46 protein-coding genes, 1 pseudogene and 1 riboswitch (1 of these 48 running past the window's edge) are annotated in these 57,242 nt (G+C 63.9%); of the genes and pseudogenes, 18 read left to right on the top strand and 29 right to left on the bottom strand.

What is annotated here, in order from left to right; all coding sequences use genetic code 11:
• Positions 1-361: 361 nt before the first annotated feature.
• The 3 genes from ACODS1_RS20100 to ACODS1_RS20110 all read right to left on the bottom strand — a co-directional run bounded on the left by ACODS1_RS20100 (position 362) and on the right by ACODS1_RS20110 (position 4,264).
• On the bottom strand, positions 362-1,846 hold the full coding sequence (locus ACODS1_RS20100) for an alanine/glycine:cation symporter family protein (RefSeq protein ID WP_322979414.1): 1,485 nt from the start codon (positions 1,844-1,846) through the stop codon (positions 362-364).
• 215 nt (positions 1,847-2,061) lie between these two features.
• Entirely contained in the window at positions 2,062-2,781 is a 720-nt protein-coding gene (locus tag ACODS1_RS20105) for a 16S rRNA (uracil(1498)-N(3))-methyltransferase (RefSeq protein ID WP_489087056.1), read from the bottom strand.
• Positions 2,782-2,860: 79 nt separating this feature from the next.
• Positions 2,861-4,264, bottom strand: a complete 1,404-nt coding sequence (locus ACODS1_RS20110) for an adenosylmethionine--8-amino-7-oxononanoate transaminase (RefSeq protein ID WP_489087057.1) — start codon at positions 4,262-4,264, stop codon at positions 2,861-2,863.
• Between the two features lie 253 nt (positions 4,265-4,517).
• Here ACODS1_RS20110 and ACODS1_RS20115 point away from each other — a divergent pair, with 253 nt between their 5' ends.
• Both ACODS1_RS20115 and ACODS1_RS20120 read left to right on the top strand, forming a co-directional pair.
• The gene (locus tag ACODS1_RS20115; protein ID WP_322979411.1) at positions 4,518-5,063 is read left to right on the top strand and encodes a cytochrome b; all 546 of its coding nucleotides are present in this window, start codon (positions 4,518-4,520) and stop codon (positions 5,061-5,063) included.
• 58 nt (positions 5,064-5,121) lie between these two features.
• Positions 5,122-5,697: a YceI family protein gene (locus ACODS1_RS20120; protein WP_322979410.1), complete on the top strand. Its 576-nt coding sequence runs from the start codon at positions 5,122-5,124 to the stop codon at positions 5,695-5,697.
• Positions 5,698-5,836: 139 nt separating this feature from the next.
• Here the strand turns inward: ACODS1_RS20120 and rhlE2 are convergent, their stop codons facing one another.
• From rhlE2 to ahcY, 7 genes are all read right to left on the bottom strand, one after another.
• Positions 5,837-7,720, bottom strand: a complete 1,884-nt coding sequence (gene rhlE2 / locus ACODS1_RS20125) for an RNA helicase RhlE2 (protein ID WP_489087058.1) — start codon at positions 7,718-7,720, stop codon at positions 5,837-5,839.
• Between the two features lie 202 nt (positions 7,721-7,922).
• Positions 7,923-8,678 (bottom strand): substrate-binding periplasmic protein, encoded by a 756-nt coding sequence (locus ACODS1_RS20130; protein WP_416340135.1) that lies wholly within the window; start codon positions 8,676-8,678, stop codon positions 7,923-7,925.
• A 70-nt stretch (positions 8,679-8,748) separates the two neighbouring features.
• Positions 8,749-10,122 carry a nucleotide 5'-monophosphate nucleosidase PpnN gene (gene ppnN / locus ACODS1_RS20135; protein WP_322979407.1) on the bottom strand — a complete coding sequence of 458 codons (1,374 nt, stop codon included), beginning with the start codon at positions 10,120-10,122 and terminating at the stop codon, positions 8,749-8,751.
• Between the two features lie 72 nt (positions 10,123-10,194).
• The gene (locus tag ACODS1_RS20140; protein WP_489087059.1) at positions 10,195-10,965 is read right to left on the bottom strand and encodes a DUF3142 domain-containing protein; all 771 of its coding nucleotides are present in this window, start codon (positions 10,963-10,965) and stop codon (positions 10,195-10,197) included.
• Positions 10,935-13,097 carry a PA5441 family protein gene (locus tag ACODS1_RS20145; RefSeq protein WP_489087060.1) on the bottom strand — a complete coding sequence of 721 codons (2,163 nt, stop codon included), beginning with the start codon at positions 13,095-13,097 and terminating at the stop codon, positions 10,935-10,937. The genes ACODS1_RS20140 and ACODS1_RS20145 overlap by 31 nt, the downstream gene beginning before the upstream one ends.
• A gap of 46 nt (positions 13,098-13,143) precedes the next feature.
• A complete protein-coding gene (metF, locus tag ACODS1_RS20150; protein ID WP_322979404.1) occupies positions 13,144-13,989 on the bottom strand; it encodes a methylenetetrahydrofolate reductase [NAD(P)H] in 846 nt (281 codons plus the stop codon).
• A 79-nt stretch (positions 13,990-14,068) separates the two neighbouring features.
• Positions 14,069-15,460, bottom strand: coding sequence for an adenosylhomocysteinase (gene ahcY, locus ACODS1_RS20155; RefSeq protein ID WP_489087061.1), 1,392 nt, complete (start codon positions 15,458-15,460; stop codon positions 14,069-14,071).
• 21 nt (positions 15,461-15,481) lie between these two features.
• A riboswitch (S-adenosyl-L-homocysteine riboswitch) is annotated at positions 15,482-15,633 on the bottom strand.
• A 183-nt stretch (positions 15,634-15,816) separates the two neighbouring features.
• On the opposite strand from ahcY, the gene ACODS1_RS20160 reads away from it, so the two are divergent.
• The 3 genes from ACODS1_RS20160 to ACODS1_RS20170 all read left to right on the top strand — a co-directional run bounded on the left by ACODS1_RS20160 (position 15,817) and on the right by ACODS1_RS20170 (position 17,295).
• Complete coding sequence (locus ACODS1_RS20160) at positions 15,817-16,206, top strand: acyl-CoA thioesterase (protein ID WP_116617730.1); 390 nt, start codon at positions 15,817-15,819, stop codon at positions 16,204-16,206.
• A gap of 125 nt (positions 16,207-16,331) precedes the next feature.
• Positions 16,332-16,718 carry an MAPEG family protein gene (locus ACODS1_RS20165; protein ID WP_489087062.1) on the top strand — a complete coding sequence of 129 codons (387 nt, stop codon included), beginning with the start codon at positions 16,332-16,334 and terminating at the stop codon, positions 16,716-16,718.
• A gap of 127 nt (positions 16,719-16,845) precedes the next feature.
• A complete protein-coding gene (locus ACODS1_RS20170) occupies positions 16,846-17,295 on the top strand; it encodes a c-type cytochrome (protein ID WP_489087063.1) in 450 nt (149 codons plus the stop codon).
• Here ACODS1_RS20170 and ACODS1_RS20175 read toward each other — a convergent pair.
• Together ACODS1_RS20175 and ligB are read right to left on the bottom strand one after the other, a co-directional pair.
• Positions 17,289-17,684, bottom strand: coding sequence for a DUF1090 domain-containing protein (locus ACODS1_RS20175; RefSeq protein WP_322979400.1), 396 nt, complete (start codon positions 17,682-17,684; stop codon positions 17,289-17,291). The two genes, ACODS1_RS20170 and ACODS1_RS20175, sit on opposite strands and share 7 nt — an antisense overlap.
• Before the next feature lie 106 nt (positions 17,685-17,790).
• Positions 17,791-19,446 (bottom strand): annotated as a pseudogene (gene ligB, locus ACODS1_RS20180) (NAD-dependent DNA ligase LigB); the annotation flags it as partial.
• 90 nt (positions 19,447-19,536) lie between these two features.
• Here ligB and ACODS1_RS20185 point away from each other — a divergent pair.
• Entirely contained in the window at positions 19,537-19,755 is a 219-nt protein-coding gene (locus tag ACODS1_RS20185; RefSeq protein ID WP_489087064.1) for a hypothetical protein, read from the top strand.
• A 62-nt stretch (positions 19,756-19,817) separates the two neighbouring features.
• Here the strand turns inward: ACODS1_RS20185 and metK are convergent, their stop codons facing one another.
• The 7 genes from metK to ACODS1_RS20220 all read right to left on the bottom strand — a co-directional run bounded on the left by metK (position 19,818) and on the right by ACODS1_RS20220 (position 30,475).
• Entirely contained in the window at positions 19,818-21,008 is a 1,191-nt protein-coding gene (metK, locus tag ACODS1_RS20190; RefSeq protein WP_322979398.1) for a methionine adenosyltransferase, read from the bottom strand.
• On the bottom strand, positions 21,005-22,012 hold the full coding sequence (locus tag ACODS1_RS20195) for an ArsR/SmtB family transcription factor (RefSeq protein ID WP_489087065.1): 1,008 nt from the start codon (positions 22,010-22,012) through the stop codon (positions 21,005-21,007). Before ACODS1_RS20195 ends, metK begins: the two co-directional genes overlap by 4 nt.
• 85 nt (positions 22,013-22,097) lie before the next feature.
• Positions 22,098-23,573 (bottom strand): class I SAM-dependent DNA methyltransferase, encoded by a 1,476-nt coding sequence (locus ACODS1_RS20200; RefSeq protein ID WP_489087066.1) that lies wholly within the window; start codon positions 23,571-23,573, stop codon positions 22,098-22,100.
• Positions 23,570-25,048, bottom strand: coding sequence for an RNA-binding domain-containing protein (locus ACODS1_RS20205; RefSeq protein ID WP_489087067.1), 1,479 nt, complete (start codon positions 25,046-25,048; stop codon positions 23,570-23,572). The genes ACODS1_RS20200 and ACODS1_RS20205 overlap by 4 nt, the downstream gene beginning before the upstream one ends.
• Complete coding sequence (locus tag ACODS1_RS20210; RefSeq protein WP_489087068.1) at positions 25,045-26,649, bottom strand: restriction endonuclease subunit S; 1,605 nt, start codon at positions 26,647-26,649, stop codon at positions 25,045-25,047. Before ACODS1_RS20210 ends, ACODS1_RS20205 begins: the two co-directional genes overlap by 4 nt.
• Positions 26,646-29,492 (bottom strand): type I restriction endonuclease subunit R, encoded by a 2,847-nt coding sequence (locus ACODS1_RS20215; protein WP_489087069.1) that lies wholly within the window; start codon positions 29,490-29,492, stop codon positions 26,646-26,648. Before ACODS1_RS20215 ends, ACODS1_RS20210 begins: the two co-directional genes overlap by 4 nt.
• 86 nt (positions 29,493-29,578) lie before the next feature.
• Complete coding sequence (locus ACODS1_RS20220) at positions 29,579-30,475, bottom strand: LysR family transcriptional regulator (protein ID WP_489087070.1); 897 nt, start codon at positions 30,473-30,475, stop codon at positions 29,579-29,581.
• 111 nt (positions 30,476-30,586) lie between these two features.
• On the opposite strand from ACODS1_RS20220, the gene ACODS1_RS20225 reads away from it, so the two are divergent.
• The 7 genes from ACODS1_RS20225 to fba all read left to right on the top strand — a co-directional run bounded on the left by ACODS1_RS20225 (position 30,587) and on the right by fba (position 37,991).
• A complete protein-coding gene (locus ACODS1_RS20225; protein WP_489087071.1) occupies positions 30,587-31,741 on the top strand; it encodes a TDT family transporter in 1,155 nt (384 codons plus the stop codon).
• A gap of 111 nt (positions 31,742-31,852) precedes the next feature.
• Positions 31,853-33,853, top strand: coding sequence for a transketolase (gene tkt / locus ACODS1_RS20230; protein WP_489087072.1), 2,001 nt, complete (start codon positions 31,853-31,855; stop codon positions 33,851-33,853).
• Between the two features lie 104 nt (positions 33,854-33,957).
• Complete coding sequence (gene epd, locus ACODS1_RS20235; protein ID WP_489087073.1) at positions 33,958-35,025, top strand: erythrose-4-phosphate dehydrogenase; 1,068 nt, start codon at positions 33,958-33,960, stop codon at positions 35,023-35,025.
• A gap of 4 nt (positions 35,026-35,029) precedes the next feature.
• Positions 35,030-36,190: a phosphoglycerate kinase gene (locus ACODS1_RS20240; RefSeq protein WP_489087074.1), complete on the top strand. Its 1,161-nt coding sequence runs from the start codon at positions 35,030-35,032 to the stop codon at positions 36,188-36,190.
• A 99-nt stretch (positions 36,191-36,289) separates the two neighbouring features.
• Entirely contained in the window at positions 36,290-36,472 is a 183-nt protein-coding gene (locus ACODS1_RS20245; protein WP_322979391.1) for a hypothetical protein, read from the top strand.
• A 12-nt stretch (positions 36,473-36,484) separates the two neighbouring features.
• Complete coding sequence (locus ACODS1_RS20250) at positions 36,485-36,808, top strand: MliC family protein (RefSeq protein ID WP_489087075.1); 324 nt, start codon at positions 36,485-36,487, stop codon at positions 36,806-36,808.
• Between the two features lie 118 nt (positions 36,809-36,926).
• The gene (gene fba, locus ACODS1_RS20255; protein ID WP_159969988.1) at positions 36,927-37,991 is read left to right on the top strand and encodes a class II fructose-bisphosphate aldolase; all 1,065 of its coding nucleotides are present in this window, start codon (positions 36,927-36,929) and stop codon (positions 37,989-37,991) included.
• An 86-nt stretch (positions 37,992-38,077) separates the two neighbouring features.
• On the opposite strand, the gene ACODS1_RS20260 is transcribed toward fba, so the two are convergent.
• Positions 38,078-38,761 (bottom strand): polysaccharide lyase family 7 protein, encoded by a 684-nt coding sequence (locus ACODS1_RS20260; protein WP_489087076.1) that lies wholly within the window; start codon positions 38,759-38,761, stop codon positions 38,078-38,080.
• 343 nt (positions 38,762-39,104) lie between these two features.
• Between ACODS1_RS20260 and ACODS1_RS20265 the strand changes: the two genes are divergently transcribed.
• The 3 genes from ACODS1_RS20265 to ACODS1_RS20275 are packed head-to-tail and all read left to right on the top strand — an operon-like array spanning position 39,105 to position 41,226.
• Positions 39,105-39,581: a hypothetical protein gene (locus ACODS1_RS20265; RefSeq protein WP_489087077.1), complete on the top strand. Its 477-nt coding sequence runs from the start codon at positions 39,105-39,107 to the stop codon at positions 39,579-39,581.
• Positions 39,582-39,594: 13 nt separating this feature from the next.
• A complete protein-coding gene (locus ACODS1_RS20270; RefSeq protein ID WP_489087078.1) occupies positions 39,595-40,695 on the top strand; it encodes a PQQ-dependent sugar dehydrogenase in 1,101 nt (366 codons plus the stop codon).
• A 39-nt stretch (positions 40,696-40,734) separates the two neighbouring features.
• A complete protein-coding gene (locus tag ACODS1_RS20275) occupies positions 40,735-41,226 on the top strand; it encodes a YgjP-like metallopeptidase domain-containing protein (protein ID WP_489087088.1) in 492 nt (163 codons plus the stop codon).
• Here the strand turns inward: ACODS1_RS20275 and ACODS1_RS20280 are convergent.
• From ACODS1_RS20280 to yccS, 3 genes are all read right to left on the bottom strand, one after another.
• A complete protein-coding gene (locus tag ACODS1_RS20280) occupies positions 41,223-41,705 on the bottom strand; it encodes a GreA/GreB family elongation factor (RefSeq protein ID WP_489087079.1) in 483 nt (160 codons plus the stop codon). The genes ACODS1_RS20275 and ACODS1_RS20280 overlap by 4 nt on opposite strands.
• A 62-nt stretch (positions 41,706-41,767) precedes the next feature.
• Positions 41,768-43,558 carry a 7TM diverse intracellular signaling domain-containing protein gene (locus tag ACODS1_RS20285; protein ID WP_489087080.1) on the bottom strand — a complete coding sequence of 597 codons (1,791 nt, stop codon included), beginning with the start codon at positions 43,556-43,558 and terminating at the stop codon, positions 41,768-41,770.
• Between the two features lie 112 nt (positions 43,559-43,670).
• On the bottom strand, positions 43,671-45,863 hold the full coding sequence (gene yccS, locus ACODS1_RS20290; protein WP_489087081.1) for a YccS family putative transporter: 2,193 nt from the start codon (positions 45,861-45,863) through the stop codon (positions 43,671-43,673).
• A 989-nt stretch (positions 45,864-46,852) separates the two neighbouring features.
• Here yccS and ACODS1_RS20295 point away from each other — a divergent pair.
• Entirely contained in the window at positions 46,853-47,587 is a 735-nt protein-coding gene (locus ACODS1_RS20295; RefSeq protein WP_489087082.1) for a glutathione S-transferase family protein, read from the top strand.
• Between the two features lie 33 nt (positions 47,588-47,620).
• Here ACODS1_RS20295 and ACODS1_RS20300 read toward each other — a convergent pair whose 3' ends face one another.
• A complete protein-coding gene (locus ACODS1_RS20300) occupies positions 47,621-48,805 on the bottom strand; it encodes a BaiN/RdsA family NAD(P)/FAD-dependent oxidoreductase (protein WP_489087083.1) in 1,185 nt (394 codons plus the stop codon).
• A 178-nt stretch (positions 48,806-48,983) separates the two neighbouring features.
• Here ACODS1_RS20300 and ACODS1_RS20305 point away from each other — a divergent pair, with 178 nt between their 5' ends.
• Positions 48,984-49,721, top strand: a complete 738-nt coding sequence (locus ACODS1_RS20305; RefSeq protein WP_322979382.1) for a substrate-binding periplasmic protein — start codon at positions 48,984-48,986, stop codon at positions 49,719-49,721.
• Here ACODS1_RS20305 and ACODS1_RS20310 read toward each other — a convergent pair whose 3' ends face one another.
• The 5 genes from ACODS1_RS20310 to betB form a co-directional block, all read right to left on the bottom strand.
• Positions 49,722-50,957, bottom strand: a complete 1,236-nt coding sequence (locus tag ACODS1_RS20310; protein ID WP_322979381.1) for a diguanylate cyclase domain-containing protein — start codon at positions 50,955-50,957, stop codon at positions 49,722-49,724. It lies immediately after the preceding gene.
• 35 nt (positions 50,958-50,992) lie between these two features.
• A complete protein-coding gene (dbpA, locus tag ACODS1_RS20315; RefSeq protein ID WP_489087084.1) occupies positions 50,993-52,366 on the bottom strand; it encodes an ATP-dependent RNA helicase DbpA in 1,374 nt (457 codons plus the stop codon).
• A 50-nt stretch (positions 52,367-52,416) separates the two neighbouring features.
• Positions 52,417-53,874, bottom strand: a complete 1,458-nt coding sequence (gene mdtD, locus ACODS1_RS20320; RefSeq protein ID WP_489087085.1) for a multidrug transporter subunit MdtD — start codon at positions 53,872-53,874, stop codon at positions 52,417-52,419.
• 290 nt (positions 53,875-54,164) lie between these two features.
• Complete coding sequence (gene betA / locus ACODS1_RS20325) at positions 54,165-55,862, bottom strand: choline dehydrogenase (RefSeq protein WP_489087086.1); 1,698 nt, start codon at positions 55,860-55,862, stop codon at positions 54,165-54,167.
• 145 nt (positions 55,863-56,007) lie between these two features.
• Positions 56,008-57,242, bottom strand: the 3' portion of a protein-coding gene (gene betB / locus ACODS1_RS20330) for a betaine-aldehyde dehydrogenase (RefSeq protein ID WP_489087087.1). Its footprint extends 238 nt past the window's final position; the window shows 1,235 of its 1,473 coding nt (coding positions 239-1,473); its start codon lies beyond the right edge, outside the window; its stop codon occupies positions 56,008-56,010.

Genomic DNA, 57,242 nt, shown 5'->3' on the forward strand with positions numbered 1-57,242 from the left:
GCAGCGAGACCCGGATGGCGGGGGTGCGTTTCTTTTGCTTACTTTTCTTTGCGCAGCTCAAAGAAAAGTAAGTCGCCCGAGGGGGCGAAACCCGGGATATCTGAACACGCCGTAGCGGCGCCCAGAACACCAACACATACCAAAAAGATCACACACAAACTTGCCAGTCCGGTATCAAGCCAGCCATGCGGCGCTCCGATCCGCCCTACTGCTGCCGAGTGAAACCAATAGTTCCAGACGCAGGAAACCGCCTTACCCAATACACCAGAAACAAAAAATCCGATGCCGCCATGGCGACATCGGATTTCTAGGGTGCTGCCAGTGTCACCCAGGGCTCAGCCCGGGCGACTCTATAGGCGCATCAGCGCTGCGATTGCTGCGCTTCTTCAGCCTTCTCGGCGGCGAGGTTGTCTTCCGAGGTGTGATTGCCCCAGTAGTCAGCATTCTTGATGCCGAGTTTCTCGGGGTGGAACACCGGATCCTTGCCCTGATCCTGCTGCTCTTCGTAGTCCTTCAGGCACTTGTAGGCAACCTTGTGCATCAGGATGATGGCGATGATGTTCAGCCAAGCCATCAGGCCCACACCGAGGTCACCCAGATCCCAGGCGAAGGTGGCACTGTGCACGGTACCGTAGACAGTTGCGGCAATGATGCCGAACTTCAGCAGCAGGGTGAGGATGGGGCGGTTCACCTTGCGGTTGATGTAGGCGATGTTGGTCTCGGCGATGTAGTAGTACGCCAGGATGGTGGTGAAGGCGAAGAAGAACAGGGCAATGGCGACGAAGGCATTGCCGAAGCCGGGCATCATATTCTCCATGGCCGTCTGCACGTAACCCGGGCCAGCGGCGACACCGGCGATACCGGTGAACAGCGCGCTACCGTCTGGCGCCTGCACGTTGTACTGACCAGTGATCAGCAGCATGAAGGCGGTGGCCGAGCAGACGAACAGGGTGTCGACATAGACCGAGAAGCCCTGCACCAGACCCTGCTTGGCCGGGTGGCTGACAGCCGCGGCGGACGAGGCGTGCGGGCCGGTGCCCTGGCCAGCTTCGTTGGAGTAGACGCCGCGTTTCACGCCCCACTGAATGGCCATACCGAGAATGGCGCCGAAACCAGCGTCCATACCGAAGGCACTCTTGAAGATCAGCGCGAGCACATCCGGCAGTTGGCCGATGTTCAGCAGGATGATCACCAGGGCGACCAGGATGTAGCCCAGCGCCATGAACGGCACCACCACCTGGGTGAAGTGGGCGATGCGCTTGACGCCGCCGAAGATGATCAGGCCGATCAGCACGGCCAGTGCGGCTGCGGTGACGTTCGGATCGATACCGAAGGCGGTGTTGGCGCTGGAGGCGATGGAGTTGGCCTGCACGCCCGGCAGCAGCAGGCCGCAGGCGAATACGGTGACGATGGCGAACAGCCAGGCGTACCACTTCAGACCCAGGCCGCGCTCGATGTAGAAGGCCGGGCCACCGCGGTATTCACCGTTGAGCTTCTCCTTGTACACCTGGCCGAGGGTGGATTCGACGAATGCCGAGCTGGCGCCGAGGAAGGCGACCATCCACATCCAGAACACGGCGCCCGGGCCACCGAAGGTGATGGCGGTGGCCACACCGGCGATGTTGCCGGTACCGACGCGACCGGCGAGGGTCATGGTCAGTGCCTGGAACGAGGTGATGCCGTGTTCGTCGGTACGCCCGGCGAACATCAGGCGAATCATTTCCTTGAAGTGACGGACCTGGAGAAAGCGACCGCGCAGAGAGAAGTAGAGACCCACGCCGAGACAGAGGTAAATCAGCGCCGGGCTCCAGACCAGACCGTTGAGGGTCGAGACCAGTTCGTTCATGCAATGCTCCTGGGCTTGCGGTCGCCTTTTGGGCGGAGCCGTTACCCGTTGATTTGTTATTGGAAGAGGGGCGACGCAGCTCAGGCGCCGGCCTCAGCCGGGCGCAGGTTGCTGGTAAAGCAGGTCGCGCACGCGGCGCGCAGAGCATGACAAAGACTGCCCGGCTTGCAATCTCTTGAGGTCACATTTTGTTACGTCGAGGCGACATTTCCTCCCTACAAGTCGCCCCACAGCTGCTGTGCGATGCTAAGCGCCACCACGGGGGCGGTCTCCGTACGCAGGACGCGTGGCCCCAGGCGGGCGGCGTGGAAGTTTGCGCCCTTGGCTTGGTCGACTTCGGCATCGCTCAAGCCGCCTTCCGGACCGATCAGAAATGCCAGTGAACGCGGCGGAACGTGACCGGCCCAGGGTTCTGCAACCGGGTGCAGCACCAGCTTCAAAGCGGCCTCGACCTGTTGCAACCAGGCCGCCAGTTCCAGCGGCGGATGAATCACCGGCAGCACCGAGCGGCCGCACTGCTCGCAGGCGCTGATCGCCACCTGGCGCCAATGGGCCATGCGCTTGTCGGCGCGCTCGTCCTTCAGACGCACCTCGCAGCGCTCGGAAACGATCGGGGTGATCTCGCTGGCACCCAGCTCGGTGGCTTTCTGAATGGCCCAGTCCATTCGCTCGCCACGCGACAGGCCCTGGCCCAGATGGATGCGCAGTGGCGACTCGGCCAGGCCGGTGAACGCCTCGCGCAACTCGACCCTTACGTTCTTCTTACCCACCTCGATCAGTTCGCCGAGGTATTCCTGGCCACTGCCATCGAACAATTGCACGGCGTCGCCGACTGCATGGCGCAGCACGCGGCCGATGTAGTGGGCCTGAGCCTCGGGTAGTTCGTGTTGGCCGAGGGAGAGTGGAGCATCGATGAAGAAACGGGATAGGCGCATAGGGCTTCAGGCTACAGGCAGCAGGCTTTAGGCGCGCAGTCTAACGCCTGCAGCGTACGGCCTGAAGCCCGTGGCCGTTTCAGCCCGGATCGCGATGATCGGGGTAGCGGTTGTCCACCGCCACGCTGATCGATTCTCGGGTGGCGATGTCGATGCCTTCGCTGGCCACCTCGGCGAGAAAGTCGATCTCTTGCGGGGTGATCACGTACGGCGGCAGGAAGTACACCACGCTGCCCAGCGGGCGCAGCAGCGCGCCGCGCGACAGGGCGTGCTGGTAAACCGCCAGGCCGCGGCGCTGCTGCCAGGGATAGGCGGTCTTGCTGGCCTTGTCGGCGACCATCTCGATGGCCAGGGCCATGCCGGTCTGGCGTACTTCGGCGACATGCGGGTGGTCGACCAGGTGCGCCGTTGCGCTCGCCATGCGCGCAGCCAGTGCCTTGTTGCGTTCGATCACATCGTCATCACGGAAGATGTCCAGGGTCGCCAGGGCAGCCGCGCAGGCCAGCGGATTACCGGTATAGGTGTGTGAATGGAGGAAGGCGCGCAGCGTGGCGTAGTCGTCGTAGAAGGCGCTGTAGACCTGATCGGTGGTGAGCACGGCGGCCATCGGCAGGTAACCGCCGGTCAGCGCCTTGGACAGCACCAGAAAATCCGGGGTGATGCCGGCCTGCTCGCAGGCGAACATCGTGCCGGTGCGACCAAAGCCAACGGCGATTTCGTCATGGATCAGGTGCACGCCATAGCGATCGCAGGCCTCGCGCAGCAGCTTGAGGTAGATCGGGTGGTACATGCGCATGCCGCCCGCTCCCTGGATCAACGGCTCGACGATCACGGCGGCGACTTCGTGGTGGTGTTCTGCCAGCGCCTGCTCCATATGGGCGAACATGACGCGCGAATGCTCCTCCCAGCTCACGCCCTCGGGGCGCAGATAGCAGTCCGGGCTGGGCACCTTGAGGGTGTCGAGCAGCAGCGCCTTGTAGGTGTCGGTGAACAGCGACACGTCGCCGACCGACATGGCCGCCACCGTTTCACCGTGGTAGCTGTTGCTCAGGGTGATGAAGCGCTTCTTGCCGGCCTGGCCGCTGTTGAGCCAGTAGTGGAAGCTCATCTTCAGCGCCACTTCGATACCCGAGGAGCCGTTGTCGGCGTAGAACACCTTGTTCAGCCCATCCGGGGTGATCTGCACCAGGCGTTCGGACAGTTCGACCACGGGCTCATGGGTGAAGCCGGCGAGCATCACGTGCTCCAGGCTTTCCAGTTGCTCACGGATGCGTGCATTGATACGCGGGTTGCCGTGACCGAAGACATTGACCCACCAGGAGCTGACCGCATCGAGGTAGCGCTTGCCGTCGAAGTCTTCCAGCCACACGCCCTGGCCGCGTCGAATCGGGATCAGTGGCAGGCGTTCGTGATCCTTCATCTGGGTGCAGGGGTGCCACAGCACCTCGAGGTCGCGCTGCATCCACTGGTCGTTCAGGCTCATGACGGTTCTCCCAATTCTCGGCCGCACAGCCTAGCAGATGCTCGCCCGGTTTCACCCATTGCCACCCATCCCTCTAACCGAGCCGCCTGGCGGCAGACGAGCAACTTTGTCATCCCGTTTGTCACTAACGAGGTCGCGCTGGAATCAGGCATTTAGTTATCGTATTTCTCGATATTTCCAAGCGAAAAATTCCCCTTTAATTCGATGCTTTTATCGATAACCTTTCTCCACTTCCTTATCAGGGATACATGGCATGCAGTGGCGCAACTCTCCCGCTCGTTATGGTCTGGTCAGCATTTCGCTGCACTGGCTGGTGGCTCTGGCGGTCTTCGGGCTTTTCGCCCTCGGTTACTGGATGGTGGGCTTGAGCTACTACGATCCGTGGCGGCAAGAGGCGCCCGACCTGCACAAGAGCATCGGCCTGCTGCTGTTCGGTCTGATGCTGCTGCGGGTGCTCTGGCGTCTGCTCAATCCCTCGCCGGCAGCGCTGGCCAGCCACGGTGCCATGACCCGTCTGGCCTCCAAGCTCGGCCACGGGCTGCTGTATCTGGGCCTGTTCGGCGTGATGATCACCGGTTACCTGATTTCCACCGCCGATGGCCGTGGCATCGAGGTGTTCGGCCTGTTCACCGTGCCCGCCACGTTCACCGGCATTCCCGACCAGGAAGACGTGGCTGGCGACATTCATCGCATTCTTGCCTGGGGGCTGGTGATCTTTGCCGGTGTCCACGGCCTGGCGGCGCTCAAACATCACTTCATCGACCGCGACAGCACGTTGCTGCGCATGTTCGGACGTTGAATCCATCTCGGGCAAACGGCTTGCCCCACTTTCGATACGACCTGCAAGGAGACTCAAGATGCTGAAGAAAACTCTCGCCGCGCTGGTGCTCGGTTCCGCTCTGATCGGCGCTCAGGCCATGGCTGCCGATTACGTGATCGACAAGAAGGGCCAGCACGCCTTCGTCAACTTCAAGATCAGCCACCTGGGCTACAGCTGGCTGTACGGTACCTTCAAGGATTTCGACGGCAAGTTCAGCTTCGATGCGGCCAAGCCCGAGGCCAGCAAGGTCAGCGTGACCCTGAAGACCGCCAGCGTCGACACCAACCACGCCGAGCGTGACAAGCACATCCGCAGCGCCGACTTCCTCAACGTCGCGGCCCACGACACCGCGACTTTCGAGTCCACCTCGGTCAAGTCCACCGGTGAAGGCACCGCTGACGTCACCGGTAACCTGACGCTGAACGGCGTGACCAAGCCGGTCGTATTCGCCGCCAAGTTCATCGGCGAAGGCAAGGATCCGTGGGGCGGCTACCGCGCCGGCTTCGAAGGTACCACCACCATCAAGATGAAGGACTTCGACATTTCCATGGATCTCGGCCCGGCTTCGGAAACCGTCGAGCTGATCATCTCCATCGAAGGTGTTCGTCAGTAAAGAAAGCGGCCGCTTGCGGCCTGGCTGATGACCCTCTCCCACATATGGGAGAGGGCTATTCAGCCGTGCATCCGCTTGCCTCTGGCAATAACAAAAACGCCGCCCCTAGGGGCGGCGTTTTCGTTGCTGCTACGCGCGCTTATTCGTCGCGGTTGCGCGTCAGCAGGGCCGGCTTCTCGCCACGCGGACGGCTGCTGGTGGCCAGTTCGTCGAGCTGTTCCGGCGTCGGGAAGCGATCCAGGCGCGAGCTCTTGTGCACGATGACCGGCTGACGTTCGCGCGGGTTGCGCACGGCTGCTTCAGAGCGTGGCAGCTCATCGCGATCCAGCGAGGTAACGCGGCCATCGTGAGCGGGGCGACGTGCCCCACCGCCGTTGCGACCCTGTCCGCCGCTGCCTGCGCCCTGGCGACGGTTCTTGCCACCCTGGCCTTGGCCTGCTGGCTTGGCGCCGCCATTGTTGCGCGGTGGTTTGTTGGCCGGGCGCGGAGCACCTTGGGCTGCACCCGCTGGGGCGCCGCCACGACGGCCACGCTGCGACTTGTTCTGGTTGGGGCTGACGTAGTCGACGCGGTTACCGAAGTTGTCGATCTCGTCGTCGAGAAACTCCTCCGGGTCACGGTTCGGCGGCAGTGCCGGCGCGGCAGGGCTGGCCGTTGCGCCGTCGCTCTTGGGCGTGCGGCGCTTGCGGTCGCGGCGCGGTTTGGCTGGCTGCTCCTTGCCTGCGTCCTTGCCCTTGTCCTTGCGGCCGCCATTGTCATGTTCGGCCTTGGCTTTGCCTTCGCCGCCGTTCTGGGCTTTCTGCGGTTTCTGGCCGCGTTGCCCGCCACGCGGCTGGCGTGGTTCGCGCACTTCCGGACGCTCCGCTTCCACGGCACTGGCGTCGAAGCCCAGCAGATCACCGTCGGGGATCTTCTGCTTGGTCATCCGCTCGATGCTCTTGAGCAGTTTCTCCTCGTCCGGAGCGACCAGGGAAATGGCCTCACCGCTGCGGCCGGCACGACCGGTACGGCCGATGCGGTGCACGTAGTCTTCCTCGACGTTGGGCAGCTCGAAGTTGACCACATGCGGCAGTTGATCGATATCCAGGCCGCGTGCGGCGATATCGGTGGCGACGAGGATACGCACCTTGTTCGCCTTGAAGTCGGCCAGGGCCTTGGTGCGTGCGTTCTGGCTCTTGTTGCCGTGGATCGCAGCAGCCGGCAAACCGTGCTTGTCGAGGTATTCGGCCAGGCGGTTGGCACCGTGCTTGGTACGGGTGAACACCAGCACCTGTTCCCAGGCGCCCTGGGTGATCAGGTGGGCGAGCAGCGCGCGCTTGTGGCTGGCGGCCAGACGGAACGCGCGCTGTTCGATGCGCTCGACCGTGGTGTTCGGCGGCGTGACCTCGATGCGTTCCGGGTTGTGCAGCAGCTTGCCGGCCAGGTCGGTGATGTCCTTGGAGAAGGTCGCCGAAAACAGCAGATTCTGGCGCTGGGTGGGCAGCTTGGCCAGCACCTTCTTGACGTCGTGGATGAAGCCCATGTCGAGCATGCGGTCGGCTTCGTCGAGCACGAGAATTTCTACATGCGACAGGTCGATGGCTTTCTGGTTGGCCAGGTCGAGCAGGCGACCGGGGCAGGCGACGAGCACGTCGACGCCCTTGGCCAGGGCCTGCACCTGCGGGTTCATGCCGACACCGCCGAAGATGCAGGCGCTGACGAATTTCAGGTCACGGGCGTAGATCTTGAAGCTGTCGTGCACCTGGGCGGCCAGCTCGCGGGTCGGTGTCAGCACCAGTACGCGCGGTTGTTTCGGGCCGTGACGTTGTTCGCGATCCGGATGGCCGCCCGGGAACAGGCGCTCGAGGATCGGCAGGGCGAAGCCGCCCGTCTTACCTGTACCCGTCTGGGCCGCCACCATAAGGTCGCGACCTTGCAACACGGCGGGAATGGCCCGCTGTTGCACCGGAGTGGGTTGGGTGTAGCCGGCGGATTCGACCGCACGGACTAAAGCCTCGGAGAGACCGAGGGAGGCAAAGGACATGAGCAATCCTGTACTAGTGAGGGCGTGGCCCTGGGGGTGTAGAGCCTGGCTTGAATCACGCGTTGGGGGGCATGATCCCGTCCGGTACTGCTGATTTCCGAGAATCAGCATCCGGGCGCAAGCCTGGCGGGAAGGCCCGAGTATAACAGAGCATGCGGCTTGCGCATCCCTCAGCCTGTCGGATAGGTCACGGCCTGAGCGTTCAGGGGTGCTCGAGCGACTCGAGGTAGCGTTGCCGCAAGCGCTGGTAGCTCGGTTCGGTCTTGAAGCGACGCAGCTCTCGGGCGAATGCTCCGGCCATCTGCCGCAGCTCGGGTGTCTTGCGCAGCGCCAGAAACAGGCGATCGCGACCCAGTACCGTGGCGTTGTAGCCGATCTCCGTTTCCAACCCCATCTGCTGGCTCAGCATGAGCCCCGTACGTCGGTCATTGACCACCAGGTCGATGCGATGCCGCACCAGCTTGCCGAAGTTGGCTTCATGGGTCGGGGCTTCTTCGAGGATGAATGCGCTGGAAGTCTGGAAGGCGTCGTTGTGGTACCAGTAGCCGGGCGAGGTGCCGATCACCCGACCGTGCAGATCCGCCAGATCACGAAACGGGAACGGACGACTGCGGGCGAAGAACAGCACGAACTCGATATCGCTGAGTGGCTCGTCGACGAACTGCATGTGCGCTTCGCGTTCCGGCTTGCGGAAGATGTCGAGAATGCCATCGGCCAGGTCTTGATCCATGGCCAGCAGGCAGCGCTTCCAGGGCATGAACTGCAGCTGCAGATCGATGTTCAGGCGCTTGAGCACCTCGCGGGTGACTTCGTAGTCCAGCCCCGCAGGCTGGCCTTCCTGCTCGAAGACGTAAGGCGGCCATGCCTCGGTGACCAGGCGAAGGGTTTTCGCCTGGGCGCAGAGGCTGAGTCCCCACAATAGAAGTGTGGCAATAATTTGGCGCTGAAATACTGGCATCGCGCCAGATTAACCACTTTGCCGATCCGGTGAAAGCGTTCAGCGGGTTTGTCCGCTGAACGACCGGCGATCAGGAGACGATGCGGTAGCAGGGTTCGTAGGCGCTGCCGCCCGGGAGTTTCATGCGGTGTTGCTCGACGAAGGCCTGCAGCAGTCGATCCAGCGGTTGCATGATGCCGGGCTCGCCCTTGATCTCGTAGGGGCCGTGTTCCTCGATCAGGCGAATGCCGTTCTCCTTGACGTTGCCGGCGACGATGCCGGAGAAGGCGCGGCGCAGGTTGGCGGCCAGCTCATGCAGCGGCTGCTGGCGGGTCAGGTTGAGTCCGGCCATGGCTTCGTGGGTCGGTTCGAAGGGATGCTGGAAGCCCTCGTCGATCTTCAGCAGCCAGTTGAAGTGGAAGGCGTCGTTGCGCTCGCGGCGGAAGCGCTCCACTTCACGGATGCCGGCGTGCATCGCACGCGCCACCTCAGCTGGATCGTTGAGGATGATGCGGTAGCGCTGCTGCGCTGCTTCGCCCAGTGCAGCGCCGATGAATGCATGCAACTGCTCCATGTAGGCAGCGGCACTCTTCGGCCCGGTGAGGATGACCGGGAAGGGCAGATCCTGGTTGTCCGGGTGGGTGAGGATGCCCAGCAGGTAGAGAAACTCCTCGGCCGTGCCGGCACCGCCAGGGAAGATGATGATGCCGTGGCCGACGCGGACGAAGGCCTCCAGGCGCTTCTCGATGTCCGGCAGGATCACCAGCTCGTTGACGATCGGGTTTGGCGCCTCGGCGGCGATGATGCCCGGCTCGGTCAGCCCCAGGTAGCGGCCCTTGAGGTTGCGCTGCTTGGCGTGGCTGATGGTGGCGCCCTTCATCGGCCCCTTCATCACGCCCGGGCCGCAGCCGGTGCAGATGTCCAGGCCGCGCAGGCCGAGCTCGTGGCCGACCTTCTTGGTGTATTTGTATTCCTCGGTGCTGATCGAGTGGCCGCCCCAGCACACCACCATCTTCGGCTCGACGCCGCTGCGCAGGGTGCGTGCGTTGCGCAGCAGGTGGAAGACGTAATCGGTGATGCCTTCGGAGCTGTCCAGGTCGATGCGCTTGTTCTCCAGCTCGCTCTGGGTGAAGACGATGTCGCGCAGGGCGCTGAACAGCATCTCGCGAGTGCTGGCGATCATCTCGCCATCGACGAAGGCGTCCGCCGGTGCGTTGAGCAGTTCCAGGCGGATGCCGCGATCCTGCTGGTGAATCTTCACCTCGAAATTCGGGTAGGCCTCGAGGATGGTCTTGGCGTTGTCGCTGTGCGAACCGGTATTGAGGATCGCCAGGGCGCACTGGCGGAACAGGCGGTAGACGCTGCCGGAACCGGTTTCGCGCAATTGCTGCACTTCGCGTTGGGAGAGAGTTTCCAGGCTGCCCTTGGGGCTGACGGAGGCGTTGATCGTGGAGCGTTTGAGCATGTAGGAGAATCCTTGATGGCAAGGTCGCGTCGATAGCCGGCGCGGAAGAATTTCGACTGCTTGATCGGTTGTTCAGGGTCGCCGTTGACGGTCGTTGAGTGGGCTGTCGGTTTCGCTCGGGTTCAGCAGAAATACCACATAGCCGCGAAACCATGGGCTGCTTTCTAGATAATCCGGTGCCTGCCACTGGCCGTTTTGTATCAGGCCGATGCGGAACGGCAGCTGCAGCCGCGCGATGCTCGGCAGATAGCGCGCGTGGTCGGTAATGCTGTGGCGGCCCTGGTAGGTCTGCATCACCACTTCGTCGATCACGCCGCTGAGCCGGTTCAGTGCCGCCGGGTCGGCGTTGCCTGCCCAGTCGAGCAGGCCAGTGATGCCCAGGCGGTAGTGCGCTGGTAGCCGTCGACGCAAATCCTCGAGAAAAGCCGCGTAGCGATCCAAGTGCAGGGTCTGTGCATCGAAGTCGATCTGGATGCCTGCAACTCGGTTGCCCGCGCGCTGCCAGCGTTGCAACTGCTTCAGCAGCAGGGCGTGGACGGCCTCGTTCCAATCCAATGTGTGAGCGCGATATACCAGCCACACCTCGATGTCTTTCGACAGCCTGGGCATGGCTGGGTTCTGCGCCTGCATGCGCGCGGGCGGATCACCGGCGCGGCGCGGGCCGTCGATCTGCCCTTGCAGCACGTACAGCGTGTGGGCCTGCGCCAGTACCGGCTGTGGCCTGACGCCTGCCCAGAGCCAGAAGGCCTGGTAGTCGGCGGCATCGACGCGCCCGGCCTCTGCCGGCAGGCAGGTTGCCAGCAGCAATAACCCTACCAGTAGTACTTGAGCTGCTGCGCCCACGGGGTGTCCGCATAGTGCCGCTTGAGGGTCTGGAACCACTGCTTGCGCTCGCTCTTGGCGATGTCCTGAGCGTCACAACCGTTGTAGCCGCTGGGGGCGTAGCAGTTGATGGCGCGAAACAGCGCATAGGCTTTGTCGTCGCGGCTGGCCTGGGGCGCTTTCATCAGCGTCTGGTAGCCGGCCAGGCGGGAATGGGGCGAGCCCTCGAACTGGCTGGGCGCGCTGCCCAGTTCGCCGGCGCGCGGCGGTTGATCGAGGCTGTGGCCGTCGAGGCCGTTGACGCGGATGAAGTCGCCCAGGCACAGCAGGCCCTGTGCGTCTTCGGCATTGGCCGCCAGGCGCTCGACGACCTTGGTTAGCGCCGGGCAGGCATAGCCGGCGTCGTTGCCGCCTGCCCAGGCGAACAGATTCGGGTCGAACTGCTGTGGTGGTTGTGCCGGCTTGTAGGGGAGGCGGGCGACATCGCGCAGGAAGTCGGCGTAGAGGCCATCGTTCAGGTCGCGATAGAGCAGGGTGTACAGCGCCGTTTCGCGCTCGCCAGGCGCGGCCTGTTCGCTGTCAGCCCGCTGACGCAGCAGGTCGGCCCGGGCACCGTAGGCCAGCAGGCGTTCGCGGATGGGCGCGGTGGTGATCGGTGAGTGGGCGGCAAACACCTTGTCCAACTGCCCGCTGCGTTCGTAGTTCAGGGCCAGGGCCAACTGCAACTGGGCTTGCTGCAGTGGATCCTCGCTGCGTGCGAGCAGGGCCAGCCAATGCTGCTGGGCACCTGGCAGATCGCCCTTGGCTTCCATGGCCAGGCCGCGCAGGGTTTCCTGGCTGAAGACGAGGACGTTCATCGGCCCGCTACTGGCCTCCGGCAAGGCCGCAAGCGCCTGCTCGGCATTGCCGCCGCGATAGAAATGCCAGGCAGCCATTAGGTAGGCATGCAGGCCGGGCCGGCTGGCGAAGCGCGGTTGCTGAGCCTGCAACTCTTCCAGGCTGAGCCGTGGTGGTTCGCTGCCTGGATTGCGCAGGCGAACCAGATCAACCATGGCCAACAGCAGGGGATCCTCCACCGCTTCGGGCGCAAGGCCGGGAAGCAGCTTGCCGTCCAGCTCTTCGATCAGGGCGTGCAGGTCGGTCGGCTGGGTGCGCTGGCTGAACGCTTCGGCGAAAGCCTGCGCGAAGCGCCGGGTATCGCCCGCAAGCCAGTAGACGCGGCGCAGCAGGCCGCGTGCCGAGTCGCTGTAGAGCCCCTGGGGGTAGCTCTGCAGGTACTGCTCGAAGGCTTTCTCGCTGCTTGCCAGGTGCGTCTTGTCGACCTGCTCCGGGCTGAAGAAGCCGTATTCGTCGAACGCGTTCAGTTGCGCCTGATTCAGTGCGACACGGCCGAGCAGGTAATGCGCGGTTTCCCGCAGCCAGGGCTGCTGGTTGTCTGTCAGTGAGCTGAAACTCTGCTGGGCGGCGTCGAGGTCGCCGCGATAGAACGCGTCTGCGCCACTCAGGTAGTGGCCGAAATCCTGGCTGGCGGCTGACTGCAGCTGCGCCGCCGGCGGCAGGATGTCTTGTGGCTGCGGGTCGCCTTCGCCGCACAGGCTCAGCAGGTTGAGACGCGAGCGGGCCAGCGCCTGGGCTTCGCTCGCGGCCAGTTGCGGCGTTGCATCGAGCGCATCGATGAAGCCGCGTACGGCCAGCAGGTCGTTGCTGCGGCAGCGGTTACCCTCGCCATCGGCGAACTGCTGAACGGCGAAAGTGCTGGCCTCGCTGGGGATGCCAAGACGCTGCAGGGCCTCACTCAGGTAGGTGACATCCGGATCAGGTGCCGGCTGCCCATCCACGTCGCTCGCTGGCGTCTCCTGGCGGCCCGGGTCGAGCATGCCGAGGCTGAACGGTACCCGGCCATAGCCATATTCGTAGCCATCGATGGCCTGTGGGTCACGGTTCAGATGCAGGTAGCCGGCATCGTCGAGCAGCAGTTGCAGGTTGACGCGGCTGTCATTGCCAGGGCTGAGAAAAGCCAGGTTGTTGCACGTCGAGAAGTCCTCGGAAATCAGCTTCCAGCTCGGTGTGCAGGTCATATCGGCGCTGGCCAGTGCGGCGGGCGCATGCAGGCCAGCCAGCAGGGCGAGGAGGAACAGGCGTTTGATTGTCATAGGGCTCGTCCTTGAGCGTGGGCGCCGCTGTGCGGCTCCCTGCCCGTCAGCGTTTGAGACCGAGGTTGTTCCAGATGGCCAGGCTGGGGCCGGCCAGGTTCATGCTGTAGAAGTGCAGGCCCGGCGCGCCGCCTTGCAGCAGGCGTTCGCACATCTCGGTGATCACCTGCTCGCCGAAGGCGCGAATGCTGTCGCTGTCATCACCGTAGGCTTCCAGCTGCTTGCGCACCCAGCGCGGGATCTCCGCGCCGCAGGCGTCGGAGAAGCGCGCCAGCTTGCTGTAGTTGGTGATCGGCATGATGCCCGGCACCACGGGGATATCCACGCCGAACTTGCGCACGCGTTCGACGAAGTAGAAGTAGCTGTCGGCGTTGAAGAAGTACTGGGTAATGGCGCTGTCGGCGCCGGCCTTGGCCTTGCGCACGAAGTTGGCGACGTCGCTTTCGAAGTTGCGTGCCTGCGGATGCATTTCCGGGTAGGCGGCGACTTCGATATGGAAGTGATCACCGGTTTCGTTGCGGATGAACTCGACCAGTTCGTTGGCGTAGCGCAGCTCGCCGCTGGCCATGCCCATACCGGACGGCAGATCGCCGCGCAGGGCGACGATGCGCTTGATGCCGGCGTTCTTGTACAGGTTGAGCAACTCGCTCAGCTCGGCTTTTGTATCGCCGACGCAGGACAGGTGCGGTGCGGTCGGCACCTTCACTTCGCCATCGAGTTGCAGCACGGTGTTGAGTGTACGGTCGCGGGTCGAACCGCCTGCGCCATAGGTGCAGGAGAAGAAATCTGGGTTGTAGGTCGCCAGTTGGCGCGCGACTTCCATCAGTTTTTCATGCCCGGCTTCGGTCTTGGTGGGGAAGAACTCGAAGCTGTAACGGCGTTCTTGAGACATGGGAAATTCCTTCGGGCGGCAGGCTACAGGCTGCAGACGAAGCGATTCGCCTGCAGCCTGCGGCCTGAAGCTTGTGGCCTTAGTAGCGATAGGTGTCCGGCTTGAACGGGCCTTCCACGGACACGCCGATGTACTCGGCCTGCTGCTTGGTCAGTTGGGTGACCACGCCACCGAAGCCCTTGACCATTTCCAGTGCGACTTCTTCGTCGAGCTTTTTCGGCAGCACTTCGACGGTCAAGCGCGCGGCCTTTTTGTCGGTCGGCATGTCGGCGAACTTCTGCTCGAACAGGAAGATCTGCGCCAGCACCTGGTTGGCGAACGAGCCGTCCATGATGCGGCTCGGGTGGCCAGTGGCGTTGCCCAGGTTCACCAGACGGCCTTCGGCCAGCAGGATCAGGTAGTCATCGTTGGCCGGATCGAAGCTGCCGGCGCCGGTGCGGTGGATCTTGTGCACCTGCGGCTTGACCTCTTCCCACGCCCAGTTCTTGCGCATGAAGGCGGTGTCGATCTCGTTGTCGAAGTGGCCGATGTTGCACACCACGGCGCGCTTCTTCAGAGCCTTGAGCATGTTGGCGTCGCAGACGTTGACGTTACCGGTGGTGGTGACGATCAGGTCGATCTTGCCCAGCAGGGCCTTGTCGATGCTGGCTTCGCTGCCATCGTTGATGCCGTCGATGTAGGGCGATACCAGTTCGAAGCCGTCCATGCAGGCCTGCATGGCGCAGATCGGGTCGACTTCGGTGACTTTGACGATCATGCCTTCCTGACGCAGCGACTGCGCCGAGCCTTTGCCCACGTCGCCGTAGCCGATGACCAGCGCCTGCTTACCCGACAGCAGGTGGTCGGTGCCGCGCTTGATGGCGTCGTTGAGGCTATGACGGCAGCCGTACTTGTTGTCGTTCTTGCTCTTGGTGACCGCGTCGTTGACGTTGATCGCCGGGACTTTCAGGGTGCCGGCCTTGAGCATGTCGAGCAGGCGGTGCACACCGGTGGTGGTCTCTTCGGTGATGCCGTGGATGCGCTCGAGCATCTGCGGGTATTTCTTGTGCAGAATCTCGGTCAGGTCACCGCCGTCGTCCAGCACCATGTTGGCGTCCCACGGCTGGCCATCCTTGAGGATGGTCTGCTCGATGCACCACTCGTACTCCTGCTCGGTCTCGCCCTTCCAGGCGAATACCGGGATACCGGCGGCGGCGATGGCGGCAGCGGCCTGATCCTGGGTGGAGAAGATGTTGCAGGACGACCAGCGCACTTCGGCGCCCAGGGCGGTCAGCGTCTCGATCAGCACGCCGGTCTGGATGGTCATGTGGATGCAGCCGAGGATCTTCGCGCCTTTCAGCGGTTGGCTGGCGGCGTACTTGCGGCGCAGGCCCATCAGTGCCGGCATCTCGGATTCGGCGATGGTCAGTTCTTTGCGGCCCCAATCGGCCAGGGAAATATCGGCGACCTTGTAGTCGTTGAAAGCGCTCATGAAAGCTCTCCATTCGTTGTCTGCGAATGGGCGCCGTTGATGCGTTTGGATAACGCCCCATCCGAGCCTGACAGCCTGGAAGGCTGGTTCGAATCTGCCGCGAAGCATTGCTGGAATGCGGGGCTTGGGATTCGAAACAAATCTTCCAGGTTGCTGCAGCGCCCCTCGGACGGGTGGCGGGAGCGACCGGAGCGGTGCCGGTCGCGTGAAACGTGTGGATTATAGCGAGCCGAACGGCGGCACCCAAGGTTTTCCGTCGCATTCAGCGGGCTATCGAGCCGATAACCGGCGATGCCGCGACAAGCGCAGCGTTGGCGGCGCATCATGGGCACCCCATCTGGCACGGAGGACGTTGCATGAACTTCCACACTCGCAAGTGGATCAAGCCCGAAGACCTCAACCCCAATGGCACCCTGTTCGGTGGCAGCCTGTTGAAATGGATCGATGAAGAAGCGGCAATCTACGCCATCGTTCAGCTCGACAATCAGCGCGTGGTGACCAAGTTCATCTCCGAGATCAACTTCGTCAGTTCGGCGCGGCAGAGCGACATCATCGAACTGGGCATCACCGCCACCGAGTTCGGTCGTACCTCCATCACCCTGTGCTGCGAGGTGCGCAACAAGGTCACCCGCAAGAGCATCCTGACCATCGACAAGCTGGTGTTCGTCAACCTCGGCGAGGACGGCTTGCCGGCGCCTCACGGCAAGACGGCGATCACCTACGCCAAGGATCGTTTCCCCGGCTGAGCCGCGCTGGCAAAGATGGCCGCAGGCTTGGCCGAAGCGCCGGCATCATCGGTGGCGGCAGTCATGGACGTGGGCGGGATGCTCGCGCAGGCTTGGCTTCCCGTTCCCAACCGTGAAAGCCCGTCATGACCCTTGCCTACTGGTGCGTACTGATCGCCATCTTCCTGCCCTACCTGGGCACCGCTGCCGCCAAGTTTCTCGGCCCTGGCTATGGCCCGCGGGCCAACCAGGATCCACGCGCCTTTTTGGGTACGCTGGAAGGCTGGCGCAAGCGGGCCAACAACGCTCAGCTCAATGGCTTCGAAGTCACCCCGGCTTTCGCTGCGGCGGTGATCATCGCCCATCTGGCCGGTGGCGCCGAGCAGGCGTTGCTCGATCAGTTGGCGATGGCCTTCATCGCCAGCCGGGTGCTGTACTTCATCTGCTACCTGGCCGGCTGGGGGGTATTGCGCTCGCTGCTGTGGTTCGCCGGCATGGGGCTGATCGTCGCGTTGTTCCTAGTGGCCGCCTGAGTCATCGGGCTAGCTGAACCCGAGCTGACGCGGTGCGGCTGCGGACGCTCGTGCGACATTTGCGTGCTTGGCCTAGCTGCGGCAAGTGGTGATACTGGCGCCCCCTTCTCGCCGGGAAGTCGTATCGATGACGATGAAGAAGTTCCTGTTGGTCGCCTGTGCCTGCCTGACGCTGGCCGCCTGTGGCGGTGTCGATCCCAATTCGCCGCTGGGCAAACGCCAGGCGCTGTTCAAGCAGATGCTCAAGGTCAGCGAGGATCTGGGCGGCATGTTGCGCGCGCGCATTCCTTACGACGAAGCGGCCTTCATTGCCGGCGCCGCAAAGCTGGACACGCTGTCCCGCGAGCCCTGGCAGCACTTCCCGCAGGTGCGGGACGACGAGCGCAGCCAGGCGACCGACGAGGTCTGGCAGCGCCAGGAGCGTTTCCAGCAGATGGCGCGCGATCTCGAGGCGTCCACGGCTGCGCTGGTGCAGGTCACCACCGCGCCGCCGCTGAGTCGCTCGGCGCTGGAACCGGCGGTGCAGCGTGTCGAGGACAGCTGCGAGGCCTGCCACAAGGCATTTCGCGCTTACTGAACAGCGCGGGCTTCGGCCTCGGCCTGTTCCAGCTCGGCGCGCGCCTCAGCCAGTTTGGCCTGGTGCTTGGCGATCTTCTCCGGGTCGCCCTGGCCCATGGCTTCGCGCAGATCCAGCTTGCGCTGCTCGACCTCCTGGCGCGCCTCTTCCACGCTGGCCAGGCGCTGCCGATGCAGGGAGACGTCGTTGCAGTAGGCGTCCACGTTGCCCAGGGCGCGGTGCAGCCCATCCAGTTCGGCCGTGTTGCCCTGTCGCTGGGCGGTTTCGATTTTTTCCTGCAATACCCGGCGCTTGTCGTTGCAGTCCTTGTCGGCTTCGGCGGCCAGGGGCAGGGTGACGTTCAGCGTTGCAGTGAGCAGCAGGCCGAGCGCGGTCGCTTGACGGATCATGTCGCTTCCTCGTGAGTGCCTATTGCGAAGTGACTCCGTCAGGCGCTCGAGGTTCGGCCGAGGCGGCAACGCTCCGATCGGGAGCCGGTGCGTTTTGGCGTGACTGAAAGGCAGCTACGCCAGCTTTTTGCAGCTGCCTGGCCAGGCTCTGCACCTCGGGATGACTGAAGAATGCCAGCAGTTGCTCGGCGCGCTTCTGGCCGACGCCCGGTTGCCGACGCCAGGTGTCCAGATCGCGCTCGGTGAGGCTCTGCCAATCATCGAGTGTGCCGCTGTCGAAACCCGGTGGCGCGCCGAGTGCGCGCAGCCATTGCCGCAGCGGTTTGTCCCTGGCCTGGTGGAAGGCTTGCTGCAACTGCTCTGCGCGCTGTGCGCCGATGCCGGGCAGGCTCTGCAATTGGCCTGCATCCAGTTCCAGCCAATCGAGCAGGCCATGCAGGCCCAGGCTACCCCAGAGAGCGGGGCCGACACCGCTCATCGCCAGGCCCTGTTTGCCGCTCAGCCAGGCCAGGCGGGCCTGGAATTGTTGCTGGCACGGCGGGCTGCTGTGCCAGCAACTCAGCGCGTGGTATTCCTCGGCATGCGGTACTTCCACGTCGGCGCGTTGCTGGCTGCGCCAGATCACCTCGTCGAGACGCGGGATGGTCAGGCCGGAGAGGCGAATGGCGACCTGATCGCCGGGGCGAATGTCCAGCGCTTGCCAGCGCTGCAGCGAGCCGACAGCGACGCGGCTGATGCGCCGGTCGTCGAGCAGCACCGGCTGCAGTTCCAACACCGGGTTGATGCGGCCGGTGCGACCAATGTTGAAATGCACCCGCTGCACCACAGCCAGCGCCTGGCTGGCCGGGTATTTCCAGGCCACCGCCCAATGCGGTGGTTCGGCCTGCCAGCGTTCGCCCGCAGGTCGTTGTCCCTGGCGCAACACCACGCCATCGCTGGCGAAGGGCAGGGCGCTGCGATACCAGCGCTGCCGCCATTCAGCTGCTTGCGCCAGGTTTTCCACCGGGCGGCTGTAGATGCGGCTGTCCTCCAGGCCCAGGCGCTGCAAGCCGGCCAGACGTGCTTGCATATCGGCCGGGCCATCGGGCCAGTCCCAGACGAACAGGCCAATGCCGGCCGCTTCCTCGACGGATATCGTCTGCCGTGCCATCAGTCCTGCCACTTTGCCGCGTGCGCCGGCACTGCCGTCGCGGGCCTGCTGGTGGTTGTCCAGGCGCCAGTACAGCTCGCCCTGCAGGATGGCGTCCAGCGGCTGGGGCAGTTGCTGGGGTATGGCCGGCAACTCAAGCGCGCGGGCTGTCCAGTCCTGCCCGCTGCGTCCATCGCCACGGCTGATGGCCTGCTGCAGGCGGCCTTGGCGATAGACCAGGGTCACCGCGACGCCGTCGACCTTGGGTTGAATCCAGATATCGCTACGACCGGCGAGCCACTGACCGATGCCTGCCTCGTCGAGCTTGCGCAGGCCGGTCTGGGCGATGGGATGAGGTCGCTCGGCACTCGCGCCTGCCAGGGCGTCGCCGGGGGCCTGTTGCGCTTGACCGAAGCATGTCTGCCACTGGCTCAGGCGAGCGCGGGCCTGGTCGTAGAGCTCGTCGGCTACCAGGCTGCGGCCCTGATTGTGGTAAGCGTCATCCCAGGTGGCGAGCTGATCTTGCAGGGCAGTCAACTCCTGCGCGGCTTGTGCGCTGGACCAGTCGGGACAGGGTGCGGCCAGGCTCGACATGGAGCCGAGCAGGGCGGTGAGTGCCAGAGCGTTGCGCATGGTTCCTCCTTGAACCCTTCCGTGCTGTTGCTTTTCCTGGGGGCTGATATATTTCGCGCCCCAACTTCTACTCTAGCCAAGGAACGGTAAATGGACGTGATCGGTTTTCTCCTCGCGTTGGCAGCCTGGATCTGGTCTGTGGCGCGTGGCATCCAGGTGTCGCTGATCTGCGTCGTGCTCAACTTCCTGTTCCCGCCCGTCTCGCAGGGGATTTTCGCCCTCTATGAGCCGCCCATGCGTGCGCCGTTGCTGTTCATGGTCATTGGCCTGGGGATGATGTATATCGGCGGTGGCCTGAAGATTTCCTGAGGCGCATAAAACGAAAAAGCCCCGCACAGCTCACGCTGGCGGGGCTTTTTTGTGGGCGCTGATTACAGGCCAGCGGCGGCGCGCAGGGCCTCGACCTTGTCGGTCTTCTCCCAGGTGAAGCTGGTGAAGCTGTCGTCGCCGACGGTCTTCTGCACCGGGGTGCGGCCGAAGTGGCCGTAGGCGGCGGTGTCGCGGTACATCGGGTGGAGCAGGTCGAGCATCTTGGTGATGGCGTACGGACGCAGGTCGAACACCTCGCGCACCAACTGGATGATCTTCTCTTCGGCGATCTTGTGGGTGCCGAAGGTGTTGATCGAGATGGACGTCGGTTGGGCCACGCCGATGGCGTAGGACACCTGGATCTCGCAGCGCTCGGCCAGGCCGGCGGCGACGATGTTCTTGGCCACGTAGCGGCCGGCGTAGGCAGCCGAACGGTCGACCTTGGACGGATCCTTGCCGGAGAAGGCGCCGCCACCGTGGCGGGCCATGCCGCCGTAGCTGTCGACGATGATCTTGCGCCCGGTCAGGCCGCAATCGCCCACCGGGCCGCCGATGACGAAGTTGCCGGTCGGGTTGATGTGGAACTGGGTGTCCTTGTGCAGCAGTTCGGCCGGCAGGCTGTGCTTGATGATCAGCTCCATCACCGCTTCACGCAGGTCTTTCAGCGACACGTCCGGGTTGTGCTGGGTGGACAGCACCACGGCGTCGATGCCGGCGACCTTGCCGTTCTCGTAACGGCAGGTGACCTGGGATTTGGCATCCGGGCGCAGCCACGGCAGCAGGCCGGACTTGCGCGCCTCGGCCTGGCGCTCGACCAGGGCGTGGGAGAAACGGATCGGTGCCGGCATCAGCACGTCGGTCTCGTTGCTGGCGTAACCGAACATCAGGCCCTGGTCGCCGGCGCCCTGGTCTTCCGGCTTGGAGCGGTCGACGCCTTGGGCGATGTCCACCGACTGCTTGCCAATGATGTTGATCACGCCGCAGGTGGCGCCGTCGAAGCCGACGTCGCTGCTGGTGTAGCCGATGTCGTTGATCACGTCGCGGACGATCTGCTCGAGGTCGACCCAGGCGCTGGTGGTCACTTCACCGGCGACGATGGCCACGCCGGTCTTGACCAGAGTTTCCACGGCCACGCGGGCGTGCTTGTCCTGGGTGATGATGGCGTCGAGCACGGCATCGGAAATCTGGTCGGCGATCTTGTCCGGGTGCCCTTCGGACACGGACTCGGAGGTGAACAGGGAGTATTCGCTCATGGGTGGGTTCCTTGTGTGCCGTAACGTGGAGCGCTTCGCTCGCCAGGTTGGGCGAAGTGCCGTAACTGGATCTGAAAACCGTTCTTCAGACCGATATAGAGACTTTCGCCGGGAACCAGCCCGGCGGCGCTGGCCCAGCGCGACAGATCGTCCTGCTCGAAGCCTAGCCAAAGATCGCCGCAGGCTTCGCGCGCCCAACTCTGGTCGTGGCTGCACAGCTCGCTGATCAGCAGGCTGCCGCCCGGCGCAACGTGCCGCGCCAACTGGCGGAAGGCTTCGGCGGGCGTGGCGAAATGGTGCAGCACCATGTTCAACACCACGCAGTCGGCTTGGCGCGGCTGCGCTTCGTCGAGCGCATCGGCCAGGTGCAACTCGACGTTGCTCAAGCCCTCTGCTGCGCAGCGCTGGCGCGCCAGCTCGAGCATCGCCTCGCTATTGTCCAGCGCGGTGACGCGGGCAAAGCGCCGGGCCAGCTCGGGCAGGAAAGCGCCATCGCCAGGGCCGATTTCCAGGGCTGTGGTGTCGGGGGCAAAGCTCAGTGCATCGAGCAGGGCCAGGAGGCTGTCGCGGTACTGCGGCAGGCCGGCGATCAGATCCTGCTGCGCCTGGAAGTTGTCAGCGATACGGGCAAAGAAGTCGCGGCTGACGGCGGCGCGCTGGCGATGCACGGCAGCGATGCGCGCCTGCAGGGCATCGGCCAGCGGCAAACCATCGATTTCTTCCAGCAGAGCAGCGTGCAGCACGCCAGCAGGCAGGGCGCGGCGATAGAAGATCGCGTTGCCTTCGCGGCGTGTGGCCACCAAACCGGCCTGGGCCAGTACCTTGAGATGATGGCTCATGCCCGACTGGCCGGTGGCGAAGATCTGCGCCAGCTCCAGCACGCCGAACGAATCGTTGCTCAGCACGCGCAGCACGTTCAGGCGCAGCGGGTCGCCGCCGGCCTTGCACAGGGCGGCGAGCTCGTCGCAGGGGTCGAATGCCAACTCGGATGCGCGCAGGGTCATGGTGGCGCAGTCTAGTCGGTCATTTTTCGTACAGCAACAGCAATATCAAAAAATATTGATATTGGTGTTCGTGGTGTAGGTGGGGTCAGGCGAGGCCCTTGAGAATCTCGCGGAAGCTGTTCAGACCGGCCTCGATATTCTCGATGATCTCCTCAGCCAGGTCATCGGGTTCCGGCAGGTTCTCCAGATCGGCCAGCGACTTGTCCTTGAGCCAGAAGATGTCGAGGCTGGTCTTGTCGCGGGCCTGCAGTTGCTCGAGGCTGTACTTGCGCCAGCGGCCCTCTGGGTTGTTCGTTTCGTGCCAGGTTTCTTGGCGCTGGTGACGATTCTCGGGGTTGTAGCAGGCGATGAAGTCCTTGAGATCGTCGAAGCGCAGGGGCTTTTTCTTCAGGGTGTGGTGGATGTTGGTACGGTAGTCGTAGAACCACACTTCCCGTGTCCAGGGCTCCTTGCGGGCCATCTTGTTGTCGAAGAACAGCACATTGGCCTTCACGCCCTGGGCATAGAAGATGCCGGTAGGCAGGCGCAGGATGGTATGCAGGTCGGTGGTTTCCAGCAGCCTCTTGCGTACCGTCTCGCCCGCGCCACCCTCGAACAGTACGTTGTCCGGCAGTACTACGGCGGCTTGTCCGCTGGTGTTGAGCATGCTGCGAATGTGCTGGAGGAAATTGAGCTGCTTGTTCGAGGTGGTGGCCCAGAAGTCCTGGCGGTTGTAGGTCAGCTCGTTGGTTTCATCCTCGCCTTCGGCGTTGGTGAAACTCATCGAGCTTTTCTTACCGAACGGCGGGTTGGCCAGCACATAGTCGAAGCGCCGGCCATCGTCGGCTATCAGTGCGTCGTTGGGGGAGATTGTGCTCTGGCCGTCGATCTCGCCGATGTTGTGCAGCAGCATGTTCATCAGGCACAGGCGGCGGGTGCTGGCGACGATCTCGTTACCGTGGAAGGTCGAGGTCTTGAGAAAGGTCTTTTCCGCCTGGTTAAGGGCCGGGTTGGCGGCCAGGAAGTCATAGGCTGCGAGAAAGAAACCGCCCGTACCGCAGGCCGGGTCGGCAATGGTCTTGCCCGGCTTGGGGCGCACGCACTCGACGATGGCGCGGATCAGTGCGCGCGGGGTGAAATACTGGCCCGCACCGGACTTGGTGTCTTCGGCGTTCTTTTCCAGCAGGTTTTCGTAGATGTCGCCCTTTACGTCCGCACCCAGTTTCACCCAGCGCGTTTCGTCGATCATGGCGATCAGTCGGGTCAGTTTGGCTGGATCCTGAATCTTGTTCTGCGCTTTGGTGAAAATCTGCCCGAGCAGGCCAGGCATGCTGCCCAGCACGCGCAGCAGGGTGACGTAGTGGAACTCCAGCGCGACACCGCGACGACTGGTCAGGCTGGCCCAGTTGTAATCCTCGGGGATGCCGATGTGGCGCTTGTGCGGCGGTTTGGCGTATTCGTCGGCCATCTTCAGGAAGATCAGATAGGTCAACTGTTCCAGGTAGTCGCCGTAGCCCACGCCGTCATCGCGCAGGGTGGTACAGAAGCTCCAGACTTTGGAGACGATGGCATCGGTGCTCATGGGGGGCAGTCCTGCTGATTCAGATGTGCCCGACCGGCAGCGGTCAGGCGGTATTGTTGCAAACGGCTGTTGGGCTTGGCAGGTAGGGTGTACTCGATCAGCCCGGCGTCGAGCAGGCGGCGTACGAGGCGATTGAGGGCGCCGCTTACGGTTGCCTGGCCCAGTTGCCGGGCCAGCTCGACCTTGCTCAGTGGTGTAGCACTCAGAGCGACGAGCAGGCGTCGTTGCGGCGACTCTGCCCCTGACTCTGCCTGCGACTCTGCCCCTGACTCTGCCTGCGCTGCTGGCGCGACGGCCTGCGTGCCGGGTGGCAGCATCAGCGTCACGCGAAAGATCGCCTCCTCACGCAGAATCGGATCCTGCCCGCCGAAGGCACGGGCGAACTTGAACAGGTTGCGCACCCCGGAGCCCAGTTCCTCGGCCCACTGCATCTCACGGAATACGCGGGCGATGGCCGGGTTCTTTGGTGACGGGGCGAAATCATCGGGGCGCAACAGGCCCAGGCCGTGCGGGTTGTTGCTGTTCTCGGTGATGACCCGGTCACGCTGGATGATCAGCTTGGCCGGGAAAGGGTTGAGGTACTCGCGGTGGATCAGCAGATTGGCGACCACCTCGCGAAAAATCAGGTCGCGCAGGCTGATGCGCTGGTTGCCCTGCAGATGGAAGGGGTCGGCAATGTGCCGACTCACAAAGGCCATCAGCCGGTCGTAACTTTCCAGCAGGTTGGTGCGGATGTCGTCGCGGTCGTCGTAACGGTCGAGGTCATGCACGCGCACGATGGCGTCGGTGCGGTGGTGCGGCACCACGCCCAGCACCACGTCATCCTGGCCGAACAGCAGGGCGCCGGCCATCGACACGCCTTCGGCGCCGGTCTGGTAATCGCGCTGGTACAGACGAGCGCTTTTCAGCAGCTCCAGATCGTCCAGCTCGGCCCAAGGGTGGCCGGCACGCTGCAGGCGCACGTTGCGCCGTACCCGTTCGATCAGGTCGCGGCGCAGGTCGCTCAGGCGGATATGCGGGAAGATACGGTTCTCGCTGTAACCCACCTGCTTGCGCAAATACAGCTCGGCCAGCAGTTGCCCGTGGCCGGTGATCTCGAAGTCGCCGTCTTCGTTGCGGCTGAAGATGCGGTTGTTGCAGCTATGCACCTGGGAGCTTTCCGGCACGCTGAGCACCAGCAGGGTCTGCCCGTCCAGTTCCACCGGCTCGGGCACCAGAGGCATGGGCGGGTTGATCTTCTGCGGGTTGTGCAGGGTGTTGGCCAGATCCTTGCGCATCTGCGCCAGCGCCTCAGGGGCGATGCCGGTTACCGTGCCGTCGTCTGCCGCCCCCAGTACCAGCGTGCCGCCGCGCTGGTTGAGAAAGGCGCAGATGGTTTCGTAGAGATCGCGGTTGAGTCCCTCGCGGGCGCGTTTGAACTCGACCGTGAGCCCTTCGCCCTCGCGCAGCAGTTGCGCCAGATGCTGCGGGGTCATGCCGGGGTCTTGGCCTTGCGCCCGCGCGTTTTTGGCTGGGCCGCCCGCTCGGCGCGAATGCGCTCCAGCAGCACGCTGGCTGGTTCGTCGTTGGGATCCTGCGGCACCAGTTGGCCGGCGAAGGCTTTTTTCAGAATGGACTGGCGCAAGGCTGCGGCTTGTTGCAGGGAGGTGGTGATGGTGTTTTCGAGTTGGTCGATGTTGGAGAGTTTTTCGCTTAGTACACAGCTAATGAACTCTTGTTCGTCAATCGAGCAAAGAGGAACAGCCAGAGCTTGAATTTCCCCAGAATTGATGTTGTTGACGCCACTGGTTGACTTTGCTTTTTGCTCAATCTGTTTTCTCTGCGTGTGGCTGCCAAGAGCCTCAAGCAAAAAAGCTGGAATCGTCAGGTTTTTATTGGGGCGCAATCTGATCAAATATCCAGCGTATAGGAGTGATTCTTCATTTTTAGATATGAGCGCACACTGACCTACTAGAGAGATGCTTCCGTTTGAACGTATGGTCAGAAGGTCGCCTTCTTGGAGTGAGTAGGTAGTTATTTCACTATCATCAAAATCAGCAAACTTCAGATCTCCTGAATTGATGTGGCCGGATGATATGTTCGGTATCCGTAAAACACCAACTTTCCCATATTCATAACTGCATTTTTTCGATGTTCCATAGCATGGTTCATCAATCAGCATTCCAAGCCGGCTCCAGATCCAGCCCTTCGGTAGGCTAGGTAACTCAGCTAGCTCCGTATCCGTCAATGGCGTAAGCGTTTTGGGCGCCTTGGGTTTAGCTGGCTTGTTGCCGATCTTGCCGGCCGCTTCCCAAGCCTCTTGGGCTTTCTTCCACTCCGCCAACTGTTGCTGATAGCGCGCCTCACGCTCCTGCTGGATACGCGCCCGCAGCGTTTCGGCGCTTTCCAGTTTGTCCGGATTCTGCGCCCGCCATTCAGCGGTCAACTTGCCCTCGAAGGCATGCTTGAGCAGGGCCTGGCGGTAGACCTTGAGTTGTTGCTGGGCGGTGCGTAGGTTTTCCACACCCTTGTCCAGCTCGGAGAAGAGCTCTTCGAGCTTGCTGACGATGCGTTGCTGTTCGGCGTTAGGAGGAAGGGGGATCTCTTTCTCGTTCAAGAAAGCTGTCGGTACGCGGCGCTGCCCGACGGCGCCGGTCATATTGCGTTCGGCTTCAATACGGACGGCTTTGGATGAAGCGAAGTAGTAGATATAGCTTGAGCTGATACCTGCCGCTGGGCGCAGTACATGAAATTCGGTGGAGCCGAAACCCAGATCATTTTTTAGTGCAGGTACAACGGCCATCTTGCCGTTTTCCATGCAAGGGGTGATCTTGGCAAACAGCACATCGCCTTCGAGAAATCCGGTATAGCCTTTTTTTACATCCACAAATTGGCGGTGGGTGTTGACATCTATTCGACCTGTTTCAGCCTCAACAGCGGGCATAGGCACAAAGGAAACCAGCAGGTCATCGTCAATCCCAGACTTGTTCGAGGTGGGGTTGATGGCTGCTATTTCGGGAAGTCTGGCCTGCGCCCAATTGGCAGGTAAACCGCCGCTTTCATTACGCTCTATGCCCTCTGCTACTTCACTTTTCACGCCACCAACGCCTCATTGATCTCATCCAGCACCGCTTCGTACTGCTCGCCGAACTGTTCATAGAACTCGCCCAGCCCGCCGGCGCGGTCGAAGGGCGCGAAGTCTAGCGCTTTGCTGTCGATATGTACCGAGGTGGCGATATGGTCGCGGATCATCTGCAGCCACTGCATCTGTTGTTCGTTAAACTTCTCGCCCTTGCCGGCGTGGCGTTTGAAGATCCATTGCTTGAAGTTGCGCGCTACGGTTTCCTCGAAGGGCATTAGCGTGGCGTCCAGCCCGCTGACGTGGCGGATCAGCGCGACCAGCGCGGTGAGTTGGCTGAGCGGGTGCTTGCCCTTGTAGTCCTCCAGCCGGGCGTAGGCATGCCAGACGTGCAGCGGCGCCAGTTGCGGGCGGTCAGCGATCAGGCTGTCGAGCACCGCCTGCAGTTGCTCGAAGGTGACGTCGCGGCGGCGCTGTGGGGTGCTGAAGTAGATGCTCAGGGCTTCCAGCTCGTCGCGGTGTGCTTGCAGCCAGTTGGCGAAGTCCTCGATCTGCTGGCGCGCGGCATCGGCGCTATCGGCCTGCCAGCCGGCATGCAACACCTGGTCGAGGGTGTCGTGGTCGAGTACCTGCTCGCGCTCGCGGCGGATGCTGTCGAGCAGGTCGATCAGTTCGCCATCCAGCGCTTTGGCAGCTTCCTTGACCCGTTCGGCCTGGGCCTGGTCGCGCAGCGCCTCGCCGGGGTCGGTGCCGGCTGGCTGCCCGGCCAGCTCCAGGGCTCGGGCCTCGACCAGGTCGGCATCGATGGCGTTGAACAGTTGCGCGACGATATGGCTAAGAGGCTTGCCGTCGGTGTGGGCCTCCACTTTCTTGTGTTCGGCCGGCTCCAGTTGCTTGACTAGGCGTGCCAGGCGCCCAGCCAGCGAGCTGACGGTGTCGTTGTCACTGGCGCCGAGCATCACGCCCATGGCGAGATCCTTGAACGGCACGCTGGGTTTGGTGATCAGCGGCTGGCTTTCGGTTTTCAAGGATTTGCTGACGCCGATGGCATCGACGATGACGTAGTGGGTCTTGGCGGTCTTGGCGGCAGAGGAAACCTTCTGCAAGTCGTCCTTGTCGAGGGTGCGGGTGCCGCGCCCCTTCATCTGCTCGAAGTAGTTGCGGCTCTTCACGTCGCGCATGAACAGCAGGCATTCCAGCGGTTTGACGTCGGTGCCGGTAGCGATCATGTCGACGGTGACGGCGATGCGCGGGTTGTACTCGTTGCGGAACTGGGCGAGCACCGAGCGAGGGTCTTCGCCTGCTTCGAGGATGTTGCCCTTGGCGTCCTTACGGCCTTCGGCGACCTTGTAGGTGACTTTCTTGCAGAAGGCGTTGCCCTCGCCAAACTCCTCGCGCACGCACTGGATGATGTCGTCAGCATGGCTGTCGGTCTTGGCGAAGATCAGCGTCTTGGGCACCTGATAGTGGCCGTCTGCGTCGATGCGGTTCGGGAAGATTTCTGGCAGCTTGTCACGGAAGGTCTGGATGACGGTGCGGATCTGGTCGGGGTTGACGATGTCGCGGTCGAGCTGCTTGTTGCTGTAGGCCTCGTCTTCGTCCTGCTGCTCCCAGCGCTTGCGCCGGGTCAGGCGCTCACGGCGTTCCACCTGCTGGGTGGCCTTGAGCTGGCCGCCCTGCTTGCTGACGACGGTTTCGATCAGGTAGACCTCGTTGCCGACGTTGACTCCATCGGCCACTGCCTTGGCGTGGTCATAGTGGCTGACCACGTTCTTCTTGAAGAAGCCGTAGGTGCGGTTGTCCGGGGTGGCGGTAAGGCCGATCAGGCTGGCGTCGAAGTAGTCGAGCACCTGCTGCCACAGGTTGTAGATGGAGCGGTGGCATTCGTCGATGAAGATGAAGTCGAAGAACTCCGGTGCGATGCCTGGGTTATAGACCACGGGCATTGGCTTTTTCGGCTGCGTCAGTTGTTCTGCCGGGTTGCGCTCCTCCAGGGCTTCATCGAGCTCCTCGCCCTTGAGGATGGAGTACATGCGTTGGATGGTGCTGATGTAGACCAGGCTGCCTTTCGGAATGTGCGCGGAGGTGAGCCGCTGCACCGGAAACAGTTCGGTGAACTTGCGGGTGTCGTCGATGGGCAGGTAACTCATCATTTCCTGTTCGGCCTGCTCACCCAGGTTCTTGGTGTCGACCAGAAACAGTACGCGCTTGGCGCCTGCGTATTGGAGCAAGCGGTAAATGGCAGTGATGGCGGTATAGGTCTTCCCGGCACCGGTGGCCATCTGGATCAATGCTCGCGGCTTGTCGGCCTTGAAGGAGGCTTCCAGATTGTTGATCGCCACCTCTTGGCAGTCGCGCAGGCGCAGGGCGCTGGCCGGTAATTTGCCGGGGTTGAGTGGCGGCATGGCTTGCAGGCGAGCACGTAGTGTGGCGCTCTGTCCGAGCCATTCGTGCAGGGTTTCCGGGCGATGGAAGCTGAACACTTCGCGTGAGCGTGGTTTGGGGTCGCGGGCGTCAGTGAAACGGGTGATGACGCCCGTGGCCTCGTAGAGAAAACGCAATGGCTCGCTGGCCCGGATCCATTTCAGTTGGGCTGCTGCATAGCCTTCTGTCTGGGTTTCGACGGCGGTGATGTGGTGCCCGGCTGTCTCCGCTTTGGCCTCGATGACGCCAACCGGCTTGCCCTCGATGAACAGGATGTAGTCGGCAGGGCCAACGCTGGTCTGGTATTCACGAACCGCCACGCCCAGGGCGGCGCTGACCTTCATCTTCTTGACGGGCTGTACGAGCCAGCCCGCTGCTTCGAGCTGGGCGTCGATCTTGTCACGGGCGATTTGTTCGGGGTGCTGGTTGAGGGTCATCAGGCTGCCTTGCCTCTGCCATTCATCGGATGCTGCGATGGTAATACGTTTGGCTGATTGAGTGTCTGGCAGGTGGCTATTGCCCGTCAGGCTGGGGGCGTTTGCTCTGCCGTCTCGCTCAACGCCAGGAAGGCCGCCGGTGCCGGGCTCAGGCTGGCACCCTGGCGCCAGAGCACGTGCAGCTCGCGCTCGATCTGCAAGTCCGACACCGGCAGGTGGTGCAGTTCGCCGCTGGCCAGTTCGCGCTCGACGACGCGTTGCGACAGCCAGGCGATGCCCTGGCCGTCGGCGAGCAGGCGTTTGAGGGCCTCGGTGCTGCCGATGGCCATATGCGCCTTGGCTTCGAGACCGTGGGCGCTGTAGGCCTGCTCGATGCTGCTGCGCGCGCCGGAGCCGGGTTCGCGCATGTATAGCGGATAGGCGAGCAACTGCTCAGCTCCAAGGCTGTCGAGGCGGGCCAGCGGATGCGTCGGGGCCACCACCGGCAGCAGCGCGTCGCGAGCCAGTAGGCGATGCTCGTAGGCATCACGGTCGAAGGCCCCTTCGACGAAGCCCAGGCTGATTTGTCCTTCATTCAACAGGCGGGTCACCGCGTCGGTGTTGCTGACTTCCACGCTGACGAAGATGTGGGGGTGAGCGTGGCGGAAGCGGCGGATCAGCGGCGGCAGCAGGTACGAGCCCAGCGTGGCACTGGCGCCCAGCTGCAGTTCGCCCTGTTCCACCTGGGCGAAATCGCGCAGGTCGCGCTCGGCGGCGCGTTCCAGGGTGAAGATGCGCTGGGCGTAGTCGAGCAGGCGCAGGCCGCCTTCGGTCAGTTGCACGCCGCGCGGCAGGCGGTCGAACAGGCGCAGGTCGAGGCTGGCTTCGAGGTCGCGAATTTCCCTCGTCACCGCCGGCTGGCTGATGTGCAGGCGTTCGGCCCCGGCGCTGATGCTGCCGGCTTCGGCCACGGCGAGAAAGACCTTGAGGTGATGGAGATTCATGCTGCTCTTGTATAGATGAAAGGCATGCTTTAGATGCTGAATATGTATTTTTAATATGGCAAGGCACTTTTTAAGCTGGGCGCGTCTTTCATGTCACGGGATCACCCGACCATGCCGCGCCCTTTCAGTCGCCTGCCCGAGCCGCTGGCTTTCATCCGTCACTTCACGCCCAACTGGTTCGCCGTGACCATGGGCACCGGCGTGCTGGCGCTGGTGCTTGCCCATCTGCCCTGGCAGTTGCCCGGGCTGGCGCTGCTGGCCGAAGGCTTGTGGCTATTCGGCGTGCTGCTGTTCGCACTGTTCAGCCTGCTGTTCCTGCTTCGCCTGGCCGTGTTTCGGGAAACCCTGTGGCCGATGCTGCTGCATCCGGTGCAGTCGATGTTCCTTGGCGCGATCCCGATGGGGCTGGCGGTGCTGATCAAGGGGCTGTTGCTGTTCGGTGCGCCGCGCTGGGGCGAGGGGGTTTATGCCCTGGCCCACGCGCTGTGGTGGCTGGATGCGGCGCTGGCACTGCTCGGTGCGTTGCTGGTGCCCTACCTGATGTTCACCCGGCAGAATCATGCGCTGGAAAAACTCACCGCCGTCTGGCTGCTACCGATAGTCGCACCGGAGGTGGTCGCCAGTGCGGCTGGTGCGCTGGCGCCTCATCTGCCCGTCGAGGCCGCGCGGCAGCTAGTGGTCACCGGCTTCGTGCTGTGGGGGCTGTCGCTGTCACTGGTCTTCCCGTTGATCACCCTGGTGCTGCTCCGCCTGGCCCTGCACAAACTGCCGGATACCGATTTCGCCGCCACCAGTTGGCTACCGCTGGGGCCGGTGGCCACGGGCTGCCTGGGCCTGCTGAGTCTGGGGCAGGCAGCGCCGGCTGCTTTCGCCGGTACGCCCCTGGCCGGTGCTGCCGAACTGGCTCAGGACTTCGGTCTGGTCGGTGGTCTGGCGCTATGGGGCGCGGGGCTCTGGTGGCTGGTGATCGCCACCCTGTTCACGCGCCATTACATTCGCGACAACATGCCGTTCAACCTGGGCTGGTGGGGCTTCATCTTCCCTCTGGGGGTCTTCACCCTGGCCACCTTCGAGCTGCAGCACCTGACCGGGCTGGCCATTTTCGGTCTGACTGGCCTGGTACTGGCCGTGCAACTGGCGGCGGTGTGGTCGTTGGTGCTCACCCGTACCTTGGTTGGCGTCTGGAATGGCGAGCTGTTCCAGGCGCCCTGTCTGGGCGGTCCGGGCAGTCCGGCCGTCAGCGTGCTGAGCGAGCGTCCCAGCTGATTTGCCTTCTACGACTATCTGTCATTGCCCCGCAGGGGGCGGCTGGGCGAAAATGGCGGCCTTTTTCGCCCCCCTTCATTCGTGAAGCAGCCCCCGTAGGAGATTTCAGCGATGCCCAGCCGTCGTGAGCGAGCCAATGCCATTCGTGCCCTCAGCATGGATGCCGTGCAGAAAGCCAACAGCGGCCACCCCGGTGCCCCCATGGGCATGGCGGACATCGCCGAAGTGCTGTGGCGCGATTACCTGAAGCACAACCCGCAGAATCCGAACTTTGCCGACCGTGACCGCTTCGTGCTGTCCAACGGCCATGGTTCGATGCTGATCTATTCGCTGCTGCACCTGACCGGCTACGACCTGTCCATCGACGATCTGAAGAACTTCCGTCAGTTGCACAGCAAGACGCCGGGCCACCCGGAGTACGGCTACACCCCGGGCGTGGAAACCACCACCGGCCCGCTCGGCCAGGGCATCGCCAACGCCGTCGGTTTCGCCATCGCCGAGAAGGTGCTGGGCGCGCAGTTCAACCGTGAAGGCCACGACATCGTCGACCACAACACCTACGTGTTCCTCGGCGACGGCTGCATGATGGAAGGCATTTCCCATGAAGTCTGCTCGCTGGCCGGCACCCTCGGCCTGGGCAAGCTGATCGCCTTCTATGACGACAACGGCATTTCCATCGACGGTGAAGTCGAAGGCTGGTTCACCGACGACACGCCGAAACGCTTCGAAGCCTACGGCTGGCAGGTGATCCGTAATGTCGACGGTCACGACGCCGAAGAGATCAAAATGGCCATCGAGACCGCGCGCAAGAGCGTGGATCAGCCGACCCTGATCTGCTGCAAGACCACCATTGGTTTCGGTTCGCCGAACAAGGGCGGCAAGGAAGAGTGCCACGGCGCGCCGCTGGGTAACGACGAGATCGCCCTGACCCGCGCCGCCCTGGGTTGGAACCATGGCCCGTTCGAAATTCCTGCTGACATTTACGCCGAGTGGGACGCCAAGGCCGCCGGTGCTGCCGCCGAAGCCGCCTGGAACGAGAAGTTCGCCGCTTACGCCGCTGCGTTCCCCGAACTGGCTGCCGAGTTCAAGCGCCGCATCGCCGGTGAGCTGCCGGCCGATTTCGCCGAAAAAGCCGCCGCCTACGTGCGCGAAGTGGCCGAGAAGGGCGAAACCATCGCCAGCCGCAAGGCCAGCCAGAACGCGCTGAATGCCTTCGGCCCGCTGCTGCCGGAGTTCCTCGGCGGCTCGGCCGACCTGGCCGGTTCCAACCTGACCCTGTGGAAAGGCTGCAAGGGCGTATCCGCCGAAGATGCTTCGGGCAACTACATGTTCTACGGCGTGCGCGAGTTCGGCATGAGCGCGATCATGAATGGCGTGGCTCTGCATGGCGGCTTCGTGCCGTACGGCGCGACCTTCCTGATCTTCATGGAATACGCGCGCAATGCCGTGCGCATGTCCGCGCTGATGAAGAAGCGCGTGCTGTACGTGTTCACCCACGACTCCATCGGCCTCGGCGAAGACGGCCCGACTCACCAGCCGATCGAGCAACTGGCCAGCCTGCGCGGTACGCCGAACCTCGACACCTGGCGTCCGGCCGATGCCGTGGAATCCGCCGTGGCCTGGAAACACGCCATCGAGCGCGCCGACGGCCCCAGCGCCCTGGTGTTCAGCCGTCAGAACCTGCCGCACCAGCCGCGCGACGCTCAGCAACTGGCGGATGTCGCCCGTGGTGGTTACGTGCTCAAGGACAGCGCCGGTGAGCCGGAACTGATCCTCATCGCCACCGGCTCGGAAGTCGGCCTGGCCGTCGCCGCTTACGACAAGCTGACCGCTGCCGGCCGTAAGGTGCGCGTGGTGTCGATGCCGTCCACCAGCGTGTTCGATCAGCAGGACGCCGCCTACAAGCAGGCCGTGCTGCCGGTCGAAGTCGGTGCGCGTATCGCCATCGAAGCCGCCCATGCCGACTTCTGGTACAAGTACGTCGGCCTGGAAGGGCGCATCATCGGCATGACCACCTTCGGTGAGTCGGCGCCCGCTGCTGCGCTGTTCGAGGAGTTCGGCTTCACCGTCGACAACGTCGTCGGCACCGCCGAAGAACTGCTCGACGCCTGAGTCAGAGCGACGCCGTAGGGCGGGTGACGCTCTTCTCGCCCGCCGTCATGCCGACGGCGGGTCGATGAAGTGCGATCCACCCTACGGTTCATACGAGACCACCCATGTCCAACCGCCCTTATCGCGTTGCCCTCAACGGCTATGGCCGTATTGGTCGCTGCGTGTTGCGCGCACTGCATGAGCGGGGTGATGGGCTGCCTCTGGAAATCGTCGCGCTCAACGACCTGGCTGATCAGGCCAGCATCGAATACCTCACCCGCTTCGACTCCACCCACGGGCGCTTTCCTGGCGAGGTGAAAGTCGATGGCGACTGTCTGCACATCAATGGTGACTGCGTGAAGGTGCTGCGTCAGTCCGAGCCCGAGGCTATCGACTGGGCGGCGCTGAATATCGACCTGCTGCTGGAATGCTCCGGGCAGTACACCACGCGGGCCGATGCCGAGCGCTTTATCGCGGCCGGTGCGCCGCGCGTGCTGCTGTCGCAGCCGATGGCCAGCGAGGCGGATATCGACGCCACCATCGTCTACGGCGTCAACCAGGATTGCCTGACGGGCAGCGAGCGTCTGGTGTCGAATGCGTCCTGCACCACCAACTGCGGCGTGCCGCTGTTGAAACTTCTCGATGAGGTGGTGGGTCTGGAGTACGTCTCCATTACCACCATCCACTCGGCGATGAACGACCAACCGGTGATCGATGCCTACCACCACGAAGACCTGCGCCGCACGCGCTCGGCCTTCCAGTCGGTGATCCCGGTGTCCACCGGCCTGGCTCGCGGTATCGAGCGCCTGCTGCCGGAACTGACCGGGCGTATCCAGGCCAAGGCCATCCGCGTGCCGACGGTCAACGTTTCCTGCCTGGACATCACCCTGCAGACCGCCCGTGACACCTCCGCAGAAGAGATCAACCGCGTGCTGCGCCAGGCGGCAGACAGTGGCCCGCTCAAGGGGCTACTGGCCTACACCGAACTGCCGCACGCCAGCTGCGACTTCAACCACGACCCGCACTCGGCCATCGTCGACGGCAGCCAGACCCGCGTGTCCGGCCCGCGCCTGGTCAACCTGCTGGCCTGGTTCGATAACGAATGGGGCTTCGCCAATCGCATGCTCGACGTGGCTGAACACCTGCTCGCTGTTTCCACTTCCTCCAAACAACCAGCCTCCGTGAAGGACTGATGCCATGACCGTTTTGAAGATGACCGACCTCGACCTCGCCGGTAAGCGTGTGCTGATCCGCGAAGACCTCAACGTTCCGGTGAAGGACGGCGTGGTCAAGAGCGACGCGCGCATCCTCGCCTCGCTGCCGACCATCAAGCTGGCGCTGGAGAAAGGCGCGGCGGTGATCGTCTGCTCGCACCTGGGCCGTCCGACCGAGGGCGAGTTCTCCGCCGAGAACAGCCTGGCGCCAGTGGCTGCCTACTTGTCCAAGGCGCTGGGTCGCGAGGTGCCGCTGGTGGCTGACTACCTTGATGGTGTCGACGTCGCGCCGGGCGAGTTGGTGCTGCTGGAGAACGTGCGCTTCAACAAGGGCGAGAAGAAGAACGCCGACGAGTTGGCCCAGCGCTACGCCGCGCTGTGCGACGTGTTCGTCATGGACGCCTTCGGCACCGCGCACCGCGCCGAGGGTTCGACCCATGGCGTGGCCAAGTTCGCCAAGGTCGCCTGCGCCGGCCCGCTGCTGGCGGCCGAGCTGGACGCGCTGGGCCAGGCGCTGGACAAGCCGAATCGCCCAATGCTGGCCATCGTCGCCGGCTCCAAGGTGTCGACCAAGCTCGACGTACTCAACTCCCTGGCCGAGATCTGCGACTCGCTGATCGTCGGTGGCGGCATCGCCAACACCTTCCTCGCCGCTGCCGGCCTGCCGGTGGGCAAGTCGCTGTATGAGGCCGACCTGGTCGACACCGCCAAGGCCATCGCGGCCAAGGTTGCGGTGCCGCTGCCGGTGGACGTGGTGGTGGCCAAGGCCTTCGCCGAGGACGCCGAGGCAACCGTCAAGGCCGTCGCTGACGTGGCCGAGGACGACATGATCCTCGACATCGGCCCGCAGACTGCCGCGCAGTTCGCCGAAATGCTCAAGGCCTCGCAGACCATCCTGTGGAACGGCCCGGTCGGTGTGTTCGAGTTCGATCAGTTCGGTAACGGCACCAAGGCCCTGGCCCTGGCCATCGCCGAGAGCCCGGCATTCTCCATCGCCGGTGGCGGTGACACCCTGGCGGCCATCGACAAGTACGGCGTGGCCGAGAAGATCTCCTACATCTCTACCGGTGGCGGTGCCTTCCTCGAGTTCGTCGAGGGCAAGGTTCTGCCGGCAGTCGAGGTGCTGGAGCAGCGCGCCAAGTGATCGCGGCGGGGCGAGCGGGTGCCGTTCGCTCCGTTGGATAAAACCCTGGCGTGATCGAGTGGTCTGTTGAAACTGAACCCTCGAACAAGGAGTCATGTCATGGGCAAGCTGGCGACGTTGGGATGTATCACGCTGGTGCTGGCCGGTTGTGCCGGTGGGCGGGAATCGGCTTGCGAGGTGCTCAGCCCCGCGCCGATCGAAGTGCCCACCACGCAGAACGATCAGCGAATCGAGCAGAAAAGCGGTCAGCCTGCGGGTGAACCGGTAGAGCAGCGTTGCTGACGAGGACACGAAATGATTGCAAGACTGGCGGGCCTGACCGCCACGGCATTGCTGCTGGCTGCCTGCAGTCAGCAGCAGACAGCGCCGGAGCAGTGGACTCGCTGGGTCTGCGATAGCCAGGCCGAGGTGCTTTGGCGCGTGGCCGACGGCAAGGGCGAGCAGGTGGACGTACGTCTGGGTGGCGACGACATCGTGCATCGCCTGAGCCTGGAGCCAGCGGCTTCCGGTGCGCTGTACAGCGACGGTAACCTGTCCTTCCACACCAAGGGCGACGAAGGGTTGGTGTACTGGACGGCCACCGATGACCTGATCGGCCGTGGTTGCAAGGCTCCGTAACACCCTCGGCGAAACCGGGGAGAGCCGTTGGCGCAGCCTCGGCTAGACGAAACTTGAACAACGCCTGCCCCTGCGGCAGGCTTGCACATTAAACAACCCATATCGGGAGCTTCAAAAGATGGCACTTATCAGCATGCGCCAGATGCTCGACCACGCCGCCGAATTCGGTTACGGCGTGCCGGCCTTCAACGTCAACAACCTCGAGCAGATGCGCGCCATCATGGAAGCCGCCGACAAGACCGATTCGCCGGTCATCGTCCAGGCCTCCGCAGGTGCCCGCAAATACGCCGGTGCGCCGTTCCTGCGTCACCTGATCCTGGCGGCCATCGAAGAATTCCCGCACATCCCGGTGTGCATGCACCAGGATCACGGCACCAGCCCTGACGTCTGCCAGCGCTCCATCCAGCTGGGTTTCAGCTCGGTGATGATGGACGGCTCGCTCAAGGAAGACGGCAAGACGCCGGCCGACTACGACTACAACGTCCGCGTGACCCAGCAGACCGTGGCTTTCGCCCACGCCTGCGGCGTGTCCGTGGAGGGCGAGCTGGGCTGCCTGGGCAGCCTGGAAACCGGCATGGCCGGTGAAGAAGACGGCGTCGGCGCAGAAGGCGTGCTCGATCACAGCCAACTGCTGACCGACCCGGAAGAAGCCGCTGCCTTCGTCAAGGCCACCCAGGTCGATGCCCTGGCCATCGCCATCGGCACCAGCCACGGTGCCTACAAGTTCACCAAGCCGCCAACCGGCGACGTGCTGTCGATCCAGCGCATCAAGGAAATCCACGCACGTATCCCCAACACCCACCTGGTGATGCACGGCTCCTCCTCCGTTCCGCAGGAATGGCTGAAGGTGATCAACGAATTCGGTGGTGACATCAAGGAAACCTACGGTGTGCCGGTCGAGGAAATCGTCGAGGGCATCAAGCACGGCGTGCGCAAGGTCAACATCGACACCGACCTGCGTCTGGCTTCCACCGGCGCCATCCGCCGCATGATGGCCGAGCACCCGAGCGAGTTCGACCCGCGCAAGTTCTTCGCCAAGACCATCGTCGCCATGCGTGACATCTGCATCGCGCGCTACGAAGCCTTCGGCACTGCCGGCAACGCCTCGAAGATCAAGCCGATCTCCCTGGAAGGCATGTACCAGCGTTACGCCAGCGGCGAGCTGAACGCCAAGGTCAACTGATCCGCTGCGGGCCAAGGCCCGCAACGCTCAGCCGAAAGCCGCGACTGCGCAAGCGTCGCGGCTTTTTCATGCCTGGCGTTCGGGGCTCAGGGCGCTGCGCTGAGCAGGGCGCGGTGTTCGATGCTCAACTGGTCGAAGCGGGCTGCGCCGGCTTCGGTTTCGTAGCCGGTGTTGTCCTGGGTGTAGACCCCTGCCTTGAAGTACAGCGGTTTCGGCGCCCAGGACGCATCCAGGTGAGTGCTCCAGCGGATGTTGTCGAGCTGGATCGCCAGGGTGCCGTCTGGCTGCAGATTGATCGCATAGGTGAAGGCCTGGTTCAGCGCGATGCCACTGGCGATGGTCACGGTGTCGATCTCGGCATCCGGTGTCATGCGCACCTTGGCGACGATATTGCCGGTGGCCGTCTTGGTCTTGTACTGGTACTCCAGCTTGAGCAGCGGCATCGAGCTTTTATAGGCGTGAATCTGGCCAATGACGATCTTGCCGGTGGACGGCACCTGGCTGACGCTCAGGGCTGCACGCAGGAAGTGGTCGGCGCCAGGATAGGTCCAATTGCGCAGGCTGCCGTCGGCATAGGTTTCGCGCAGCTCGCAGCGCGGGTATATGGCGCTTTCGGTGGTAGTGCCGTTGACCGGCGACCAGAAGAAGATCGCACCGTTCTTGGACTGGAAGTAGTGATCCTGATAACCGCCGGCGAGGATGCGGGTCTCGATGGTGGTAGCGGGGACGCCGACTGGAATGCTCAGGTTCCACATAGCGAGTTCGATCATGCTCAAAGCTCCTGAAAAACGGAAACTTCAGTCGGGGGCACATCTCGTCCGGGAGTCAGTAACGGCTTACTTGGCGTTCCAGCGGGTGACACGCGAGCTAGAAGGTGGCAGGGCTGCCTGTCACGAGCGACGACTGCGCCCGTGGCGCGCTTTATAACGGCAATTCCGAGCCATACGTGAGCACCGTTCGTCGTTTTATTGGCGTCAATAAAACGTATTTCTGCAGTGGGGAATCATTCCGATGCGGCCCGCAGGGTCAGGTAAAACCCTGTAAAACACCTGGGGCGTGGTAAATGCCGGCCTACGCCATAATCCGGGCACTGCCGTTCCGGAACTGTTTTTCATGTCCAGCCTGCCGCGCCTGCTGCTCGCCTTCGTTCTCGCCGTACTGCTGGCCAGCGCCTTCGCGTCGATCTTTCAGACGCAGAGCAATCTCGCTGCGCTGCAGGCACTGGGCGCGCCGATGCCGCTTGCAGTGAGGCTGGGCACGACCGGTCTCGATCTGCTGGGGTTTACCCCCACCTTCGCGCTGCTGGCCGGCGCCGGCTTCGCCTTCGCCCTGCCGCTGGCGCTGTGGCTGGCCGGACGTCTGCGACCCTGGCGCTGGGCAATCTTCCTGGCGGCCGGTGCTGGCGCTATCTGGCTGGCATTGACCCTGGCCAATGCCCTGGCGCCGATGCCGACGCTGATCGCCGCCGACCGCACGTTGCCGGGTACCCTGGCGTTCATGGCCTGTGGCAGCGCCGGCGCGCTGCTCTTCGGTCTGCTGGCGCGGCGGGCGCGCTACCGGGCTCGGCTCCCACAATCCGACTCGCCGTGACCAGGTCGTTACCATGCTGAACACCCTTCGCATATTGCTCGGCGCTGTGCTGCTTTCGAGCTTGCCGGCGCATGCCGATGACTACCGCATCGAAACCCTCACCGAGGGGCTGGAACACCCCTGGTCGCTGGCTTTCCTGCCGGACGGGCGCATGCTGGTCACCGAGCGGGTCGGACGCCTGCGCCTGATCGAGGCGGATGGTCGTCTGCTGGAAGATCCCATCGCCGGGCTGCCAGAGGCGTTCATCGCCGCCCAGGCCGGGCTGATGGAGGTGGCGCTGGATCCGGATTACCCGGAGAACCGCTGGCTGTACCTGAGCTATGCCCATGGCGATGCCGAGGCCAACAATACGCGGCTGATCCGTGCCCGGCTGGTGGGGGATGAACTGCGTGACGTCGACGTGCTATTTACCGCCCAGCCACTCAAGGCTGGCGCGGCGCACTACGGCGGGCGCATCGCCTTTCTGGCCGACAAGACCCTGGTGCTGACCCTGGGCGATGGCTTCGACTGGCGCGAGCAGGCGCAGAACCCGGGCAACCACCTGGGCAAGATCGTGCGCCTCAACCGCGACGGCAGCGTGCCGCCGGATAATCCGCTGCTGGCCCTGCAAGGCGCTGCGCCGGAGGTCTACAGCCTTGGCCACCGCAACGTGCAGGGCATCGTCTTCGATGCCGAGCATGATCGGCTGTACAGCCACGAGCATGGCCCGCGTGGGGGGGACGAGTTGAACCTGATCCAGGCCGGGCAGAACTACGGCTGGCCGCTGGCAACTTTCGGCGTCGACTACACCGGGGCGCGTGTCAGCCCCTACACCGAGTTGCCTGGCCTGGTGGCGCCCCTGCTGCACTGGACGCCCTCGGTGGCGCCGTCGAGCCTGGCCCTGTATCGCGGTGCGCTGTTTCCTGACTGGCAGGGCGATCTGTTCGCCGCCACCCTGGCCGAGCGCAGCGTGCGCCGCATCCGCGTGCGTGACGGCATGCTGGCCGGTGAGGAGGTGTTGTTCGAGGAGCTTGGCGAGCGCATCCGCGATGTGCGCAGCGGGCCGGACGGCGCGCTCTACCTGCTTACCGACAATGCCGATGGGCGGCTGTTGCGGGTCGTGCCGGCCAAGTGAGGCGCGTTACACTGCCAACTCCTTTTTTGCAGTGGGCGTCTGTCGTTGAAATACCTTCAGGGCTATCCCGTGGCCATCCAGCAGCAGGTGCGCCAACTGATCGCCGATGACCGCCTTGGCCCCTACCTGGCCCAGCGCTACCCCGGGCGCCACGATGTGCAGAGCGACAAGGCGCTGTACGCCTACGTCATGGCGCTCAAGCAGGAGCACCTGAAGAACGCGCCGGGCATCGACAAGGTGCTCTACGACAACCGTCTCGATCTCACCCACCGCGCCCTTGGGCTGCATACGGCGATTTCGCGGGTGCAGGGCGGCAAGCTCAAGGCCAAGAAGGAAATCCGCGTGGCCTCGCTGTTTCGCGATGCCGCGCCGGTCTTCCTGCAGATGATCGTGGTGCACGAGCTGGCGCACCTGAAGGAATCCGAGCACAACAAGGCGTTCTACAAGCTCTGCGATTACATGCTGCCCGGCTATGCGCAGATCGAGTTCGATCTGCGCATGTATCTGACCTGGCGCGAGATGAGTGCTTAGAGCACCTCGGCCACTTCGAAATGCTGCTGACGGCCCGCCAGGTTAAGGCTGATCTCATCACCCGGCTGCTTGCCCAGCAGCAGGCGGCCGAGCGGCGCGGCGCTGCCAATCACCTGGATGAGGTGGTCGCCCGTCTGCAGCTTCATGCTGGCGCCCGGTGGGCCGAGTAGCAGCCACTGTTGCCTGTCCTCTGCGTCCACCAGTTGGATCAATGCGCCGAGGGCGGCTCCCTGCGCCGGGTCGAACGGCCGTGGGCGCAACTGGCGCCAGGTGATCAGCGTCTGCCGCAGTTCCTCGACCCGACGTGCCTGGCCGCTGGCCAGGTAGGCCGCTTCCAGGCCCAGGGTGTCGTACTTGTTCTCGGCGATGTTCTCTTCGTGGGTGGCCGTTTCATGGGCGCTGAGCGCGGCCTGGTGGGCCTGATCGAGATCGGCTTGCAGATGGGCCAGCACCTGCTGCAGCAACTGGGTTTTGTCCATGGTCGGTGTCGCAAGCGGGAAAGCCGCGTTTATCCCAGGCTGCCGCTGCGCTGTCCAGGCCGTCAGGCTTCTTCGCTGACCATGCGCACGCGATTACGGCCTTCGGCCTTGGCCTGGTACATGGCGGCATCGGCGCGGCGGATCAGGCTGGTCGCCTCGTCGCGGCCATGGCTCAGGGCGATGCCGATGCTGGCGCCGACACGCACGGTGCGGCCTTCGATGCATATCGGCGTATCCAGGCCTTCGAGCAGGCGCTTGGCCAGTTGATGAGCATCTTCAGCCGATTGCAGGCGCTCGCAGATGGCGACGAATTCGTCGCCGCCCAGGCGCGCCGGCAGATCCATCTCGCGCAGGTAATGGCGCAGGCGCTGCGCCACTTCCGCCAGCACCAGGTCGCCGAAGGCATGGCCATGCTGGTCGTTGATCGGCTTGAAGCCGTCGAGGTCGATCAGCATCACCGCCAGCAGCTCGTTGCCGCGCTGGCTGCGGCTCAGTGCCTGGTCGAGATGCTGCTGCAGGGCGTTGCGGTTGGCCAGGCCGGTCAGCGGATCCTGCAGGGCCAGTTGGCTGAGGCGCCGGTTGGCCTGCTCCAGGGCTTCGGTACGTTCGGCGACGCGTCTTTCCAGGGTGCGTTCACTGAGTTGCAGGGCGGCTTCGCGTTGGCGCTTGTGCGCGTTGAAGCGAGCGGCGAGGGCGAAGGACAGCAGGATCATCTCCAGACCGGAGCCGATCTGCATGGCATAGAGGGTCATGAAGTTCGACGGGATCAGGGCGAAATTACGCAGCGCCAGGGCCACTGCGCCGCTGAGCAGCATCATCCAGGCCAGTGCGAACAGGCGGGCGCCGGGCACGCGGTAGCCCACGCAGACGAAGCTGGTGAGCAGCAGCATCAGGGTGACGCTCAGCCCGGTGATGGACATGGTCTGCAAGGCTCGCTGCACGGGCAGCAGCAGGGTGGCGATCACCGCCAGCCCCGTGGCGAAGCACAGCACCTGCAGCACGCGATCCCAGCGCGGTAGCCATTTGCCGGTGTCGAGGAAGCTGCGCGCGAACACCGTCGACAGCAGCGCCGCCATGGTCAGGCTGACCGGCAGCATGCGGTTGGTCCAGGGCGCCGCCTGTGGCCACAGGTACTGCGCGCCGAGGCCGTTGAGCGAAAGCACGGCGAGGGCGAAGGCGACCATGAACAGCACGTAGTTGAGGAAGGGGCGCTCGCGCAGGGCGAGGAACAGCAGCAGGTTGTACAGGCCCAGAGCAATCAGTACGCCGCAGTAGATGGCATGCACCAGGTAGCCGTTCTGGCTGTGCTGCTCGAAATCGTGTTCCGACATCAGCCCGCCACTGAGGGTCATGCTGCCGCGCGAGTCTGCGCGCAGGTACAGGGTGCGCTGCTCGCCAGGTTGCAGAACGACTTCGAACACCGGATAGCGATGGCCGATGGCGCGCTCGGCATAGGGCACGGTGTCACCGCTGCGCGATTCGCGTACACCCTCTGCGCCAACATCGTACAGGCGCACTTCATCCAGCGAGGCATAGCTCAGTTCCAGACGCCAGTGCAGTACGCGCTGGGCGTTGGACTGCAGATTCAGGCGCAACCAGACCACGCCGGAGACATAGCCAAAACTCAGGTCGCGGCGCGCGTGCGCAGAGCTGAAGGGGGCATCGGTGGCGCGCACCTGATCCAGGGTCAGGCTGGCTTGCGGATCGAGGAGAAAATCGACCGTGTCATACAGATCCAGCGGTGCACTGGCGTCGTTCAGCAGCGTGGCGGCCCTGACGCTGGGCAGCAGCAAGCACAGGAGCAGCAGTAGCCAGGCGGGTGAGGCGCGGACGGATCTGTGAGGGATAGGCATCGGGTGGCCCCGAATTATTGGCGTTTTACTCATACTGGCAGAAAGCCGTCGCCTACCGCTACCGTGTGATAAAAAAATCAGGAAGCGTCAATGATGTGGCGTCATCATCCCTTCAGTCTGCTGGCTGTTTCGTGGTGTTCTGCTGCTTGTGCAGGTGAGCGCCGAGGGTGCGCAGCGGCGCCAATTGTCGGCAGATCAGCGCCAACTGGGTCTGTACCAGACGCTGGCGTTCGTCGGCATCCTCGGCGATCTGTTCCAGCGCCTCGGCCAATTGCTGTTCGCTGTCGCTGTGGATGGCCAGCGGTTGCTTGTCGAGCAGGCCGGCGGCGATATCGTCGAGGCTGCGCGCAATCCGTTCGGCATGTTCCAGCAGGCGCGCCTGCTCGGCCTCGGGCAGGCGCTCGCCGCGATGGGCACCGAGTGCCGAGAGGTAGCTGAGCAGGGTGTGCGACAGCACCAGGAAGCGGAAGCCCAGGTCGGCATCCTTACGGAAGTGCCCCGGCTCCATCAGCATATTGCCGAGCGTGGTCGACAGCGCGGCATCGGCGTTGTGTGCATTACGCCGGGCCAGGCGATAGCCGAGGTCGTCGCGCTTGCCCTGGGCGTACTGGGCGATGATCTGCCGCAGGTAGGCGCTGTTGCAGCTCAGGGTGCCGGCGAGCATGCGCCCCAGGCGCCGACCCTGCCAGTCCGGCAGGATCAGGAACACCGCCAGGCCGGCGATCAGGCTGCCGAGCAGGGTATCGACCAGGCGCGGAATGAACAGGCTGTAGCTGTTGCCGATCTGATTGAAGCAGAACAGCACCAGCAAGGTGATGGCGGCGGTGGCCAGGGTGTAGCGGGTGGTGCGGGTAGTGAAGAAGACCACCCCGGCGACCACGGCGAACAGCGCCTGCACACGTGGATCCGGGAACAGATCGAATAGCACCCAGCCCAGTGCCAGGCCCAGCACGGTGCCGGCGATCCGCTGCACCAGCTTGATGCGGGTGGCGCCGTAGTTGGGCTGGCAGACGAACAGCGTGGTGAGCAGGATCCAGTAGCCTTGCGCCGGATGGATCAGGTGCAGCAGGCCGTAACCGGCGGCCAGGGCCACGGCCAGGCGCAGGGCGTGGCGGAACAGCAGCGAGGTCGGGGTGAGCTGCTGGCCGATGCGCTCGACCACTTCGCGCAGCGAATGAGGCTCGCGGTCGAGCAGGCTGCTGTCCTGTTCCTCGGCCAGGGCGTCGGGGTTGCTGGCATTACCCAGGAGCTGATCGAGTGTGGCCAGGTTGCCGGCCAATGCGCCGAGGGAGCGCAGCAGGCGGCGCCAGGCCGGGTTGCTTTGCAAGTGCAGGTGATCGAGCGAGGCGTGCAGGTCTTCCAGCGCCTGGCTGCACAGCTCGCGGTACTCGAATGGCTGGCGCAGCTCGATGGCCCCGGCCAGGCGCTCGCAGGCCTCGCCGTGCAGGCGCAGCAGGCGCTGGCAACGAAACAGCACGTCGCTGTGGAAAAACGCCTCGGCCAGTTCGTTGTACGGGTAGTGCGACGAGCTGGCGCGCTCGTGGATGTCCTGCGCGAGGAAGTAAAGCTTGAGGTAACGGCTGACCTTGGGGCCGGGACGGCCATTGCCGACCCGGTGCAGGATGATTTCCTTGGCCGCGTTGAGTGCCGACACCACCCGGCCGTTCTGCTGCGCCAGGGCCAGGCGGCGGGGTTCCACGTCGAGCTGGCGCAGCGGTTCGAACAATGCCGCCTTGAGCTTGAGGTACTTGCCCAACTCGCGGAACAGCCGGGCCAGCGCCAGTTGCACGGGCTGATGGGCGAACAGGCCATGCCAGATCACCGAGAGCAGGCCGTACCAGGCCGCGCCGGCCACCAGCAGCAAGGGCTCCAGCCACAGGCCAGCGACGCCGCCACGCTGCTCGACGCCGATCATGCTGTAGACGGCGAGGATCAGCGTGCCCGAACCGAGGGTGGCGAAGCGCTCGCCCAGCGAACCGAGCATGGTCAGGGAAAAAGCGGAAAGCGCCAGGGCAATGACGAACAGCCAGGGATAGGGGAAGAGCGCTTCCACCGCATAGGCCGCTGCGCTGAAGCACAGTAGCGTCACCAGCACGGTGCCCAGGCGGCCTTGCCAGCTGTCGTCGGTTTCGGTCAGGGCGCAGGCGATCACGCCGAGGAACAGCGGGATCAGGCCATGCGTCCAGTCCTGCCACCAGCACAACGCCAAGGCCCCGGCCAGGGCAATGAACACCCGCAGGCCGCTGCTGAACTTGTCCAGTGCCCAGAGGCGGCGAAGGGATTGGCGAAGGCTGGGGCGGGGCATACGAGGTCTTGTCTGAAGCGATGCGAGCAGACTACCCGAGTCGGGCGCCTCTAAGAACTACCTGCGTTGCCATTACGGCGTTTAAAACAGGCTCAAGATAGAGGCCATCGAGGCTGTCAGGCTTGATATCGGACTGGCAAGTTTGTTTGATCTTGTTTTCTTGCGTTGGTGTTCTGGACGCCGCTTTGGGGGTCTTCAGATATTTCGGGTTTCGCCCCCTCGGGCGACTGACTTTTCTTTGAAGTGCGCAAAGAAAAGTAAGCAAAAGAAACGCACCCCCGCCATCCGGAACTAGGCGTCCCCGTCATGCTGCGCTCGACTTCCCTCACTCCGGCACCGCTCCGGGGTCGGCTTGCAAGGGCCATCCATGGCCCTTCAAGCCTCTCGCGGCATCCATGCCGCTCGCCCCTGCGCAATGCCTGCGTTCGGCCTCCTGAAGGGGGGCATCTGCGCGCCTGAACGAACCGGCATTCCATAGATTGCTCGGCGTGTTCTAGTAGCGATGAAGTCGCGATTGGGTTGTCGAGTTAAACCAATAGTTTCATTAGCCGGCACCCCGGTCAGCCCTAAGGCTGACATATGTACAAGCACTCCGCGCTACTTCTGGGTTACCGCAGGTTCGGGCGCGTGCAGAGCCCGCCCAGGAGGGTGAACGGAGTCGTCGCGGAAGAGGTCGAGCGACATGGATGTCGCGAGAGCCGCGATGGGCCAGGGATGGCCCATCGTGGCGGGCCTCTGGAGCGGCGATGGAGTGAGCGAACCCTGGCGCAGCCAGGGCCGGATGAACGGGCGGAAGGGTTTGGTTACTTTGCCCGCAAAGTTACTCGCCCGGGAGGGCGAAACCAGAAACATCAGCCAAAACGCGGCAATTCGGAACAAGCACCTATAGAACGACAACCGTATTGCCAGTCCGGTATTAAGACCTCAATCGTTCGAGGCAGTCTGTCGAGGTGGGGATAGCGACGCGGGTTGCACGATCAGTCCGCGATATGTTCTTTGCCAACGAAGAACCGTTCGCTCTGCATATCGAGGAGAAGACCATGCGAGAGCTGTATGAACTGTGCGGTGCCGACCGTGAGTTGCTGTTTTCCCCCTACTGCTGGCGGGTACGCCTGGCCCTGGCGCACAAGGGGCTGGATTTCCACAGTCGGCCGATTCGCTTCGGAGAGAAGGCTGCAATCGAGTTCTCCGGGCAGAAGCTCGTACCGGTGCTGGTCGACGACGGTCAGTCGGTACACGACAGCGTCGTCATCTTTGCCTACCTCGATGCGCGCTATCCGCAGCGGCCGCTGCTGGGTGACGGCGCGGCGGCCGAACGCGCACGTCTGGTCGAGCGTCTGAGTTTCCATGCGCTGCGCATGCCGCTGCTGAAGATCCTGCTGCTGCGCGCCTACCAGGCCTGCGCCGAGGAGGATCGCGACTACTTCCGCAGCAGTCGCGAGCAGGTCTTCGGCATGCCGTTGGAGGAAATGGCCGATCCGCAGGGCGGCGAGCAGCAACTGCGCCAGGCGCTGGCACCGCTGGAAGCCTGGCTCGGCGACAAGCCGTACCTGGAGGGCGATGAGGCGGGCGCCTGCGATTATCTGGTGGCTGGCATGCTGCTCTGGGCCTGGTGCCTGGGCGTGCAGCCCTGGGCCGAGGAATCCGCTGTTGGCGCCTGGTTCACGCGCATCCGCCAGGCTTATGAGCGCGACCACGGCCCGATCAAACGGGCCTCATTCTGAGGAGGCAACCTGCTGTTTGGGCAGGGCAGCTAGCTAGACGTACTGGGCGGCTGCATAACCCGACGCCCAGGCCCACTGGAAGTTGAAGCCGCCCAGGTGGCCGGTGACGTCCAGTACCTCACCGACGAAGTACAGCCCTGGCACCTTGAGCGATTCCAGGGTCTTGGACGAAACCTCGTCGGTATTCACCCCGCCCAGGGTGACTTCGGCGGTGCGGTAGCCCTCGGTGCCGGCCGGCACCAATTGCCAGTCGGACAGCTTCTCGGCAATCGCCTTCAGCTCGGCCGGGGTGTACTGCTTCAGCGGCTTGTTGCTGAACCAGGCGTCGACCAGCAGCGTCGCCATCTTCTTGGTGAACAGCTCGGCGAGCAGCGTCTTCAGCTCGCTGTTGCCGCGTTCGTGCTGCTGCGTGGCCAGCCACTGCGGCAGGTCGATATGTGGCAGCAGGTCGATGTGCACGGTATCGCCCGGCTGCCAGTAGGACGAGATTTGCAGGATCGCCGGGCCGGACAGGCCGCGGTGGGTGAACAGGATGTTCTCGACGAAGCTCTGGCCATTGCAGCTGACCCGGCAGTCTTCCACCGAAGTGCCGGACAGCTCCGTGCACAGCGTCTTGAGCTGCGGATCGGTGAGGGTGAAGGGCACCAGGCCGGCGCGTGTCGGTAGTACCTCGTGGCCGAACTGCCTGGCCACCTGATAGCCGAAGCCGGTCGCGCCGAGGGTGGGGATCGACAAACCGCCGGTGGCGATCACCAGCGACTGACAGTGGATCGCGCCGATATCGCTGTCCAGGTGAAAGCCGCCTTCGACTTTCGTGATGTTCTGCACCGCTGTGTTCAGGCGAATCTCGGCGCCGGCCTCGCTGCACTCGGCCAACAGCAGCTCGAGGATGTCGCTGGACTTGTTGTCGCAGAACAGCTGGCCAAGTTTTTTCTCGTGGTAGGGCACGCCATGCTTGGCCACCAGGCCGATGAAGTCCCACTGGGTGAAGCGCGCCAGCGCCGACTTGCAGAAGTGTGGGTTGCCCGAGAGGAAGTTACCCGGCTCGCAGTACATGTTGGTGAAATTGCAGCGTCCGCCGCCGGACATGAGAATCTTCTTGCCGGCCTTGTTGGCGTGATCGAGCACCAGGACGCGTCGACCGCGTGCTGCCGCAGTGGCGGCGCACATCAGCCCGGCGGCGCCGGCGCCGATGATCAGTACATCGATTTGCAACACGTTATTTCCCCAGACGGTATGCCGGCAGGACTGCCGGGCTAAGCTGGGGCGCATCTTACCTGAAGCCGTCGCAGACCGATCAGGCAGCGTCGGCCCGGATTGCCGAGCATGACTTATGGCACGGCCCCTGCTATGACTTACAGGCCAACACTGGCCGATAATGGATCAGACCTGAACAATGCCCAACGTGCGTGCGTGGTTCCTGCTCCTGCTGTTATCCCCGTCCTTGGGGGCGGCAGAGCTGTTGCGTCTGGTAGCCGACCCCTGGCCGCCATTCAATGATCACACGCTGCCGAACAACGGCGTGGCCAGCGATCTGGTGGTGCAGGCACTGACTCGTGCCGGCTATCGCACCCGTTACGTCGAGGTGCCATGGGAGCGGGCCGTGCTCGGTCTCAAGCGCGGCGAGCACGATGTGTTGATCAACGCCTGGTACAGCCAGGAGCGCACTTATTTTGGTCACTTTTCGCAGCCCTACCTGTTCAATCGCATCCGCTTCCTGCAGCGCAAGGGCGCGGGCATCGATTTCGACCAACTTGCCGATCTGTATCCGTATCGCATCGCGGTCGTGCGGGGCTACGCCTATAACCCGGCCTTCGACCACGACGAGAACCTGAGGCGCGTGGGCGTCAGTGGCTTCGAGATCGCCGCGCGCATGTTGCACGCCGGGCGGGTGCAACTGGCGCTGGAGGATGAGCTGGTGGTGCGCTATCACCTAGCGCGTGAGCTGGCGCCGCTACGTGATGAGCTGGAGTTGCTGCCCAAGCCACTGAGCGAGAACGGCCTGCATATCCTGGTGCGTCTGAGCCATCCGCACCACCGCGAGATCACCCGTCGCTTCGACGAGGCGATCCAGGCCATGCAGGCCGATGGCAGCTACGAGGAGACCCTGCGCCGCCACGGCATGGCACCCTGATCAGGCCAGTACGGTGCGTGCTCGACCGCTCTGCTTGGCCTGGTACAGGCGCTGATCGGCCTCGTGCAGAAGGCTTTCCAGGTCTTCCGCTTCGCCCCGGTAAATGCCTGCGCTGAACGACAGCGGCGGTGCGCCGTTGGCGTAGTACAGCGTGGCACAGCGCTGGCGCAGGCTGTCGATGGTGGCGCTGAGGTCGGCTGCGTCGAGGGGGCTGAGCAGGGCGAACTCCTCGCCGCCCAGACGACCGATCAGGGTGTCGGGGAAGGCGCTGGCGAAGGCCTTGGCGAATACCACCAGCGCACTGTCGCCACTGGCATGGCCGAAGCCATCGTTGATGTGCTTGAAATGGTCGATGTCGAGCATGGCCACGCTCAGGTGCTGGCCGCTCTGTTGTGCCTGCTGGATCATGCGCATGCCGCGCTCGTAGAAGGAGCGGCGATTGCGCAGGCCGGTGAGGGCATCGTATTCCGCCGCCTTCTTCAGCGCCTGCAGCAGGTCGCGGCGTTCCAGGGTGTTCATCACCCGGCAGTTCAACTCTTCAGGGCAGAAGGGTTTGCGCAGGAAGTCGTCGGCGCCGTGCTTGATGAACTGCGCGCTTAGCGAGCCCTTGGGGTCGGCCGATACGCCGATGATGATCAGCTCGTTGAGCTTGAATTTCTGGCGCAGCAGCTTGACCAGATCGAAGCCGCTGACACCGGGCATGGAGTGGTCGAGGATCAGCAGGTCGATGTCTGGCTGTTCGGCGATCAGACGCAGGGTTTCCCGGCCGTCGCTGGCTTCGAGTATCTGGTAGTGATGCGGCTCGATGATGTGGCGGATGTAACGCCGCTGCGCGTTGGAGTCATCGGCGATGAGAATCTTGATATGGCTGTTGTGATCGAGGCGGTGCAGCAGGCGGAAGGCGTACTCGTAGGAGTGCTGGCTTTCCTTGAGCACGTAGTCGACCACACCTTTCATCAGCAGCTCGTCGCGGCGTTGCTCGTTGTAGCTGCCGCTGAGGACGATGCAGGGCAGGCGGTGACGCATCACCAGATCGACACTCTCACCGTCGGGGGCGTCCGGCAGGTGCAGGTCGACGATGGCGGCGAAGAACAGCCCGGCCGAGGTTTCCAGCATGACTTCCGCTTCGGCCAGCGAGGCGCAGAACACGGGCTCCAGATCCGGTTCCTGGCGGAACAGGTGGGCCAGGATCTTCAGCACCAGAGGGCTGTCCTCGATGACCAGGATATTGCGCATGGAGCGACTCCGACCTCTGTGGCCCTTGCTAGAGACTAGATCATGCGCACGCGCAGCGAGCGGCCCTTGATCTTGCCTTCCGTTAACCGTTGCAGTGCTTTGCGGGCGACGTCACGTTGCACGGCGACGTAAGCCTGGAACTCGAACAGGGCGATCTTGCCCACCTGATCGCTGCTCAGGCCCGCATCACCGGTCAGTGCGCCGAGGATGTCGCCAGGGCGCAGTTTGTCCTTGCGCCCGGCGCCGATGCACAGCGTGTGCATCGGTGGCAGCAGGCTGACGCTGGTGTTGTCGGCCGGTAGCGGGTACCAGGCCATTGTCTGCCCCTGCAGGGCCTCGATGGCTTGCGCGCGCCCGGCTTCGGACGGTGCCACCAGGCTCACGGCAAGGCCCTTCTCGCCTGCACGGCCACTGCGACCGATGCGGTGAATGTGCACCTCGGCATCACGCGCTAGTTCGACGTTGATCACCAGTTCCAGCCCAGCAATATCCAGGCCACGAGCGGCCACGTCGGTGGCGACCAGCACGCTCAGGCTGCGCCCGGCGAACAATGCCAGTACCTGATCGCGATCACGCTGTTCCAGATCGCCATGCAGCGCGGCGGCTGAAATCTTCTCGGCCTCCAGACGCTCGACCAGTTCCGTGCACTGCTGGCGCGTGGCGCAGAAGGCCACCGCCGGTTGTTTGCGAAAGTGCCGTAACAGCGCGGCGACGGCGTCCAGGCGCTGTGTTGGGGCAATCTCGTAGAAACGTTGCTCGATCTGCCCATCATCGTGCAGCGCCTCCACTTCGACGCGCTCGGGGCTGCGCAGAAAACGTGCAGCGAGCTGTTCGATCCCGCTGGGATAGGTGGCGGAGAACAGCAGGGTCTGCCGGCGTGCCGGGGTTTGCTCGATGATTTCGGCGATGCTGTCGAAGAAGCCCATGTCGAGCATGCGGTCGGCTTCGTCGAGCACCAGGGTGTTGAGACCGTCGACCTTCAGCGTGCCCTTGCGCAGGTGTTCCTGCACGCGGCCAGGCGTGCCGACGATGACATGCGCGCCATGTTCCAGCGAGCCGATCTGCGGGCCGAAGGGCACACCGCCGCACAGGGTGAGTATCTTGATGTTGTCGGCGGCACGGGCCAGGCGGCGCAGTTCCTTGGTGACCTGGTCGGCCAGCTCGCGGGTCGGGCACAGCACCAGCGCCTGGCAGCCGAAGTAGCGCGGATTGAGGGGATGCAGCAGGCCGATGCCGAAGGCGGCGGTCTTGCCGCTGCCGGTCTTGGCCTGGGCGATCAGGTCACGGCCCTTGATGATCAGCGGCAGGCTGGCAGCCTGGATGGCGGTCATCTCGCTGTAGCCGAGGGCGGCGAGGTTGGCCTGCATCGGTGCGGACAGGGGTAGGCTGGAAAAGGCGTTGACGCTCACGGCAAAAGAGTCCGGCTGGAAGGATTGGGGCGGCAGTGTAGCAGGCCGCCTCAGTGTTCCGGTGGCACCTCGACCAGACGGCTGCTGCGGCCGTCCATCGGATCGAGCTGGAGGAAGATCGCTGCCGCCAGCATCGACAACAGGCCGACACAAATGAAGGTCGCCTGAAACGCCTGCTGTACCTCGTTCAGCTCTGCGCTGAAACCACTGAGCAGCGCCGCCGCCGCGGCCACGCCGAGGCTCATGGCCAGTTGCACCACCACCGACAGCAGGCCATTGCCGCTGCTGGCCTCGTTATTGTCCAGGTCGATCAGGGTGACGGTGTTCATCGCGGTGAACTGCAGCGAGTTGCAGGCGCCGATCAGGCTCAACTGCACCACCAGTTGCAGCATCGCGGTGTCTTGATCGACCAGCGCCAGGCTGGCGATCAGGGCGCCGAGCAGCAGGGTATTGCTGGTCAGGATGCGGCGATAGCCAAGGCGGTCGATCAACGGTTTGGCCAGCGGCTTCATCGCCATGGCGGCGAGCGCCAGAGGAATCATGCTCATGCCGGCCTGCGCCGGGGAGTATCCCATCGCCAGTTGCAGCAGCAGTGGCGTGAGAAAGGGCAGGGCGCCGCTGCCCAGGCGGGCGAAGAGGTTGCCGAGGATGCCGGTGGCGAAGGTGCGGGTGGCGAACAGGTTGGGCGAGAACAGCGGCTCGGCGATACGCGCCGCGCGCAGCCAGTACACCGCCAGACAGGCCAGGCCACCGACCAGCAGCAGGGTCACGCGCAGGGCCGGCAGCTTCAGCTCGCCGAGGCCTTCCAGGGCCACGGTGATCAGCAGCATGGCGGCGCCGAACAGGAGGAAACCCGGTGTATCGAAACGGCTGCGCTGCGGACCGCGCAGATCGGGCATGTAGCGCATCGCCGCCCAGCAGCCGAGCAGGCCGACCGGCAGGTTGATGAGGAAGATCCAGTGCCAGCTGGCCGCCTCCACCAGCCAACCGCCGAGGGTCGGGCCGATCAATGGGCCGAGCAGGCCGGGCAGGGTGATGAAGCTCATGATCCGCACCAGCTCGGTTCGCGGGTAGGCGCGCAGTACCACCAGGCGCCCTACCGGCATCATCAGCGCGCCGCCCAGACCCTGGATCACTCGCGCGCCGACCAGCATGGCGAGCGACTCGGACAGCGCGCAGAGCAGCGAGCCCAGGCTGAACAGGGCGATGGCGCCGAAGAAGATGCGCCGCGTGCCGAAGCGGTCGGCGATCCAGCCCGAGGCCGGAATCAGCAGGGCCACGGTCAGCATGTAGGCGATCACCACCGACTGCATGCGCAACGGATCTTCACCCAGATCATGGGCCATGGCTGGCAGCGCAGTATTGAGGATGGTGCCGTCCAGCGTCTGCATGAAGAAGGCGATGGCGACGATCCAGGGCAGCAGGCGGGCGGTGCGTGGGTCGAGCGGTGGTGGCGTGGTGTGCATGAGGCGTCCGGCTGTGGGTGGCGGCTTTGACCTGTGCGTCATTATCGCTGGCTGTGCTCACCTTCGACGGTTGCGACGTAAATAAATTCGCAGTGACGATCTGGCTGCCACTGCTTAGGGGCTGGGCAGACTGGTAGGAGCGGATTCATCCGCGAAGGGGGCTGGCAGAGGAGCTGGGCGATTCGCGAACGAAGCGCAACGCTGCCCGTTCGCTCCTAAAGCAGCGCCAGTCCTGCAATGAGTATGTCTGGACGCACGCTCGCTAGGCGCGGATTTATCCGCGAGAGGACTGGCACAGGTACCGCGAGGGTCGCGAGACCCTCGTCATGCGCTCAGGCTGCCGATATCGCCCGCTGAGGCTGCCCACGCACTGGTCGATCACCGGCCACGAAGTAGCTGGCGGTACTGCGCGGCAGCGGCTGGCGCCCACGAATCCGGTCGGCGATCTTCTCCGCCATCATGATGGTGGTGGCGTTGAGGTTGCCGGTGATGATCTCCGGCATGATCGACGCATCCACCACGCGCAGACCCTGCAGGCCATGCACGCGGCCCTGGCCGTCGACCACTGCCATCTCGTCTGCGCCCATCTTGCACGAGCAGGACGGGTGATAGGCGGTTTCGGCGTGGTTGCGGATGAATTCGTCCAGTTCGGCATCGCTCTGCACATGGGCGCCCGGGCTGATCTCGCGGCCCCGGTACTTGTCCAGGGCCGGTTGCGCCATGATCTCGCGGGTGATGCGGATGCCGTCGCGGAATTCCTGCCAATCCTGTTCATGGCTCATGTAGTTGAACAGGATGCTCGGATGTTCGCGCGGGTCGCGGGACTTGAGGCGAATACGGCCACGGCTCGGCGAGCGCATCGAGCCCATGTGCGCCTGGAAGCCGTGTTCCTGCACGCCCTTGCTGCCGTTGTAATTGATCGCCACCGGCAGGAAGTGGTACTGGATGTTGGGCCAGGCGAACTCCTCGCGGGTGCGTATGAAGCCGCCCGCTTCGAACTGGTTGCTGGCGCCCAGGCCCTTGCCGAGGAACAGCCAGTTGGCGCCGATGGCCGGCTGGTTCCACCACTTGGTGGCCGGGTAGATGGACACCGGCTCCTTGCAGGCGTACTGCAGGTAGAGTTCGAGGTGATCCTGCAGGTTCTCGCCGACGCCGGGCAGATCATGCACCACGGGGATGTCGAATTCGCGCAGCAGGGCGGCTGGGCCGACGCCGGAGCGCTGCAGGATCTGCGGCGAGGCGATGGCGCCGGCGCACAGCAGCACTTCGCGACGGGCATGGGCCGTGAGGGTGGCATTCGAGCTGCCGACCAGGTAGCTGACGCCGCTGGCGCGCTTGCCGTCGAACAGGATACGGTCGGTGGTGGCGTGGGTGACGATGGTCAGGTTCGACCGCTCGCGGGCCTGATCCAGATAACCGCGGGCGGTGCTGGAGCGTCGACCCTGCGCGGTGACGGTGCGATCCATCGGGCCGAAGCCTTCCTGCTGGTAGCCGTTGAGGTCGTCCGTACGCGGATAACCGGCCTGTACGCCGGCTTCGACCATGGCATGGAACAGTGGATTGTTGTCGACCTTGGGCGTGGTCACGCTGACCGGGCCGTCGCCACCGTGGTAGTCATTGGCGCCGATGTCACGGGTTTCCGCCTTGCGGAAATATGGCAGGCAGTCGAGGTAGCTCCAGTCTTCCAGACCCTTGCCCTTGGCCCAGCTGTCGAAGTCCATGGCGTTGCCGCGGATGTAGCACATGCCGTTGATCAGCGAGGAGCCGCCCAGACCCTTGCCGCGCCCACATTCCATGCGGCGGTTGTTCATGTAGGGTTCGGGATCGGTCTCGTAGGCCCAGTTGTAGCGCCGCCCCTGCAGCGGGAAGGCCAGGGCGGCGGGCATCTGGGTACGAAAATCCAGGCGATAGTCCGGGCCGCCGGCTTCCAGTAGCAGCACGCTGACGTCTGCGTCTTCGGTCAGGCGGGTGGCCAACACGTTACCGGCCGAGCCGGCACCGATGATGATGTAATCGTATTCCTGGGTCATGCTTCCTCCTGTTGCCCGGCTGTTATCCGGGAAAACGCGAGTGACTGTCCCCGGATTGCATCCGGGCTACGGGGCGGCTTTCTTTGTGGGAGCGGATTCATCCGCGATGTTTTTCGCGGCTAAAGCCGCTCCCGCGCTAGGGGGCTCAGAACACCGAGGCGTAATCGCCCATTTCCAGCTGCACCGACTTGATGCGGGTGTAGTGGCCGAGGGTGACCAGGCCGTTCTCGCGGCCAACGCCGGACTGCTTGTAGCCGCCCACCGGCATCTCGGCCGGCGATTCGCCCCAGGTGTTGATCCAGCAGATGCCGGCTTCCAGTTGGTGGATGACCCGGTGCGCGCGATTGAGGTCGCGGGTCACCACGCCGGCAGCCAGGCCGTAGGTGGTGTCGTTGGCGCGGCGGATCACTTCCTCTTCGTCGTCATAGATGAGGATGCTCATCACCGGGCCGAAGATTTCCTCGCGGGTGATGGTCATGGCATCCGTGCAGTCGGTGAACACGGTGGGGGCGACATAGGCGCCCTTGGCATAGTCGCCGTCGCTGACGCGCGCACCGCCGATCAGCAGGCGCGCGCCTTCGCTGCGGCCCTTGTCGATATAGCCGAGCACGCGCTCCATGTGCGCGAAGCTCACCAGCGGGCCGAAGTTGGTGGCGTCAGCCAGCGGGTCGCCCAGGCGGATGCGCTTGACCCGCTCCAGCACCTTGCTCTCGAAACGCGCCTGCAGCATGCGCGGCACGAACACGCGAGTGCCGTTGGTGCACACCTGGCCGGAGCTGTAGAAGTTGGCCATCACCGCAATATCGGCGGCGCGGTCGAGGTCGGCGTCTTCGAAGATGATCAGCGGCGACTTGCCGCCCAGCTCCATGGTCACCTCCTTGAGGCTGGAGCTGGAGGCGCTGGCCATCACCTTCTTGCCGGTGACGGTGCCGCCGGTGAAGGAAATCTTCTCGATGCCCGGATTTTCTGTGAGCCATTGGCCCACAGCGCTGCCCAGCCCGGTCACCACGTTGAATACGCCTGCGGGCAGGCCGGCCTCGGTGTAGATCTCGGCCAGCTTCAGTGCAGTCAGCGAGGTGACTTCGCTGGGCTTGAAGATCATCGCGTTGCCGGCAGCCAGGGCCGGTGCGGATTTCCACAGGGCGATCTGAATCGGGTAGTTCCAGGCGCCGATGCCGGCGACCACGCCCAGCGGTTCGCGACGGGTGTAGACGAAGGAGGTTTCACGCAGCGGAATCTGCTCGCCCTCGATGGCCGGGATCAGGCCGGCGTAATACTCCAGCACGTCGGCACCGGTGACGATGTCGACATAGCGGGTTTCGGAGAGCGGCTTGCCGGTATCGAGAGTTTCCAGCTCGGCCAGCTCGTCGTTGCGTGCAC

It is taken from the genome of Pseudomonas sp. FG29, from assembly GCF_057809355.1.

Excerpts from the sequence above, each read along its gene's own strand:
- ACODS1_RS20195 (WP_489087065.1), bottom strand. The coding sequence starts at position 22,012 with ATGACCCTGCGCGCATCCGAGTTGGCATTCGACCCCTGCGACGAGCTC.
- yccS (WP_489087081.1), bottom strand. The coding sequence starts at position 45,863 with ATGCCCCGCCCCAGCCTTCGCCAATCCCTTCGCCGCCTCTGGGCACTG.
- ACODS1_RS20160 (WP_116617730.1), top strand. The coding sequence starts at position 15,817 with ATGAACTTCCACACTCGCAAGTGGATCAAGCCCGAAGACCTCAACCCC.
- ACODS1_RS20280 (WP_489087079.1), bottom strand. The coding sequence starts at position 41,705 with ATGGACAAAACCCAGTTGCTGCAGCAGGTGCTGGCCCATCTGCAAGCC.
- ACODS1_RS20240 (WP_489087074.1), top strand. The coding sequence starts at position 35,030 with ATGACCGTTTTGAAGATGACCGACCTCGACCTCGCCGGTAAGCGTGTG.
- ACODS1_RS20310 (WP_322979381.1), bottom strand. The coding sequence starts at position 50,957 with ATGCGCAATATCCTGGTCATCGAGGACAGCCCTCTGGTGCTGAAGATC.
- ACODS1_RS20295 (WP_489087082.1), top strand. The coding sequence starts at position 46,853 with ATGTTCTTTGCCAACGAAGAACCGTTCGCTCTGCATATCGAGGAGAAG.
- ACODS1_RS20105 (WP_489087056.1), bottom strand. The coding sequence starts at position 2,781 with ATGCGCCTATCCCGTTTCTTCATCGATGCTCCACTCTCCCTCGGCCAA.
- ACODS1_RS20260 (WP_489087076.1), bottom strand. The coding sequence starts at position 38,761 with ATGATCGAACTCGCTATGTGGAACCTGAGCATTCCAGTCGGCGTCCCC.
- ACODS1_RS20245 (WP_322979391.1), top strand. The coding sequence starts at position 36,290 with ATGGGCAAGCTGGCGACGTTGGGATGTATCACGCTGGTGCTGGCCGGT.
- ahcY (WP_489087061.1), bottom strand. The coding sequence starts at position 15,460 with ATGAGCGCTTTCAACGACTACAAGGTCGCCGATATTTCCCTGGCCGAT.
- ACODS1_RS20145 (WP_489087060.1), bottom strand. The coding sequence starts at position 13,097 with ATGACAATCAAACGCCTGTTCCTCCTCGCCCTGCTGGCTGGCCTGCAT.
- ACODS1_RS20200 (WP_489087066.1), bottom strand. The coding sequence starts at position 23,573 with ATGAGCACCGATGCCATCGTCTCCAAAGTCTGGAGCTTCTGTACCACC.
- ACODS1_RS20205 (WP_489087067.1), bottom strand. The coding sequence starts at position 25,048 with ATGACCCCGCAGCATCTGGCGCAACTGCTGCGCGAGGGCGAAGGGCTC.
- ACODS1_RS20250 (WP_489087075.1), top strand. The coding sequence starts at position 36,485 with ATGATTGCAAGACTGGCGGGCCTGACCGCCACGGCATTGCTGCTGGCT.
- ACODS1_RS20305 (WP_322979382.1), top strand. The coding sequence starts at position 48,984 with ATGCCCAACGTGCGTGCGTGGTTCCTGCTCCTGCTGTTATCCCCGTCC.
- ACODS1_RS20120 (WP_322979410.1), top strand. The coding sequence starts at position 5,122 with ATGCTGAAGAAAACTCTCGCCGCGCTGGTGCTCGGTTCCGCTCTGATC.
- ACODS1_RS20265 (WP_489087077.1), top strand. The coding sequence starts at position 39,105 with ATGTCCAGCCTGCCGCGCCTGCTGCTCGCCTTCGTTCTCGCCGTACTG.
- ACODS1_RS20285 (WP_489087080.1), bottom strand. The coding sequence starts at position 43,558 with ATGCCTATCCCTCACAGATCCGTCCGCGCCTCACCCGCCTGGCTACTG.
- ACODS1_RS20220 (WP_489087070.1), bottom strand. The coding sequence starts at position 30,475 with ATGAATCTCCATCACCTCAAGGTCTTTCTCGCCGTGGCCGAAGCCGGC.
- ACODS1_RS20185 (WP_489087064.1), top strand. The coding sequence starts at position 19,537 with ATGGACGTGATCGGTTTTCTCCTCGCGTTGGCAGCCTGGATCTGGTCT.
- ACODS1_RS20100 (WP_322979414.1), bottom strand. The coding sequence starts at position 1,846 with ATGAACGAACTGGTCTCGACCCTCAACGGTCTGGTCTGGAGCCCGGCG.
- ACODS1_RS20270 (WP_489087078.1), top strand. The coding sequence starts at position 39,595 with ATGCTGAACACCCTTCGCATATTGCTCGGCGCTGTGCTGCTTTCGAGC.
- tkt (WP_489087072.1), top strand. The coding sequence starts at position 31,853 with ATGCCCAGCCGTCGTGAGCGAGCCAATGCCATTCGTGCCCTCAGCATG.
- ppnN (WP_322979407.1), bottom strand. The coding sequence starts at position 10,122 with ATGCTCAAACGCTCCACGATCAACGCCTCCGTCAGCCCCAAGGGCAGC.
- epd (WP_489087073.1), top strand. The coding sequence starts at position 33,958 with ATGTCCAACCGCCCTTATCGCGTTGCCCTCAACGGCTATGGCCGTATT.
- ACODS1_RS20225 (WP_489087071.1), top strand. The coding sequence starts at position 30,587 with ATGCCGCGCCCTTTCAGTCGCCTGCCCGAGCCGCTGGCTTTCATCCGT.
- ACODS1_RS20170 (WP_489087063.1), top strand. The coding sequence starts at position 16,846 with ATGACGATGAAGAAGTTCCTGTTGGTCGCCTGTGCCTGCCTGACGCTG.
- ACODS1_RS20215 (WP_489087069.1), bottom strand. The coding sequence starts at position 29,492 with ATGACCCTCAACCAGCACCCCGAACAAATCGCCCGTGACAAGATCGAC.
- mdtD (WP_489087085.1), bottom strand. The coding sequence starts at position 53,874 with ATGACGCACAGGTCAAAGCCGCCACCCACAGCCGGACGCCTCATGCAC.
- metK (WP_322979398.1), bottom strand. The coding sequence starts at position 21,008 with ATGAGCGAATACTCCCTGTTCACCTCCGAGTCCGTGTCCGAAGGGCAC.
- ACODS1_RS20115 (WP_322979411.1), top strand. The coding sequence starts at position 4,518 with ATGCAGTGGCGCAACTCTCCCGCTCGTTATGGTCTGGTCAGCATTTCG.
- rhlE2 (WP_489087058.1), bottom strand. The coding sequence starts at position 7,720 with ATGTCCTTTGCCTCCCTCGGTCTCTCCGAGGCTTTAGTCCGTGCGGTC.
- metF (WP_322979404.1), bottom strand. The coding sequence starts at position 13,989 with ATGTCTCAAGAACGCCGTTACAGCTTCGAGTTCTTCCCCACCAAGACC.
- fba (WP_159969988.1), top strand. The coding sequence starts at position 36,927 with ATGGCACTTATCAGCATGCGCCAGATGCTCGACCACGCCGCCGAATTC.
- ACODS1_RS20110 (WP_489087057.1), bottom strand. The coding sequence starts at position 4,264 with ATGAGCCTGAACGACCAGTGGATGCAGCGCGACCTCGAGGTGCTGTGG.
- ACODS1_RS20175 (WP_322979400.1), bottom strand. The coding sequence starts at position 17,684 with ATGATCCGTCAAGCGACCGCGCTCGGCCTGCTGCTCACTGCAACGCTG.
- ACODS1_RS20165 (WP_489087062.1), top strand. The coding sequence starts at position 16,332 with ATGACCCTTGCCTACTGGTGCGTACTGATCGCCATCTTCCTGCCCTAC.
- ACODS1_RS20130 (WP_416340135.1), bottom strand. The coding sequence starts at position 8,678 with ATGCCAGTATTTCAGCGCCAAATTATTGCCACACTTCTATTGTGGGGA.
- betA (WP_489087086.1), bottom strand. The coding sequence starts at position 55,862 with ATGACCCAGGAATACGATTACATCATCATCGGTGCCGGCTCGGCCGGT.